Source organism: Pseudomonas persica (assembly GCF_900291015.1).
Classification (GTDB): domain Bacteria; phylum Pseudomonadota; class Gammaproteobacteria; order Pseudomonadales; family Pseudomonadaceae; genus Aquipseudomonas.
Genome location: NZ_OLKL01000046.1, coordinates 1 through 55,967, shown reverse-complemented (window position 1 = coordinate 55,967; position 55,967 = coordinate 1). Strand labels below are relative to the sequence as shown.

At 60.6% G+C, this 55,967-nt stretch carries 52 protein-coding genes and 1 pseudogene (1 of these 53 running past the window's edge); 26 read left to right on the top strand and 27 right to left on the bottom strand.

Annotated features, from left to right (window positions below; all coding sequences use genetic code 11):
• A protein-coding gene (yfiB, locus tag FQ664_RS22050) for an outer membrane lipoprotein YfiB (protein ID WP_144174891.1) crosses the window boundary here: on the top strand, positions 1-314 show its 3' portion. It extends 178 nt beyond the left edge of the window; 314 of the gene's 492 nt are visible here — the last part of the coding sequence; the start codon falls outside the window, past its left edge; its stop codon occupies positions 312-314.
• Positions 315-503: 189 nt separating this feature from the next.
• Here the strand turns inward: yfiB and FQ664_RS22040 are convergent.
• Positions 504-641: pseudogene (locus FQ664_RS22040) on the bottom strand (LysR family transcriptional regulator); the annotation flags it as partial.
• A gap of 484 nt (positions 642-1,125) precedes the next feature.
• Between FQ664_RS22040 and FQ664_RS22035 the strand changes: the two are divergent.
• The 6 genes from FQ664_RS22035 (at position 1,126) to FQ664_RS22010 (ending at position 7,198) form a co-directional block, all read left to right on the top strand.
• Positions 1,126-2,031, top strand: a complete 906-nt coding sequence (locus FQ664_RS22035) for a tyrosine-type recombinase/integrase (RefSeq protein WP_256676043.1) — start codon at positions 1,126-1,128, stop codon at positions 2,029-2,031.
• A 1,004-nt stretch (positions 2,032-3,035) separates the two neighbouring features.
• On the top strand, positions 3,036-3,242 hold the full coding sequence (locus FQ664_RS22030) for a hypothetical protein (protein WP_144174889.1): 207 nt from the start codon (positions 3,036-3,038) through the stop codon (positions 3,240-3,242).
• Complete coding sequence (locus FQ664_RS22025) at positions 3,235-3,474, top strand: hypothetical protein (protein WP_144174888.1); 240 nt, start codon at positions 3,235-3,237, stop codon at positions 3,472-3,474. The genes FQ664_RS22030 and FQ664_RS22025 overlap by 8 nt, the downstream gene beginning before the upstream one ends.
• The gene (locus tag FQ664_RS22020) at positions 3,467-3,943 is read left to right on the top strand and encodes a hypothetical protein (RefSeq protein ID WP_144174887.1); all 477 of its coding nucleotides are present in this window, start codon (positions 3,467-3,469) and stop codon (positions 3,941-3,943) included. The genes FQ664_RS22025 and FQ664_RS22020 overlap by 8 nt, the downstream gene beginning before the upstream one ends.
• Before the next feature lie 590 nt (positions 3,944-4,533).
• Positions 4,534-5,985, top strand: a complete 1,452-nt coding sequence (locus FQ664_RS22015; protein ID WP_178091035.1) for a DEAD/DEAH box helicase family protein — start codon at positions 4,534-4,536, stop codon at positions 5,983-5,985.
• A gap of 964 nt (positions 5,986-6,949) precedes the next feature.
• Positions 6,950-7,198: a helix-turn-helix domain-containing protein gene (locus FQ664_RS22010; protein ID WP_144174885.1), complete on the top strand. Its 249-nt coding sequence runs from the start codon at positions 6,950-6,952 to the stop codon at positions 7,196-7,198.
• Between the two features lie 41 nt (positions 7,199-7,239).
• On the opposite strand, the gene FQ664_RS22005 is transcribed toward FQ664_RS22010, so the two are convergent.
• Complete coding sequence (locus FQ664_RS22005; protein WP_144174883.1) at positions 7,240-7,611, bottom strand: hypothetical protein; 372 nt, start codon at positions 7,609-7,611, stop codon at positions 7,240-7,242.
• 60 nt (positions 7,612-7,671) lie between these two features.
• Positions 7,672-8,097, bottom strand: a complete 426-nt coding sequence (locus tag FQ664_RS22000; protein ID WP_144174881.1) for a hypothetical protein — start codon at positions 8,095-8,097, stop codon at positions 7,672-7,674.
• Between the two features lie 506 nt (positions 8,098-8,603).
• Here FQ664_RS22000 and FQ664_RS21995 point away from each other — a divergent pair.
• The gene (locus tag FQ664_RS21995; protein WP_144174879.1) at positions 8,604-9,149 is read left to right on the top strand and encodes a recombinase family protein; all 546 of its coding nucleotides are present in this window, start codon (positions 8,604-8,606) and stop codon (positions 9,147-9,149) included.
• 651 nt (positions 9,150-9,800) lie between these two features.
• On the opposite strand, the gene FQ664_RS21985 is transcribed toward FQ664_RS21995, so the two are convergent.
• The 3 genes from FQ664_RS21985 to FQ664_RS21975 form a co-directional block, all read right to left on the bottom strand.
• Positions 9,801-10,637 carry a macro domain-containing protein gene (locus FQ664_RS21985; RefSeq protein WP_144174876.1) on the bottom strand — a complete coding sequence of 279 codons (837 nt, stop codon included), beginning with the start codon at positions 10,635-10,637 and terminating at the stop codon, positions 9,801-9,803.
• Positions 10,638-10,674: 37 nt separating this feature from the next.
• Positions 10,675-11,238, bottom strand: a complete 564-nt coding sequence (locus tag FQ664_RS21980) for a TIR domain-containing protein (RefSeq protein WP_144174874.1) — start codon at positions 11,236-11,238, stop codon at positions 10,675-10,677.
• A 435-nt stretch (positions 11,239-11,673) separates the two neighbouring features.
• Entirely contained in the window at positions 11,674-12,624 is a 951-nt protein-coding gene (locus FQ664_RS21975) for a LysR family transcriptional regulator (RefSeq protein WP_144174872.1), read from the bottom strand.
• Between the two features lie 132 nt (positions 12,625-12,756).
• Here FQ664_RS21975 and FQ664_RS21970 point away from each other — a divergent pair, with 132 nt between their 5' ends.
• Together FQ664_RS21970 and mmsB are read left to right on the top strand one after the other, a co-directional pair.
• Positions 12,757-14,283, top strand: coding sequence for a CoA-acylating methylmalonate-semialdehyde dehydrogenase (locus FQ664_RS21970; protein WP_144174870.1), 1,527 nt, complete (start codon positions 12,757-12,759; stop codon positions 14,281-14,283).
• A 10-nt stretch (positions 14,284-14,293) separates the two neighbouring features.
• A complete protein-coding gene (gene mmsB / locus FQ664_RS21965; protein ID WP_144174868.1) occupies positions 14,294-15,181 on the top strand; it encodes a 3-hydroxyisobutyrate dehydrogenase in 888 nt (295 codons plus the stop codon).
• A gap of 213 nt (positions 15,182-15,394) precedes the next feature.
• Here mmsB and FQ664_RS21960 read toward each other — a convergent pair whose 3' ends face one another.
• Positions 15,395-15,739, bottom strand: a complete 345-nt coding sequence (locus FQ664_RS21960; protein WP_003258412.1) for a cupin domain-containing protein — start codon at positions 15,737-15,739, stop codon at positions 15,395-15,397.
• 96 nt (positions 15,740-15,835) lie between these two features.
• Positions 15,836-16,777, bottom strand: coding sequence for a CDF family Co(II)/Ni(II) efflux transporter DmeF (gene dmeF, locus FQ664_RS21955; RefSeq protein WP_144174866.1), 942 nt, complete (start codon positions 16,775-16,777; stop codon positions 15,836-15,838).
• 70 nt (positions 16,778-16,847) lie between these two features.
• Here dmeF and FQ664_RS21950 point away from each other — a divergent pair, with 70 nt between their 5' ends.
• Positions 16,848-17,123, top strand: a complete 276-nt coding sequence (locus tag FQ664_RS21950; RefSeq protein WP_003258414.1) for a metal/formaldehyde-sensitive transcriptional repressor — start codon at positions 16,848-16,850, stop codon at positions 17,121-17,123.
• Positions 17,124-17,333: 210 nt separating this feature from the next.
• Here the strand turns inward: FQ664_RS21950 and FQ664_RS21945 are convergent, their stop codons facing one another.
• The 7 genes from FQ664_RS21945 to FQ664_RS21915 all read right to left on the bottom strand — a co-directional run bounded on the left by FQ664_RS21945 (position 17,334) and on the right by FQ664_RS21915 (position 24,225).
• Positions 17,334-18,266 carry a phosphatidate cytidylyltransferase gene (locus FQ664_RS21945; protein ID WP_015271818.1) on the bottom strand — a complete coding sequence of 311 codons (933 nt, stop codon included), beginning with the start codon at positions 18,264-18,266 and terminating at the stop codon, positions 17,334-17,336.
• A gap of 1 nt (position 18,267) precedes the next feature.
• Positions 18,268-18,891 carry a lysophospholipid acyltransferase family protein gene (locus FQ664_RS21940; RefSeq protein WP_144174864.1) on the bottom strand — a complete coding sequence of 208 codons (624 nt, stop codon included), beginning with the start codon at positions 18,889-18,891 and terminating at the stop codon, positions 18,268-18,270.
• Positions 18,892-18,901: 10 nt separating this feature from the next.
• Positions 18,902-19,333 (bottom strand): hypothetical protein, encoded by a 432-nt coding sequence (locus tag FQ664_RS21935; RefSeq protein ID WP_144174862.1) that lies wholly within the window; start codon positions 19,331-19,333, stop codon positions 18,902-18,904.
• A complete protein-coding gene (locus FQ664_RS21930) occupies positions 19,330-20,790 on the bottom strand; it encodes a phosphatase PAP2/dual specificity phosphatase family protein (RefSeq protein WP_144174860.1) in 1,461 nt (486 codons plus the stop codon). The genes FQ664_RS21935 and FQ664_RS21930 overlap by 4 nt, the downstream gene beginning before the upstream one ends.
• The gene (locus FQ664_RS21925; protein WP_144174858.1) at positions 20,791-22,545 is read right to left on the bottom strand and encodes a bifunctional alpha/beta hydrolase/class I SAM-dependent methyltransferase; all 1,755 of its coding nucleotides are present in this window, start codon (positions 22,543-22,545) and stop codon (positions 20,791-20,793) included. It lies immediately after the preceding gene.
• Positions 22,546-22,575: 30 nt separating this feature from the next.
• Positions 22,576-23,181, bottom strand: coding sequence for a CDP-alcohol phosphatidyltransferase family protein (locus FQ664_RS21920; RefSeq protein WP_144174856.1), 606 nt, complete (start codon positions 23,179-23,181; stop codon positions 22,576-22,578).
• Positions 23,182-23,343: 162 nt separating this feature from the next.
• A complete protein-coding gene (locus tag FQ664_RS21915; protein WP_144174855.1) occupies positions 23,344-24,225 on the bottom strand; it encodes a LysR substrate-binding domain-containing protein in 882 nt (293 codons plus the stop codon).
• A gap of 77 nt (positions 24,226-24,302) precedes the next feature.
• On the opposite strand from FQ664_RS21915, the gene FQ664_RS21910 reads away from it, so the two are divergent.
• Positions 24,303-25,067: a sulfite exporter TauE/SafE family protein gene (locus tag FQ664_RS21910; RefSeq protein ID WP_144174853.1), complete on the top strand. Its 765-nt coding sequence runs from the start codon at positions 24,303-24,305 to the stop codon at positions 25,065-25,067.
• Here the strand turns inward: FQ664_RS21910 and FQ664_RS21905 are convergent.
• Positions 25,057-25,371: a putative quinol monooxygenase gene (locus FQ664_RS21905; protein ID WP_144174851.1), complete on the bottom strand. Its 315-nt coding sequence runs from the start codon at positions 25,369-25,371 to the stop codon at positions 25,057-25,059. The two genes, FQ664_RS21910 and FQ664_RS21905, sit on opposite strands and share 11 nt — an antisense overlap.
• Before the next feature lie 163 nt (positions 25,372-25,534).
• Here FQ664_RS21905 and mdaB point away from each other — a divergent pair, with 163 nt between their 5' ends.
• The 3 genes from mdaB (at position 25,535) to ggt (ending at position 28,990) form a co-directional block, all read left to right on the top strand.
• Complete coding sequence (mdaB, locus tag FQ664_RS21900; protein ID WP_144174849.1) at positions 25,535-26,125, top strand: NADPH:quinone oxidoreductase MdaB; 591 nt, start codon at positions 25,535-25,537, stop codon at positions 26,123-26,125.
• Positions 26,126-26,308: 183 nt separating this feature from the next.
• The gene (locus FQ664_RS21895) at positions 26,309-27,205 is read left to right on the top strand and encodes a LysR family transcriptional regulator (RefSeq protein ID WP_144174847.1); all 897 of its coding nucleotides are present in this window, start codon (positions 26,309-26,311) and stop codon (positions 27,203-27,205) included.
• 117 nt (positions 27,206-27,322) lie between these two features.
• Positions 27,323-28,990, top strand: coding sequence for a gamma-glutamyltransferase (ggt, locus tag FQ664_RS21890; protein ID WP_144174845.1), 1,668 nt, complete (start codon positions 27,323-27,325; stop codon positions 28,988-28,990).
• Between the two features lie 117 nt (positions 28,991-29,107).
• On the opposite strand, the gene FQ664_RS21885 is transcribed toward ggt, so the two are convergent.
• Positions 29,108-31,027 carry a HAMP domain-containing methyl-accepting chemotaxis protein gene (locus FQ664_RS21885; RefSeq protein WP_144174843.1) on the bottom strand — a complete coding sequence of 640 codons (1,920 nt, stop codon included), beginning with the start codon at positions 31,025-31,027 and terminating at the stop codon, positions 29,108-29,110.
• A 297-nt stretch (positions 31,028-31,324) separates the two neighbouring features.
• On the bottom strand, positions 31,325-32,212 hold the full coding sequence (gene ypfJ, locus FQ664_RS21875; protein ID WP_025340648.1) for a KPN_02809 family neutral zinc metallopeptidase: 888 nt from the start codon (positions 32,210-32,212) through the stop codon (positions 31,325-31,327).
• 227 nt (positions 32,213-32,439) lie between these two features.
• On the opposite strand from ypfJ, the gene pcaH reads away from it, so the two are divergent.
• The gene (pcaH, locus tag FQ664_RS21870) at positions 32,440-33,159 is read left to right on the top strand and encodes a protocatechuate 3,4-dioxygenase subunit beta (protein ID WP_009682255.1); all 720 of its coding nucleotides are present in this window, start codon (positions 32,440-32,442) and stop codon (positions 33,157-33,159) included.
• A gap of 10 nt (positions 33,160-33,169) precedes the next feature.
• Complete coding sequence (pcaG, locus tag FQ664_RS21865; protein ID WP_144174841.1) at positions 33,170-33,775, top strand: protocatechuate 3,4-dioxygenase subunit alpha; 606 nt, start codon at positions 33,170-33,172, stop codon at positions 33,773-33,775.
• 130 nt (positions 33,776-33,905) lie between these two features.
• On the opposite strand, the gene trmA is transcribed toward pcaG, so the two are convergent.
• The 3 genes from trmA to FQ664_RS21850 all read right to left on the bottom strand — a co-directional run bounded on the left by trmA (position 33,906) and on the right by FQ664_RS21850 (position 37,784).
• The gene (gene trmA, locus FQ664_RS21860) at positions 33,906-34,991 is read right to left on the bottom strand and encodes a tRNA (uridine(54)-C5)-methyltransferase TrmA (RefSeq protein ID WP_144174839.1); all 1,086 of its coding nucleotides are present in this window, start codon (positions 34,989-34,991) and stop codon (positions 33,906-33,908) included.
• On the bottom strand, positions 34,988-36,283 hold the full coding sequence (locus FQ664_RS21855) for an NCS2 family permease (RefSeq protein WP_144174837.1): 1,296 nt from the start codon (positions 36,281-36,283) through the stop codon (positions 34,988-34,990). The genes trmA and FQ664_RS21855 overlap by 4 nt, the downstream gene beginning before the upstream one ends.
• 280 nt (positions 36,284-36,563) lie before the next feature.
• The gene (locus tag FQ664_RS21850; protein WP_144174835.1) at positions 36,564-37,784 is read right to left on the bottom strand and encodes an MFS transporter; all 1,221 of its coding nucleotides are present in this window, start codon (positions 37,782-37,784) and stop codon (positions 36,564-36,566) included.
• A gap of 345 nt (positions 37,785-38,129) precedes the next feature.
• Here FQ664_RS21850 and FQ664_RS21845 point away from each other — a divergent pair, with 345 nt between their 5' ends.
• The 3 genes from FQ664_RS21845 to FQ664_RS21835 are packed head-to-tail and all read left to right on the top strand — an operon-like array spanning position 38,130 to position 40,742.
• Complete coding sequence (locus tag FQ664_RS21845) at positions 38,130-39,566, top strand: cytochrome ubiquinol oxidase subunit I (protein WP_144174833.1); 1,437 nt, start codon at positions 38,130-38,132, stop codon at positions 39,564-39,566.
• A gap of 3 nt (positions 39,567-39,569) precedes the next feature.
• On the top strand, positions 39,570-40,577 hold the full coding sequence (gene cydB / locus FQ664_RS21840) for a cytochrome d ubiquinol oxidase subunit II (protein WP_144174831.1): 1,008 nt from the start codon (positions 39,570-39,572) through the stop codon (positions 40,575-40,577).
• 9 nt (positions 40,578-40,586) lie between these two features.
• Entirely contained in the window at positions 40,587-40,742 is a 156-nt protein-coding gene (locus FQ664_RS21835; RefSeq protein ID WP_144174829.1) for a DUF2474 domain-containing protein, read from the top strand.
• Between the two features lie 121 nt (positions 40,743-40,863).
• Here the strand turns inward: FQ664_RS21835 and FQ664_RS21830 are convergent, their stop codons facing one another.
• Both FQ664_RS21830 and FQ664_RS21825 read right to left on the bottom strand, forming a co-directional pair.
• On the bottom strand, positions 40,864-41,988 hold the full coding sequence (locus FQ664_RS21830) for a methyltransferase (protein WP_144174827.1): 1,125 nt from the start codon (positions 41,986-41,988) through the stop codon (positions 40,864-40,866).
• Positions 41,989-42,084: 96 nt separating this feature from the next.
• Positions 42,085-42,792 carry an autoinducer binding domain-containing protein gene (locus FQ664_RS21825; RefSeq protein WP_144174825.1) on the bottom strand — a complete coding sequence of 236 codons (708 nt, stop codon included), beginning with the start codon at positions 42,790-42,792 and terminating at the stop codon, positions 42,085-42,087.
• A gap of 213 nt (positions 42,793-43,005) precedes the next feature.
• Between FQ664_RS21825 and FQ664_RS21820 the strand changes: the two genes are divergently transcribed.
• Positions 43,006-43,782: a ferredoxin--NADP reductase gene (locus FQ664_RS21820; RefSeq protein ID WP_144174823.1), complete on the top strand. Its 777-nt coding sequence runs from the start codon at positions 43,006-43,008 to the stop codon at positions 43,780-43,782.
• 57 nt (positions 43,783-43,839) lie between these two features.
• On the opposite strand, the gene mscL is transcribed toward FQ664_RS21820, so the two are convergent.
• Complete coding sequence (gene mscL / locus FQ664_RS21815) at positions 43,840-44,259, bottom strand: large-conductance mechanosensitive channel protein MscL (RefSeq protein WP_144174821.1); 420 nt, start codon at positions 44,257-44,259, stop codon at positions 43,840-43,842.
• Positions 44,260-44,433: 174 nt separating this feature from the next.
• Between mscL and radA the strand changes: the two genes are divergently transcribed.
• Complete coding sequence (gene radA, locus FQ664_RS21810; protein WP_087503190.1) at positions 44,434-45,804, top strand: DNA repair protein RadA; 1,371 nt, start codon at positions 44,434-44,436, stop codon at positions 45,802-45,804.
• 173 nt (positions 45,805-45,977) lie between these two features.
• Here radA and FQ664_RS21805 read toward each other — a convergent pair whose 3' ends face one another.
• Positions 45,978-47,495 carry a nucleobase:cation symporter-2 family protein gene (locus tag FQ664_RS21805; RefSeq protein ID WP_144174819.1) on the bottom strand — a complete coding sequence of 506 codons (1,518 nt, stop codon included), beginning with the start codon at positions 47,493-47,495 and terminating at the stop codon, positions 45,978-45,980.
• Between the two features lie 262 nt (positions 47,496-47,757).
• Complete coding sequence (locus FQ664_RS21800) at positions 47,758-48,120, bottom strand: PilZ domain-containing protein (RefSeq protein WP_144174817.1); 363 nt, start codon at positions 48,118-48,120, stop codon at positions 47,758-47,760.
• 178 nt (positions 48,121-48,298) lie between these two features.
• Between FQ664_RS21800 and FQ664_RS21795 the strand changes: the two genes are divergently transcribed.
• From FQ664_RS21795 to yjiA, 3 genes are all read left to right on the top strand, one after another.
• Positions 48,299-50,365, top strand: a complete 2,067-nt coding sequence (locus FQ664_RS21795; protein WP_144174815.1) for a carbon starvation CstA family protein — start codon at positions 48,299-48,301, stop codon at positions 50,363-50,365.
• A 13-nt stretch (positions 50,366-50,378) separates the two neighbouring features.
• Positions 50,379-50,576, top strand: a complete 198-nt coding sequence (locus FQ664_RS21790; RefSeq protein ID WP_013974210.1) for a YbdD/YjiX family protein — start codon at positions 50,379-50,381, stop codon at positions 50,574-50,576.
• A 201-nt stretch (positions 50,577-50,777) separates the two neighbouring features.
• A complete protein-coding gene (gene yjiA, locus FQ664_RS21785; protein ID WP_144174813.1) occupies positions 50,778-51,755 on the top strand; it encodes a GTPase in 978 nt (325 codons plus the stop codon).
• Here the strand turns inward: yjiA and FQ664_RS21780 are convergent.
• Positions 51,715-53,202, bottom strand: a complete 1,488-nt coding sequence (locus FQ664_RS21780; protein WP_144174811.1) for a methylenetetrahydrofolate reductase C-terminal domain-containing protein — start codon at positions 53,200-53,202, stop codon at positions 51,715-51,717. The genes yjiA and FQ664_RS21780 overlap by 41 nt on opposite strands.
• A 316-nt stretch (positions 53,203-53,518) precedes the next feature.
• Between FQ664_RS21780 and metE the strand changes: the two genes are divergently transcribed.
• The gene (metE, locus tag FQ664_RS21775) at positions 53,519-55,810 is read left to right on the top strand and encodes a 5-methyltetrahydropteroyltriglutamate--homocysteine S-methyltransferase (RefSeq protein WP_144174809.1); all 2,292 of its coding nucleotides are present in this window, start codon (positions 53,519-53,521) and stop codon (positions 55,808-55,810) included.
• Positions 55,811-55,967: the final 157 nt, after the last annotated feature.

Below are 55,967 nucleotides of genomic sequence, written 5' to 3'. Positions count from 1 at the left end.
TCGGCAGCGACCTGGACAGCCTCAACAGCCAGAGCCAGGCGATTGTCGAGCGCATTGGCAAGGCGCTGCTTGGCGTCGGCATCCACGGCGTGCGGGTGGACGGGCATGCCGATTCGTCGGGCAGGGCGGCGTATAACCAGCAGCTGTCCGAGCGCCGCGCGCAGAGCGTGGCCAAGGCGCTGGTCGGGGTAGGCATGCAGGCGCCGAATATCCAGTCCCGCGGGCTGGGCAGTACCCAGCCGGTGGCGGACAACCGCACCAGTGCCGGGCGTACCGAGAACCGGCGCGTGTCCATTGTGGTGGCTTCCTACTGACCACAGCCTCCCAGGCCAGCATACCCGCGTGTAGGAGCGGTCTTGCGCGCGAAACAGGCAACGCGGTGCCTGGCACCGGCTGCGCCGGTGTTCGCCGGCAAGCCAGCTCACAGGTGTAGCACCTGTCTTGAATCCAGCGCAGACCTTGTAGGAGCTGGCTTGCCGGCGATGGGCTACGCAGCAGCCCCCTCATTCCTGAGCAAAGCGCATCTCCCGCGTCTCACCCATCAACAACGGCGCATTTGCCTCGGTCACCCCACGGATGTAATCCCACAACAAAGTTATCCGCTTCAACTTCCTCAAATCCTCCCGGCAATACATCCAGAACGACAAAGAGGGAAAGGGTTAATCCAATAGATTCAAGGGGTTAGCCAGCATGAACGTGATCCTACAGAGCCACCCTGTTACAAGTGGTGTCACAACCCGCACGTTGCCCTTGAGGCCACATTGCCGACTAGCCAGTCCCTACCACTACCGGCGACACGGTATCTACTACCTGCGCCTTCGCATGACAGGCAGCGTAAGCAGAATGGTGTCTGTCTCTCTGAAGACCACTGATCGAAGGGGGGCAATGGAAACCTCTAGTCACCTCATAGCGTCACTCCAAACCTTCCACATTGAGCGGCCTGAAGCCTCGTGGAACGATCTACGGGAGCATTTGCTGACGTTGGTAAGTCACACCGTGGCATCTGCTGATGACAGTCATCCGTTCCATCACTGGGGGGATTTTTACCGGAACGTTGACGTTCCCCCAAGCGCAGCGGAAACACAGTACAGGGGGGTGATGAGTAAAGCGCCAGCAGAGTCACCGATGACCTTTGATGCACTGGCTCAGTTGTACATGGCAGACCGTGCTGGAGACCAGAAACCTTCAACCCTGAAGGAAACGAAGCTGTGCCACAAAGTCATTGGTGAGCATCTGGAGGGGTTGGACTTCAGGAACCACTCAAGAGAAGACCTTGTGGCATTCAGGGGACGATTAGCCCAAGGACGGATGCCCTCAACGGTAAACAAGTTGATTGTGAAGCTGTCAGCTGTGCTCGCATGGGCTGTCGAGAATGGCCATCTGAGCCGAACATTCGACAAGAAGCTGAAGCTGACCAAAGGTGTTGAATCAACCCGTAAAGCTTTCACTCAGACACAAGTGCATAAGCTGATGACCTACGCGAGCAGCCTCCCTGAATCATCATGGAAGCGGTGGCTACTAAGTTTGGGTATCGTCACTGGTGGAAGACTCAAGGAAATATGTCAGTTAACGACGAGTGACGTTGTAACACTAGACTCAGGAGTGGTGGCCATCCACATCAATGAAAACGGGGAGGGGAAGTCAATCAAGAACAAACAAAGTAAGCGACTAGTGCCTATCACTGACGGTGCTTATGGATTCGACCTTGCAGCATTCTTGCGATATGTCGAGACATGCAGGATGGAAGGAGTGTCTGCGCTTGCCCAGTTTGGGTACAGGCCATCAGGTGAGTGGGTGAATCAACAGGGTATCCCGGCGGCCCTAGAAACCACCTATGAACGCGGCCTAGTATTCCATTCATTACGTCATTCACTGGCATCATTGATGCAGGAAAAAGGAGTTCCTGTTCTCCATGCCCAAGCTGTAATGGGTCATGCCTCCCACACTATCACCTTCGACACATACGGGGCTGGAGTGCCTGTTGAAATTATCGCTGACATGCTAAGGAATGTACTGTGTTCAACTGATTAGGAAATATAAGTTTTACTTAAAGGTTTAAAATATATACAACAGGTATTGACAATATTCGAGTCTAGTTGGTAGCATATAAACAATATATGAAATTGTTTGAAGTTCGATTTCAGATATGTCTCTACGTCTTTCTGACGTTCTTTGGGCGACTGTATTTCCTGTCCTTTGTTGGTACAGTTGCTCGACGCCTATGGCTCTCCCCCTCTAATTGGCCATAGGCACCTATCTTTCCTTATGCCCTCTACCACTTGCGGTTTGAGGGCTTTATTTTGTCTGACGGATTAGCCGTTGCCGGGCTTAATACAACACAATCACCTAACTCATAGACCCAAGGAGGTTCAATGACGCATACCCGTATCTGCTGTATTTGCAATAAATCGCTTCAACACAAACGTCTGGATAGCCGAACGTGCTCAAACTCATGTCGCTCCAAGCTGTTTAGGTCCAATAGGGCAAAGGCAGTGCTGGTGCGAATCCGCATTCCGAATGATGCTTATACAGACCTCACAATCAAAGCATTCCAAGCACGGCAAAGCCTCCATGATTATCTAGTGCAGCTGGTGGTGAAACAATGAATAATTTCCTTGTGATTCACCGGTCATCCAATCTCATTGTAAATTTCTTCGAAAACGAGAGGCCGGAGAAGATCGCCCTTCAACATAGGCTAGTCCCTGTTTCAGATCGTGTGCTTGAAAAGTATTTCGCAGTAATTGGAAAGCACAAAGACGGCACTTGTGTGGATGCGGGTGAACTTGCCTTAATCAGTCCAAGCTTCAAGGAAGCTCTGAAAGCTTCTTAAACCTACATCCGCCCTAAACCATCTATGGCTATAGGACGCTCTATAATGCGTTTTGAGAGGTTTTATTTTGGGGGATACAACCCTACAGCCCCCTCACTTTTGCAACTCTACAGGCCACGGAATACGTGGCTTAAATATGCCAATTCAGCAATATCACTGACCCGTCTCGCGGGACGAGTGATTCAACCCAAACGGAGAACCATCAATGACAAGAATTACCAAATTTTCGAAAACTACCAGTTATGACATTAGCAAGATATTGGCTATCAAGCAGATTGAGCACTATCGACATCTGAAGAAAGCAGCATCCGCCACCGGCAACAAAGAAGAATATCGCAGGTGCGCAGACCAAGTGGATACCTTGGTAGCAGAGTATGGGTTAAAACAAAATAAGGATGGCATGTATGAGTAACATTGCAGCCTTTATGCAAGCCCTTGATCGGGCTGTTGCTCGCAGAACCAATAAACCCCAACAACAACCGTTACAACAACAAACCAAAATAGCTACACCAACGATTAGTGCAAAGCCTCTTGCCCAAGCGCCAGTTGTCGCGACTTCAAGTGAAGACCGGCATCGGGCAGCGGTGCTTGATTGCTTTTACAGGCACTACATGGATAAACAAAAGGAAAAAAATGATGACTGAAAAAATCAAAATTACCGGCACCCCTCCGAAGTATGACGAAGCTGAGTTCCAACATCGCCTCGATGATCAGGTAAAGCTCTATAAACTTACGACTCAATCCATGGAGGGAGTGAGCGCACCACTCCCACACGACTTCCTAGAAGCTGTAGCAGCTAAAGTCTCCGAAGGATACACAGTCTCTAGAAAGCACGCTGTCATCTCCGACCCACTGCACTATTCTTGCATGATGATCAAGCCAGATGCCTTGCAAGCTCTAGATATTGCAGAGCTGAAGCTGAAAGTGAAGGCAGAATATGTGGAATGTTTAGAAACGGAACGTGCTCATTATCAAGGTCTGCTGCGCCAGCAGCTGATCCAAGCCCAAGAAGAGAGAGAACGGAAATCAGCCGAGCAAGCTAGAGCTAAGAAACTGGCTCAAATCGAGGCAGAGGTGCAGGCGTGCTACTCTCCTTTGGAGATTCCCGCTTAATTTAACCTGAGTGTAAACAATGGAAACAACAGGAATAAATGCCCTGCCAGCAATTGCTGGCGGGGCTTTTTTATGCGTATGAAAAGGTGTCCATGCCCGTTTGACCCCGATGTTTGTTGGGAATGCCCGGCATGGCTGTTAAACACACAATCATTTTCCACTCTCATTTATGAGTGGATGCCACAGGTTCAACAGCTTATTTAGGAAATCGTGGGTGATACCCAGTGGCCATGTGCCTAGGGCGCATTCTCAGACGTTTCTGAGTACGATCCGACCTTCCGTGGCGGGAAGGGTGGTGGGTAGCGAAAAAAGCACTGAAATAGCTCGAATTTAAGCCTTGTGACCGCAAGCAAGGATAACCAGAAGCATGGCGACAATCCACCATGAGAAGTAAATTTCTTGACTTTCATGGTCGGCAGGAGTATAAGGCAGCCCTCGATTTCAGCACCACAACCTCACGCGACCGCATTCGTTTAAAGAAACGATACCGCGCAGGGGGTTTTGTCGTGCCTGCAATTTGAGAACCCACAAACACCACCAGCCAGAGGAAATGCCTATGGGGCTATCTGAAAAAATGAGGAGAACTACACATGAGGAGATTGATTTACAAAGCTGAAGGTCGCCCGGGGAGCGGCAAAACTGAAACGGTGTTACAAGCATTGCCGATGCTGACGGGGAAAGGTAGTCGTGTTGTCATTGCACTCCCAACCATCGCTTTGATTGCTGAGGTGGAGCAACGTATTGATGATCTTGGACTAGCTTGTAAACGAATCGACAGCAGCACCGATACTAACGCTAATAAGGTGCGAGTAGTCGATAAGCTGAATACTGCACTCATACACGAGAAGCATTCAATCCTTCTCTGCACGCAGCAATCAATGCAGAACGTTAATCCAGAGAGCCTAAGTGGCTGGACATTGATAATTGATGAATTGCCAAAGGTGGTTAGCTACATTGATTATTCATTTGATGAAAATGAAACAAACCGCCTGTTTGTCCACTTGGAAGAGGTGGATAAAAAACTGAGTATAAAAGATGGTCATGAGGCTGACCTGAAGCAGATCATGAAGTCTGACTGCGATGGAGTGCGAGGTGGTACTTCATCCACTTGGAGTAATGCTGTTCTGGATATATTTCGACTACTGTTGTTGAGGCTGGATGTATTCATAGAGGCTCTAGACAAAAGTGGGAATAGACTTGTTCGTGCGGTAGAGGAAATTAGTAGTTGGTGGTCTATATTTTCTGTCGCCGATGAAGTTCATGTGCTGGCTGCCAATGTTGTTGGTGAGTTTGAGGTTTTCGCACAAATACATGGCTTCGAATTTGAGCAGTCTGTGTTCACACCACCTGCCGGTGCGTACGAATGTCCTATCACCATTTACCCCATGGTGAGACAAGCCTCAAGATTCAGTCAGACAAAGATGATTGCAAGGACAGAGCAAGGTCGTAACATTGATCTTGTACTGCGTACAGCATTAGCAAATACCGGTAGCACACCTCTGCTATCAGCTAACAAGTGGGGCGAGTTACACAGCACGCCAAATGTACACTACCTGCCGAAAGATAACCGAGGCTTGAACCAATATAGTAATGCAACAGAGGCTATAGCGTTATTTGGTGGTAATCCATCTCGTGCTGACAAATTGAATCTGCAGTATTTAGCTGGCAAGTATGGTCTATCGAACGATACTATTGAAAATGCTTTCATTACTACCCGGCTTCTTGAGCCAAGTCTACAGTTTGTCACAAGGACAGCTATCCGTAACCCGGGCAACACCAAGCCCATCAGACTGTTTGTTCAGGATGAACGGGTTGCCAACTATCTGGTAAGCTCCTATCTGGAGAATGCCAAAGTAGACTGGAGTCTATCTGAATGCCTTCCTAGAAAGGAGGATAAACGGGAGGTTGATCAAGAGAGTAAGGCACTTGTTCTGAGTTTGTTTGCTCAGGGTATGTCTGCAAGACAGATCAGTCGTGAGACTGAGTTACACAGGGCTACCGTTACTAAAATTAAGTTTCAAGCTCAGCAGCAAGCAGCTTAATTGCAAAATGTACAGCCCTATTGGTACACTAATTCTATAGAGTCTTTATAGAGATGCTGTACCACCCTGCATGGTATATTTAAGAAAGAAAGGGGTGATTAATATAATTAATCAAATCACCCCAAACAAACCCAAGGGATTATCTCTCGGGGCAATACTCCCAAGATGATGTATTCACAGCACCTTGCTGTGGGCATACTCCCTGTGTTGACCACAGAATGAGAGCAAAAGCGGGCTGTATCTGGATTGATTAATTCAGCCCTAAGAGCATTCACTCGCTTACGCTCGCTCACAAGAGCGTCTTGTGTCGTGTCCAGTGTGCTCCACTGAATACGTATTATGCCAAGAATGAGGGGTGATACTTTTTAATAGAATCACCCCAAATAACGAAAAGTGATTTTCTCTCAGGATGCCTCATCCTTAATATCACTGTGGAAGCGGGAATACTCACAGCCTCCTATGATCGAGGGATTAGCGGCCTATCGGGAAAAGCGGTGAACAACAGCTCTGGCAGCTGCTCCGATGCTCGGATTGCAGCGTCCTCCGTACCTGTGGCGACTACCGTTATAGTGTCGGCTGCTTGCTGTCCCAGTAGAAGCACGACACGCTCACTAGGAGCAAATTCCTTACAAGGGGCTTTGTACTCACCAACGGGTATCGCCATAACTGCAAGTTCACGTTTAGAGTGCTTGACGCATGTGCCTACGCTGTTAGATACGCTAGGGTGGTGGTATTGAGTGTATGCCCACCCACCTATACCTGCGATTGCACATAGGGCAGTTACGATAAATAGCTTTTTCATCAACCATCTTCCCTCTGAGTATATTTAATCCATTCCTTCGCGAAACCGTAGCGATCCATGTTTATTGGGCTCTACGGCGAAAGACGGGTTACAGAATATCCCAATTTCAGATATCCGAAAAGCAGATATAGCTTGGACAGCTACCCTCTGTAGCTGCCTATCATGCCCAAGACAATTTACCGACCTGAGCACCAAGCCCTCTTACGCCTGTTGAAGGAGTACAGGACAGCAGCGGGACTGACACAGGTGCAGTGCTCAAAGGCGCTGAATCGTCCTCAATCGTTCATCAGCGATGTGGAGAACGGGACACGGCGTCTGGACATCGTGCAACTGAGAGACCTATGTGCGGTTCTCGGGATCAGTCTGTGTGAGCTTGTGCAGGAGCTGGAAAAAGCAATCATAAAAGGCTAGTGAGCCAGCACCTACACAGTGGGAGAAAATTTCGGCTTTGCTCAAGCATCGTTCCGCTTGGATGGGAAAACCATAGGAATAGCGAACTGAATACGTGAAGTGTTACCTGCCTTGTCCGCCGCTTCTAATCTTCCATCAAATCCGAATGATGCGACCCCAATTTTCAACCCACCTTTATCTGCTGATGCCTTCTCCGCAGTAACGGCTACATCAAAGGTCACTCGCTCAACAAGCCTACCCCGCCCCGCCTCTGGGGCTTCAAGGGTTCGTCCAAACCCTTGAGCTGAATTGGAATGCGTTTTTAGATGAGTCGGATTCACCTCAGCATCAGTGTCTGCCAATCTGTTGCTGGCTTCGAGAATTCCTTCTGCGATCTGAGTCAAGCTTGTGGCAATGAAGTCTTTTAATTCCATTTTAAACCTCTATATTATTAATATGCGTGAACACTGATTCTGTGCAGAATGGGAATTAAATCAGTACGATGAGGGGCGGATGTCTAACATCGGTTGAAAAGCAATGCGGAATGTTTGCTGTTCACCGACTTGAACCCATGTAGCCACTTCACGCTTGTACCCATAGCCCCCTGAGCAATTTCCTGCGCCTTGTGGGTCCGGCCCAACACCAATCAGGTGTCTACCCGGTTTCAGGTAAAAGCTGACCTTCTCATTATTGTCCAGCCTTGCAGAAAGTACCCCATCCACATATATGCCAAAGAAGCACTGACCCGATTGGATCGCGCTTTCTCTGAGCACTGTGACACTTGCGTCCTTACCATAATCTTGGGTCTGGTATGCCAGCAGGCGATTGCTTGGGATTGGAGTCGCCTCCCCTAAAGTAGGCGGTGCTGCACAGCCACTCAGCATGGTAGTAATTGCGGCGGCGGCAATCAGTAGTCGCATCAGTTCCGTCCTTGTTGTGGTGAAGGTAAAAAGCTATCACTTCGCAACCTTTACACCAAGCTCCTATAGATTCTATTCAGCGGAAGCTGCCTAGATTCCCCTATAGCCCCACTACAGATGCCGCTACAGGCCGATTCGATTCGCTACTGAATCCATTTTCGGATATCAGGCATTTGCCACCATTCCAATCCACCATCACCGCGTTATCCAACCTGTTCAACAAGGTTAGTCAGAACCCATAGGGTATTTTGAACAAGCCTTTGCTAGTCAAGGGTACGGGTAATAAACCCTCATCCCATTGCTGAGGATGTTCACAGAACATTTGCAAGCTTGCAGAATGATCGCCGCTTGTTCGTATCATTTGGGTGTACTCTAAAGAACACGAAAGCATGAATACACCAGTACCCGGATACGTTGTGCAGGAGTGTATTCATTAGGGTTGATTTTGGCGTTGAATACAATCATACTGCCTGTATCTAGAGGCTATTGAATACAGGCAGGCAGAAATGGCACATGTTGCTTACATCCGGGTCAGCAGTGAAGACCAGAACACCGACCGTCAGCTTGATGGCATTGCTGTAGATCGTACATTCACTGACAAGGTGTCAGGGGCAACTACTGAACGTCCAGCACTGAAAGAGATGCTGAGCTATGTACGTGACGGTGACACCATCCATGTTCACTCGATTGACCGTCTAGCTCGCTCGCTGGTTGGCCTGCTGGCACTGGTCACTGACCTGCGCAAAGCAGGTGTGTGTGTCCACTTCCACAAAGAAGCTTTGTTGTTCACTACAGAGGTGAACCCTACACAGGAACTCATGCTGAGCATGATGGGTGCTGTCGCTGAGTTTGAACGAGCCATCATCAAGGAGCGTCAACGAGAGGGCATAGCGAAAGCAAAAGCCAAGGGTGTCTACAAAGGCCGTGTGAAAAAGGTTGATGACCAAGCGATACGTGATGCCATGGGGCAGGAAGGTGCGTCATTCCGTAAGGTCGCTGCCGAGCTTGGCGTAAGCCTGAGCACTGTGCAGCGGGCGATGAAGTCAGCGTAAGGCTAAGGCTTTACAGGAAGCGACTACAGCATCATTAGGCATAGACGCCACACCTTGCACCAATTTGAATGAGACACCCTGTAGCGAGCTTACTCAGAGCTTCTACGGGGTGTTTCGTTTGTGGTGACAGCTACAACCGGATTTTGAGCAACATTTGACCCCCAGTCAGCATACAAACGTGGAGGGTCAAATTGGTCAGACCGATATCAGGGATTTTCGATCATGGAACATTCCCGGTTTGACTGAAAACCTAACCTGAATTTGAGAGGGGAGTTGGGTTTGTGGCAAAACGGTTTACGCTTACGCGATCACACCTTACAGAGCCTAACCATGGACGATGTCACCACTACCGCAGACGCACTTGAGCTGCTCCATCTCAACCAGATAGCCATACGGGCAGCGATTGAGGAAGTCAGTACGTGGATTCGCCAACGCGGATCGACCAACGCTCACGGCAACGTGATGGTTGCCCTACAAACTCTCGACCTAAACGCCGGGGCAATAAATTCGGCAATTGAGCGATTGCGGAATTAAATTTAGATTTAGTAGCAGAGTTTGACCTTCCACCCAATTGAGGAAGGTCATGCTCGACTTTAAGGTTTGCTGAGCTTTTGGCTGGTGGCGAGTCTGAAGTTTTGAGCTGGATCAGAACTATAGGCCATTCTTGGTCATTCTAAAGTCCAATAGATTGACTTTGTCTATTTTGCTTTCGTGAACAACGATGGTTAGTTTGGCTGGGTACTTGAAGCGCATTTCGCTAATCCTAAAGGTCCAGAGCATTATTTTTAGCAAGTCCTCATCTGTGATGTTTTTGTGCTCTTTGATGCGCGTAATCCCCGAGCCGAACACGGGAACCGATACACTCTTTTGAGCATAAACATTGTTGATTTTATCCCAGAATTTAATGAGGAATGCCAAGTATTCTGGCATTGTTAGCTCGGCCCTATTTCTGTCGTCAAATTTAGTAAATGCCGCTAGGATGTAGTCTTGGTATACACACACTGTACCTATTTCATACTTCTGCTTTTTTCCTGAGCGTCTAAGCTCGTTAAGCTCTCCTATGTCGCTGTTCTCAAATTGGTATTCTTCTAAGTATTTATTGAGGTCGTCGAGCGTCCCCGGTAGATGCTCATTTACAAAAATTCCGTTTAGAGATTTGCTTGATATGATTTTATCATCCACCTGAGTGTCAAAATACTCATTGAATGCGATGACTTTATAATCTTGCTCTTTAAATATGTCTCCTGCTTTCACGGTGACGGTGCTGCCCTCGATGTCGAGGTCTACTGTTTTTAGGCGATTCGCTTCGAACCAGCTGATGATGTAAAATACAAATAAGCCAAGCAGAAATAGAAGTCCTGCAAGCCATTTGCACTGCTCCGGAATGCTCACAAATATCAGCAATAATGAGAAGATCGTACTAATCCACGATACTTGCTCTTTGAATCTCGCCCATAGTGTTTTGTCAGTAAAACTTACCTTGGCCATCTACTTCCACCACTGAGTCCAGTTGTTGCTAGGAAGGTTAGACAGTGTACCAGTAGTTTCCGGGCTTGATCTTTCCTGCAAGAGTGAACTCACTGTCCGCTAGTGCGGCTTTTATAAGCTCTTTCTTCATGGGTACGTGCAGTACTGGGACGTTAATTTTCAGTGCTTTGAAGGTTGGAAGCTTATTCCATAGGTTTTTTATTTCCGTCTTGATTTCGCCATTAGCGACCAAGTCTGACTTTTCGTTGTATTCAGGGTAAATGACAATAACAGGTAGTCCCTGATTATTAATTCCGTACTCGATTTCTTCCTTGACCGCTCTAGATTCAAAAGTCTTGCTGCTAAGGAAGAGAACAATATTTTTTGAAGACTGCAGGCGCTCTCGCAATCTTGGTTTCAGCGTTGTTTCCCAGTTGCTACCATCACGAACACTATAAGTTTTGGCGTGCGAGTCATTGAAGGGGAATGATGAATCCGCTGCCTTCCATGCCTTTAGCATGTTGTAGTAAACAAAGTCTCTTGTTGCATTAGCACCTAATGTGCTTGGATTGAAAGGCTCAGAAACATAAAAGGCGCAATAATTTCCATTTCGATATGCCACGTGTATTTCTCCTAAAAAGCACTTTAGTCATAATCTTTCGTATGCGATAGCTGCAACAAAGAGTATGTTTGTATGGTTTTGAGAATCATTCACTCTGTGGTTTTGCTGTGATGTCATATTAGCAGTATCTGCTGCTGATAGGGCAAGTCCCTCAGTTACTTATCAGCACCTAGTAGTGGCTAATGCTCACGCTGTTGCAGCCCTTGATGAGAACTCGACCTGCACATGAGTGGTGGCCCTTCAGTACTCATGGTCCTAGGGGCTAATGGCTGTCCGCTACCCCCAATCTAAGTGTTGGACACCGACCTGAACCCGTCGTGGAAGAAATTCATCGTTTCAAAAAACTGCCACAAGTCCTGTCACAACCACTGTCACAAGGCGTTGCCACAGCCCCCTTGCCATGGGTAGGATGAGGCACCCTTACTCCTTGTCGATCTACTCCTGAGCAAAGCGCATCTCCCGGGTCTCACCCATCAACAACGGCGCATTTGCCTCGGTCACCCCACGGATGTAATCCCACAACAAAGTTATCCGCTTCAACTTCCTCAAATCCTCCCGGCAATACATCCAGAACTGCCGCGTCACCTCGATCTCCTCCGGCAACACCGTTACCAATCGCGGGTCCTGCGCGGCCAGGAAGCATGGCAAAATCGCCAGCCCACGCCCCTGCAGCGCCGCTGTGTACTGGGCAATCACGCTGGTACTGCGCAAATGCGCGTTGGCGCTGGGAATCAGGTTGGCCAGGTACAGCAGCTCCGAACTGAACGCCAGGTCGTCCACGTAACTGATGAACGGGTGCCTGGCCAGGTCCGCGATCTGCTGGATCGCTGCGTGGTTGTCCAGGTAGTCCTGAGTCGCGTACAGCCGCAAGCGGTAGTCGCACAGCTTGCAGCACACATAAGGGCCGTGTTCCGGCCGCTCCAGGGCGATGACGATGTCCGCCTCGCGCTTGGACAGGCTGATGAAGTGCGGCAGCGGCAGGATATCCACCGAAATCGCCGGGTAGGCGTCGACGAAGTGGCTTAGCTGCGGGGTGACGAAGAAGCTGCCGAAGCCTTCGGTGCAGCCCATGCGCACATGCCCCGACAATGCCACGCCCGAGCCGGACACCTGCTCGCAAGCCATGTGCAGCGTGCTCTCGATCGACTCGGCATAACTCAGCAGGCGTTGGCCCTCGGCGGTGAGGACAAAGCCGTTGGTCCGGGATTTCTCGAACAGCAAGGTGCCCAGTGCCCCCTCCAGCGAGCTGATGCGCCGCGACACGGTGGTGTAGTCCACGTTCAGGCGCTTGGCGGCGCTGCTGGCCTTGCGGGTACGCGCCACTTCAAGGAAGAACTTCAGGTCGTCCCAGTTGAGTGCACTCAGGGATGTGAGGTCTTTTTGCATGATGATCCGGTTTTTTTGTGCGTTCTTGTTGGATGTTTGCACATCTATACTCGAAACAAGCCTCAGGACGCCACCTCGCGTTTGCCCGGCAATGGCGATCTCGTCCCGACAATAATTCCAAGGAGAACGCAGATGAACGCACCGCAATCCCCTAACCAGACCAAAATCGAGCAGGTCAAGCTGCTGATCGACGGCCAATGGGTCGAGTCCAGGACCACCGAATGGCGCGACATCGTCAACCCGGCCACCCAGGAGGTGCTGGCGCGCGTACCGTTCGCCACCGTCGAGGAAGTCGACGCGGCCGTGGCCGCTGCCCACCGTGCCTTCCAGACCTGGCGTAACACGCCGATCGGCGCGCGCATGCGCATCATGCTCAAGCTGCAGGCGCTGATCCGCGAACACAGCAAACGCATCGCCCAGGTGCTCAGTGCCGAGCAGGGCAAGACCCTGGCCGACGCCGAAGGCGATATCTTCCGCGGCCTGGAAGTGGTCGAGCACGCCGCCTCCATCGGTACCCTGCAGATGGGCGAGTTCGCCGAGAACGTTGCCGGCGGCGTCGATACCTATACCCTGCGCCAGCCGATCGGCGTGTGCGCCGGCATCACCCCGTTCAACTTCCCGGCGATGATCCCGCTGTGGATGTTCCCCATGGCCATCGTCTGCGGCAACACCTTCGTGCTCAAACCGTCCGAACAGGACCCGCTGTCGACCATGCTGCTGGTCGAGCTGGCGCTGGAAGCCGGCATACCGGCTGGCGTGCTCAACGTGGTGCACGGCGGCAAGCAGGTGGTGGATGCCATTTGCACTCACCAGGACATCAAGGCGATTTCCTTCGTCGGCTCCACCGAAGTGGGCACCCACGTGTACAACCTGGGCAGCCAGCACGGCAAGCGCGTGCAGTCGATGATGGGCGCCAAGAACCATGCGGTAGTGCTGCCCGATGCCAACCGCACGCAAACCGTCAACGCCCTGGTGGGTGCCGCCTTCGGCGCAGCAGGCCAGCGCTGCATGGCCACCTCGGTGGCGGTGCTGGTGGGCAAGGCTCGCGAATGGCTGCCGGATATCAAGGAAGCGGCCAGCAAACTCAAGGTCAGTGCCGGTTGTGAGCCTGGCACCGACGTCGGCCCGGTGGTTTCCAAGCGCGCCAAGGAGCGTGTGCTGGGTCTGATCGACAGCGGCATCAAGGAAGGCGCCAAGCTGGAACTCGACGGCCGTGACGTCACGGTGCCAGGCTACGAACAAGGCAACTTCATTGGCCCGACCCTGTTCTCGGGCGTGAAGACCGACATGCAGGTATACACCCAGGAAATCTTCGGCCCGGTGCTGGTGACCCTGGAGGTCGATACCCTTGACGAGGCCATCGCCCTGGTCAACGCCAACCCGTTCGGCAACGGCACCGGCCTGTTCACCCAGAGCGGCGCGGCAGCACGCAAGTTCCAGAGCGAAATCGATATCGGCCAGGTTGGTATCAACATTCCGATCCCGGTACCGGTACCGTTCTTCAGCTTCACCGGTTCGCGTGGCTCCAAGCTCGGCGACCTCGGCCCGTACGGCAAGCAAGTGGTGCAGTTCTACACTCAGACCAAGACCGTCACTGCCCGTTGGTTCGATGACGACAGCGTCAACGACGGTGTGAACACCACCATCAGCCTGCGCTAAGGAGACAGTCATGCGTATCGCATTCATCGGCCTCGGCAACATGGGCGCACCCATGGCCCGCAACCTGATCAAGGCCGGGCACCAGCTGAACCTGTTCGACCTGAACAAGGCCGTGCTCGCCGAGCTGGCCGAACTGGGCGGGCAAATCAGCCCATCGCCCAAGGATGCGGCGGCCAACAGCGAACTGGTGATCACCATGCTGCCGGCTGCTGCCCATGTGCGCAGCGTGTACTTGAACGAAGACGGCGTGCTGGCGGGTATACGCCCGGGTACGCCGACCGTGGACTGCAGCACCATCGACCCGCAGACCGCGCGTGATGTGTCCAAGGCCGCAGCGGCCAAGGGCGTGGACATGGGCGATGCACCGGTGTCCGGTGGCACCGGCGGCGCGGCGGCAGGCACCCTGACCTTCATGGTCGGTGCCAGCGCCGAGCTGTTCGCCACCCTCAAGCCGGTACTGGAGCAGATGGGCCGCAACATCGTGCACTGCGGTGAGGTCGGCACCGGGCAGATCGCCAAGATCTGCAACAACCTGCTGCTGGGCATCTCGATGATCGGCGTGTCCGAGGCCATGGCCCTGGGCAATGCGCTGGGCATCGATACCAAGGTGCTGGCGGGGATCATCAACAGCTCGACCGGGCGTTGCTGGAGCTCCGATACCTACAACCCGTGGCCTGGCGTCATCGAGACTGCACCCGCGTCGCGTGGGTACACCGGTGGGTTTGGCGCCGAACTGATGCTCAAGGACCTGGGGCTGGCCACCGAGGCTGCACGCCAGGCGCATCAACCGGTGATCCTCGGGGCCGTGGCCCAGCAGTTGTATCAGGCCATGAGCCTGCGCGGCGAGGGTGGCAAGGACTTCTCGGCGATCGTCGAGGGTTATCGCAAGAAGGATTGACGAGCAAGGTGGATTTCATCGCGGGCCAGGTGGCCTTCCCTCTGTAACTGCGCACCAGAGGGAAGGGCGTCTGATCCGCGATTTTTTTTGCTTCCGATTCAGCAGGCAGCACATGACCCTGTGGGAGCGGGTTTACCCGCGAATGCTGCAGTAGCTTTACCGCCACATTCGCGGGTAAACCCGCTCCCACAGGGGCGGTGTCAGTCTTTGAAATCAGGCAAAGACGAAATACTTGCGCACGGTCTCGACCACTTCCCAGGTGCCTTTCATCCCCGGTTCGATCACGAACACATCACCCGCTTTCAGGTGCTTCGGCTCTTCGCCTTCCGGGGTGATGATGCAGTAGCCATCGAGGAAGTGGCAGAACTCCCACTTCTCGTAGTTGACCTCGAACTTGCCCGGGGTGCAGATCCAGGTGCCCATGATCTTGCTGCCGTCGGCCGACAGGTAGGCGTTGAGGTTGACGGTGTGCGGATCGCCGCCGATGCGCTTCCACTTGGTGGCGTCCACGACCGGCGTCGGGCAGGTTTCGCGCAGGACGGTGATGAAATCGGACATGGCACAACTCCTGGTGACTGGCTGAATGACTCGTCACCATAGAGCCATCGGCCGAGCCGCAGTTGCCTGGGCTCGACGTCCAGCTGTCTGGTCGCGCTATGCCAGGCGGTTGACCTCGACGGTGATGTGCGCCAGTTCTTCGTGGATGCCCAGGGCCTGGCGCACGCTGTCGGCGCTGAGCTCGGTCCGCGCGGCCAGGCCGAGGATGCAGGCGTACTGGTCCTTGCCCACGCGCCACACGTGCAGGTCGGTAATGCTGGCCGGCACCGGCAGCTGCGCCACCACCTCCCGGATTTCTTCCACCACCGGCGCATCCATCTCCGCATCCAGCAGCACCCGCCCGGTATCGCGCAGCAGGCCGCGGGCCCACAGCGCCACCAGCAGCGCACCGACCAGGCCCATGACCGGATCGAGCCAGCCGGCGCCCCAGTACTTGCCGGCCAGCAGGGCGACGATTGCCAGCACCGAGGTGGCGGCGTCGGCCATCACATGCAGGTAGGCCGAGCGCAGGTTCAGGTCGTGGTGATGGTGGTCATGGTGATGGTCGTGGCCATGGTGGTGATGATCGTGATGGTGATGGTGATGGTCGTCACGCAGCAGCCAGGCGCAAACCAGGTTGACGGCCAGGCCCACGGCAGCGATGAAGATGGCCTCGTCATAGTGGATCGGCCCCGGTGTCAGCAGGCGCTCCACCGACTGGAATGTCATCAGCCCGGCTACGCCCAGCAACAGCAGGGCGCTGGAATAGCCGCCGAGAATCTCGATTTTCCAGGTGCCGAAGGCAAAGCGCCGGTCGCCGGCATAACGCCGTGCGGCGGCATAGGCCAGCAGCGACAGGCCCAGGGCCAAGGCATGGGAGCTCATGTGCCAGCCGTCGGCCAGCAACGCCATGGAATTGAAGAACCAGCCCCCGGTTATTTCCGCCACCATCATCACCGCGGTCAGCCACACTGCCAGGCGGGTCTTGTGCTCGGCGCCCAGGTTGCTGGTATGGAACTGGTGGCTGTGCTGCCAGCGGTCTGAGGTTTGTGTCGCCATGGTTTATCATGCTCCCGGAACGTCGAGAAATATACTATACCCCAGTATACCTAGCATGGTGTGAAACCCAATGGCACATACCCTGAAGAGCAAGAAGCAACTGCTGACCCGGGTGCGCAAGATCAAAGGCCAGGCCGCCGCCCTGGAGACAGCGCTGGAGCAGGACAAGGACTGCCTGGCGATCCTGCAGCAGATCGCCGCCGTGCGCGGCGCGGTGAATGGGCTGATGGCGGAGGTGATGGAGGGGCATATCCGCGAACACCTGGTGGCGGACGGGCTGAGTGCCGAGGAGCGGCAGGACGAGGCGGACAAGGTGGCGACGTTGCTGCGGTCGTACCTCAAGTGAATACGCGGGAATGGTGCGATCCCTTGCCCGAGATCGCCCAGCCCTTCGGGTTGCGCTGTCGCGTAGAGAACTGACTCTGCAAGCGGTCCGTGTACCCTGTGGGAGCGGCTTTAGCCGCGAAGAACCCAACGCGGTGCATGGCACCGGCTGCGCCGGTGTTCGCGGCTAAAGCCGCTCCTACGATAGCGCGCATACTCCCTGGGGGTATAACTACGCCCACCAATACCGCACAAAATGGAAGAACACCGGCGCGGCAAAGCACACCGAATCCATGCGGTCGAGCATGCCGCCGTGGCCTTCGATCATGTGCCCCCAGTCCTTCACCCCGCGGTCGCGCTTGATCGCCGACATCACCAGCCCGCCGAAGAAGCCCATGGCGTTCACCGCCAAGGCCATCAGTGCGGCCTGCCAGAAGGTGAACGGGGTGATCCAGCACAGCAGGGCACCGATCAGGGTGGCCAGCGCCACGCCGCCGGCCAGGCCTTCGACGGTCTTGGACGGCGACAGGTTGGGCGCTACCTTGTGCTTGCCAAACAGCTTGCCGCACACGTACTGCAGCACATCGCTGATCTGCACCACCAGGATCAGCCAGGCGATCAGCAGCAGGTTGCGGCCCTCGTAGCCCGGGATGTCCAGGGTCATCAATGCCGGTACCGACGACACGCAGTACACCGCGATCATCAGCCCCCACTGCACCTTCGAGGCGCGCTCGAGAAAGCGCGTGGTGTCGCCGCCGAAGCTGGCCAGGATCGGCAACAGCAGGAACAGGTACACCGGGATGAAGATGCTGAACAACCCGTACCAGTCCATGGCGATCAGCACGTACTGTACCGGCAGCGCCACATAGAACGCCGCTACCAGCGCCGGGTAGTCGCTGCGCCGGGTCGGGGTGAGGGTCATGAACTCGCGCAGGGCGTAGAACGACACGCCGTAGAACAGCACGATCACGCCGTACTTGCCGAACAGGAAGGCGATGCCGATCACCAGCACCATCACCCACCAGGCGTTGATGCGGGCGTTGAGGTTGTCGATCACCGCGTGCGGTGCCGGGCCGGCGCGCCATTTGAGCAGGCGGCCGATCACGCTGGCGAGCAGCAGCAGGGCGCCGATGCCGGCGAACAGGGAAAGGGTGTTGTCGTCCATCTCAGGCATCCTTGGGGGCCAGGTTCAGCAGGGCCTGGCTGGCCCGCTCGAGAAAGGCTTGCTTGTTTTCATCCGGCTGCAGGTGCAGCGGTTCGCCAAAGCTCAAAGTGCACAACAACGGCAACGGCAGGGCACGACCCTTGGGCATCACCCGGTTGAGGTTGGCGATCCACACCGGCACCAGCTCGAGGTCGGGGTTGGCTGCTGCCAGGTGGTACAGCCCGCTCCTGAACGGCATCAGTGGCTCGTCGCCGAGGTTGCGGGTGCCCTCCGGGAAGAAGATCAGTGAGTCGCCCTCGGCCACGGCTTCGAGGATCGGCTGCAACGGGCTGCCCTGGCCGGCGCTGTGTTGCCGGTTGATCAGCACACCATTGAAGACCTTGCGGATAAGAAAATCGCGAATGCCCGGTTTGGCCCAGTAATCGGCACCGGCTACCGGACGGGTACGCTTGCGCAGCGGCTGCGGCAGCGAGGCCCACAGCAGTACGAAGTCGCCATGGCTGCTGTGGTTGGCGAAGTACAGGCGCTGCACCGGCAGCGGCGTACAGCCCAGCCACAGGGCGCGGGCGCCGGTGATCAGGCGGGCGGCGGAAGTGATGAGGTAGGCGGTCAGGTTGGCGAGCATGGATCGGTAGTCATCCCTTCAAAGGCAGTGTCAGCAGGGTAGCCAGGGCTAGCGACAGCTGCAGCCCCAGGCACACTGCCTGGCGGTGCAACAGGGCCAGCGCGGCCTGGCTGCGTGCAGGCCAGGCGCGGGAATCGGTGGCCTGCGGTTTGAGTTTCAGCTCGAACAAGGCGCGGTCCAGGGCCTGGGTGTCCGTCGCCAGGTCGCGGCTAGCGGCCAGGCGGGCGAACAGTTCGGCATCCACGGCCACGCGGATGGCCCAGTACTTGTGCAGTACGCCTAGTACCAGCAGCACAATGCACAGCAGGCTGGCCAGCGGTTGCAGCCGGGCACCCAGCAAGGGCGCCAGGCCGTAGGCCAGGGCCAGCAGGGTGAGGCCGTCCGACAGGCGTTCCAGTTGTTTGCCACGGCCCAGCAGGCTGGCCACCACGTGCAGGCTCATGCTTGTGCCTCTAGTTGTTGCAAGGCCTGGCGGTGTGCGCTGTGCAGGACCACGCCGGGGCGGGCCTTGCGGATCAGCGCTTCGGCCTGGCGAGCATCACTGCAGCGGCCCGTGAGCACCAGCCAGGCGGCCACGGCGCTGGCACTGCGCGAATAGCCCAGGGCGCAACAGACCAGCACCGGGCCTTGGGAGCGCAGGCGTTCGATGGCGACGGCGGCCTGGTGCAGCAATGGGCTTTCCGGGGCGATCAGGTCCAGGGTAGGAAAACAGGCGTAGCCATGCGCTGCTTGACCGGCTGACGCGTACCCTGTGGGAGCGGCCTTGTGTCGCGAAAGGGCCGCGAAGCGGACCCAGCAATATCTGCTGCGAAGCTGAAAACCTGGGGCCGCTTCGCAGCCCTTTCGCGACACAAGGCCGCTCCTACAATTGTCCGCGCTGTCCTGAACATGACACGGTAGCTCAGCGCACAAATCGACTACCGCAGCGAACTGCGCGTCACGCCCTGGAATCCGCCCAAGGTAGACACCATCACACACTTCATCCGCCTGCGGGCGCCGCCAGGTCCACAACCGCGAGTTGACCCACGCCCCCACCAGGTACGGCGCCAGCAGCCAGCTGGCTGCATTCGACAAGCGCCCATCGGCGCCTTTCTGAAACCCGCCTGCGCCGAGCACGGCATAGTTCAGCGCCACCAAAGCCAGCGACACGGCCGGCCAGGTCAACCACAGCCAGGCACCGCCCAACGCAACGGCAGGCACTGCGCACAGCAGTCCAGCCATTGTATAAAACAACGCCAACCGCCAACGCTTGGCATCCCGCGCAAGGCGCACCTGCTGCCAGGGCAGCGGCCCTTGATGTGGCCACAACGAGACGCAGACAAACCCGGCCAATGCCCCTGTGGGAACGTCGACGAAATGGTGCTGCCAGGTGGTCAGCACCGACACCCCGATCAGTGCCATCCAGCCATGCATCAGGCAACGCCAGGGCTGGCGCCGCACGTGCCGGGCAAACATCGTCCAGATGATCACCAGCAGGGCAATATGCAGCGAAGGCGCCTGGTTGAACGGCTTGTCGAAGCCCATCAGCACATCGAACATCCAGCCGAATACCCCGCCCAGTTCCGGCCGCTCGAAGGTGAAGCGCAGCGGCCAGAGCAGGAAGCAGCTGACGCTGATCAGCTGCGCGGTGAGCAGCGCCAGCGCATGCCGGTCCATTTCCTGGCGCGTGCGCGGCAGCAGGAAGGACAAGCCGTAGAGCAGGTCGATCGACCAGTACGGGATGATCGTCCACGGCCACAACGGCATGCGGCTTTCCCAGCCGAACACCAGGCTGCCGACATCACTGCGCCCGGCCGTATGGTTGTTCGCCAGCCCGTAGCTGAGGAAAAACAGCGGCCCCAGCAGCAGAAGCCAGTACACCCCCCGGCGGATCAGCCCGGGCTCGCGTGAACGGTTCATTCAGCGCACCCGTTGTGCCAGGCTGACGCTGAAAATGCCCCATTCATCGATGCGCTGGGCCAGCTTGCGGAAGCCCGCCGCCTCTACCAGCTGGTCCATTTCGGCCTGGCTGCGGCGGCGCATTACCCAGGCTTCGCCGCCGCGGTGGCTGGTGAGGGCGCGGGCGATCATTTCCAGTTGCGGGTGCCACGGCTGGCCGGTGTAGACCAGGTAGCCGCCATCCTCCAGCGCGTCGGCCAGGCCCGCCAGCGAATTGCCTACCAACTGGTTGCTGGCGAACAGTTCGTACAAGCCGGAGACCACGGCCAGGGCCGGCGGTTGTTCCAGGGTGGCCAGGCTCTGGCGGTCGAAGGCATCGCCGTGGACGAAACGGGCGATGTCGGCCAGGCCCTTTTCGGCGATCAGTGCGCTGCCTTGCTGCACGTTCAGTTCGCTGTAGTCGCGCAGCAGGATCGAGTCCGGCAATTGTTCGAGTTCCTGCAAGGCCTCGAGGATATAGCGGCCATGGCCGGCGGCGATATCGACAATGTGCACCGGCCGCTGCTGTTCGCGCAGGCGGGCGATGGCCAGGCGCAGCAGTTCCTCCACGTGCAGCTTGCGCTGGCGGATGCCACGCCAGCCGATGGCGTCGAGGTAGTTCTGGTCGACCAGGCGGCCAAGCTTGCCTTTGCCGGTCGGCTGGTTGCGGTACACGTAGTCGAGGGTACTGCCCGAATCGAAACCGGTGTCGAAACCCAGCTTCACGCCTTCGGACAACCCCTTGCCCAGGCGTAGCCCGGCGCGGGTAGCGCGCCAGTAAAGGTCGCGGGGCGAGTTGCGCGGCAGCGGTGCGGCCAGGCTTTCGGCCTCGGCGCAGCTGGCGCCGGTCTTGTCGGCCTCGAGCAATGATGGCAGGGCGGCGGGGCTGGCGAAGCAATGTTCGACAAACCGCTCGATACGCCGCAGGGCATGGGCCCGATCACGCTCGCCAAGGGTGTCGTGGAAGAAGCCTGGCAGGATGTGCATTTCCTTGCGCGCACTGCCCAGGCGTTCGAAGAAGCGTTCCTGCGGCTGGCGTTCGACCACGAAGTCGGCACCGGACACCAGCAGCTGGGTTGGCAGCTGGATGGCCTGGGCGTCCGCCACCACCCGGTCGGCGGCTTCGTACAGGCCCAGCAGCATGGTCACCGAAATCGGCCGGCTGATCAGCGGGTCGGCCACGTACGACATGACCCGCTCGGGGTCGTGGGTGAGCAGGCGCGGCTTGACGTAGCTGTTGACGAAGAAGTTGCCGCGCAAGGCCTTCAGCAGCTTCAGGCCGGGGCGGGCGAACGGCACGTACAGTTTGACCTTGAACGCTGGCGAGGCCAGCACCAGGCAGCGTACCTTGGGCGCGTAGTCGTGGGCCCAGGTGGCGACCAGCACGGCCCCGACACTCTGTGCCAGCACCACCAGGTCCGGTTCGGCGATGCCGTGGCGGGCCTGGATATGCTCGATGAAGGTCTGCACATCGCGCACGCTGGTGGCGAACCCTGGGCTGTCGCCGCGCGCGCCCGGCGACTGGCCGTGGCCACGGGCATCCCAGGCGAAGAAATCGTAGCCTGGCATGTCCAGCTCATCGGCCAGGTGGGCCATGCGCCCGCCGTGTTCGTGGCCGCGGTGGAACATCACCACGGCCCGGCGTGGCTGGTGTTGGTTTCGGGTGGCAGGCCAGTGACGGTAGTGCAGCTCGACGCCGTCATGGGTGGAGAAGTGCAGCGCTTGCGCTTGGCGCATGGTCGACATCCTTTTACGACGGCAGTGGGCTCAGCGGGTTTCGGCCAGCCCCTGGCGAACCCGGTTGTAGAGGGTATAGAGCGAGAGTGCGAGGATGACCAGCAACAAGCCGTTGATCCAGGCGCCGTTCAGCAGGCCGAAGGCGACACCGGTGCCCAGCACGCCGAAGGCAAAGGCCCGGTCGCTCTTGCCCATGGGCCCGTCGTAGCGCCGTGAGGCGCCGGCCAGCGGGCCCATGACACCGGCGTATTCGCTGAAGGTGGCACTGAGCACTACGAGTACGACCAAGGTTGGCGATACACCGGCCAGCAGGGCGAAGGGCAGGTACAGCGCGGCGTCGGCGATCACGTCGCACAGTTCGTTGAGGTAGGCGCCGAGGGTGGATTGCTGACCGAATTCCCGGGCCAGCATGCCGTCGACGGCGTTCAGCGCCATGCGCAGCAGCATCCAGATCGGCAGCAGGATGAACAGCCAGGAGAGATGGGGCAGGGTGGCCAGCAGCAGGCCCAGCAGAATCGACACCAGGGCGGCGCCGACGGTGACCTGGTTGGCGGTGACACTGCGGTCGTGAAGGCGCTGCACGGTGGGGCGGAGCAGGGCCTGGAAGCGCGGTTTGAACTGATAGATCGATGCCACTGGAAAATCCTTTTCGGTGGGGCGTTATGGCGCCATTGTGTGCGAGCCTTCTTCGCGGGTAAACCCGCTCCCACAGGTACAGCGTCAATCCGGGAGATACCGCGTATCCTGTGGGAGCGGGCTCGCCCGCGAACACGGGCGAAGCCCGTGCCATCCACCCCGTCAGCGGGTGAGGGTGGCTACCAACCCTGCTGCATACCCCGGCAATGCCGCAAAATCCCGTGCACACACCAGCAACCGGCGGTTGGCCCATGGTTCCGTCAGTGCCACCCAGTGCAACGGCAACACCCCTTGCCAACGCTTCACCGCAGCCAGCGGCACCACCCCCACCCCGGCCCCGCCCGCAACCATGCGGATCACCCCGTCGAACCCCTCGGCCCGTACCCGAACCCGCATGCGCCGCCCTTCGCGCAGGGCCTGCTCTTCCAGGTACAACGCCAATGCACTACCAGACCCTAGGCCAACATAGCCGTGAGCCAGGCTATCGATGAAGCTGGGCGCGACCTCGCTGGCCAGCGGGTGGCGCAACGGCGTTACCAGCACCAACGGGTCGTCGCGAAACGGCCGGGTCTGCAGGTGCTCGCTGGGGGCAGCGGTGGACACGATGCCCAGGTCTGCCATGCCCTGGGTTATCGACTGCACGATGCGCAGGCTCGGCAACTCGTGCACATCCACGCTGACGCCGGGGTTTTCAGCCAGGTAGCCGGCCAGCAGTTCCGGCAGGTACTCGGTGAGCGCAGCCGTGTTGCACAGCAGGCGCACCTGGCCCTGCTGCCCTTGTGCATACTGGCCCAGGTCGAACTGCAGGCGTTCGACCTGCTGCGTTATCAGCCGGGCATGCTGCAGCAGTGCCTGGCCGGCCGGGGTCGGTTGCACGCCACGGCGGTTGCGTTCCAGCAAAGGGATGCCCAGTGATGCTTCCATGGCACGGATGCGTGCACTGGCTGCTGCCAGCGACAGATGGCTGCGGCTGGCGCCGGCGGTGATGTTGCCGCACTCCAGGGTGTGCTGGAACAGCCTGAGGTCGATCAGGTCGAAATGCATGTGGCTCTGTCCTGGCAAGAGTCTGGCTGAGTATATGGCAGATTTTCACCCCGGCCGGCACACGCCATCATCGGCCCATGAATACCTTGCTCGCTTTCTACCAGAATATTGGCCCAGCGCTGTCGCTGCTGGTGGTACTGACCTTCCTGCTGGCCGGCGCGGTGAAAGGGGTGATCGGCCTCGGCCTGCCGACCATCGCCATGGGCCTGCTGGGCATGGCTATGTCACCGGCGCAGGCTGCGGCGTTACTGATCGTGCCCTCGACCCTCACCAATCTGTGGCAGCTGGCCAGCGGCGGGCACCTGCGGCGGTTGCTGGTACGCCTGGGGCCAATGCTGGCGACGATCTTCGTCGGTACCTTGCTGGGCAGCGCCTGGCTGGGGATCAACAGCGGCCCGTGGGCCGTGCATGCACTGGGCGCGGCCTTGCTGGCGTATGCGCTGTACGGGCTGGTCGGCCCGGGCTTGCGTCTGGCGCCGGGGCGGGAGCGTTGGCTGGGGCCGCTTTGCGGGCTGGTTACGGGCGTGGTCACGGCAGCGACCGGGGTATTCGTGATGCCGGCGGTGCCCTACCTGCAGAGCCTGGACTTGAGCCGGGAGCAGATGATCCAGGCCCTGGGCCTGTCATTCATGGTTTCTACCCTGGCCTTGGCCGTTGGCCTGGCCGGGCAGGATGCCCTGGGTAGCCAGGCACTGGGTGCTTCACTGCTGATGCTGGCGCCGGCATTGCTCGGCATGCTGGCCGGCCAGTGGCTGCGTCAGCGCATCAGCGCGCTGCTGTTCAAACAGTGCTTCTTCATCGGCCTGAGCGCACTCGGCGGCCATCTGCTGATCAACGGTTAGCAGACGAAGCGCTGAGCATGTCGACCCGCTGGATATCGAAATCGCGCTCCAGGTAGTCCATGCGCTTTTCGAAGAAGGCGGTCATGTGCGGCAGGGCCGAATGGACATTCAGCGCGGCCTGGTCGGCCCATACCTCGAAGAACACGAACAGGCTCGGGTCTTCCTTGTCGCGCAGCATGTGGTACTCGATGCAGCCCGGCTCCTGGCGGCTTGGCTCGACGTAGGGGCGGAACAGGGTTTCGAACGCATCAGCCATTTCAGGGCGGGTCTTGGCTTTGAGGATGAAGGCGAACTGCTCACTCATGGGGCGCTACTCGGTGATGTAAGTTAAATAGATTCTACGGCAAGAATACGTCGAATATTCGTGACTTCAGGTCAATTGTATTTTGCCCTGTCGTTACTGTTTCTCCTACCTGCAAGCCTCTACTCTGCCGGCCTGATTTTCTGGATCGGTCCTGGAGGCCAGCATGAAAAAGATTCTTTTGCTCAACGGTGGTAAACACTTCGCTCACTCCGATGGGCGCCTCAACACGACCTTGCATGAAGCGGCCATCGCCCATCTGGACCGGGCCGGGTTCGATGTACGCCAGACCTTTATCGATGGTGGCTACGACGCTCACGAAGAGGTGGAGAAATTCCTTTGGGCCGACGTGGTGATCTACCAGATGCCCGGCTGGTGGATGGGCGCACCGTGGACGGTGAAGAAGTACATCGACGATGTGTTCACCGCTGGCCACGGCAGCCTGTATGCCAACGACGGCCGGACCCGTTCGGACCACTCGCAGAAGTACGGCAGCGGTGGCCTGGTGCACGGCAAGCAGTACATGCTGTCGCTGACCTGGAACGCGCCGCAGCAGGCGTTTGACGACCCCAGCGATTTCTTCGAGGGTAAAGGCGTGGATGCGGTGTATTTCCCGTTCCACAAGGCTAACCAGTTCCTTGGCATGACCGGGCTGCCGACGTACCTGGCGGTGGATGTGATGAAGCGCCCGGATGTGCCGGCGGCGCTGGCGGCCTATGAGGCGCATCTGGACAAGGTATTCGGCAAGGCACAGTAAGTTATTCCTGTGCCGGCCTCTTCGCGGGTAAACCCGCTCCCACAGGTTGCTGCGCGGCTTTCAAGGACTGTGGGGGACCTGTGGGAGCGGGTTTACCCGCGAAGAGGCCGGCACAGGCACCGCTGGACTTGGCCTCGACAAGCGGCTATCTAATCCGTGCAGAGTCCAACCACAGGCGCAGATGTGAAAACCCGATCCGAAGAACTCCAGGTATTCGTCGCCGTCATCGACTGCGGCTCGATCTCTGCCGCCGCCGAGCAGGTGGGCCAGACCCCGTCCGCCGTCAGCCGCACGCTGTCGCGCCTGGAGGGCAAGCTGGGCACCACGCTGGTCAACCGTACCACCCGGCGCATGGACCTGACCGAGGAGGGCCGCTTCTTCCTCGAACGCGCGCGGTTGATCCTCGAGCAGATGGACGAGATGGAAGAGCGCCTGTCGATGAACCGCCAGACCCCCACCGGGCGCCTGCGCATCAACGCCGCCGCGCCATTCATGCTGCATGCCGTCCTGCCGTGGATCGGCGAGTTCCGCCGCCAGTACCCAGGCATCGAGCTGGAGTTGGACACCGACGACCTGATCATCGACCTGCTGGAACAGAGCACCGATGTGGCAATACGCATTGGTGAACTGGCCGACTCCAGCCTGCACGCACGCAACCTGGGCTGCAGCCCGGTGCAGGTGCTGGCCAGCCCGGGCTATCTGGAGCAGCACGGCACGCCACAGCAGGTCGAAGACCTGGCCAACCACTGCCTGCTCGGCTTCAGCCAGCCCGAATCGCTCAACCACTGGCCTCTGCGCCATGCCCAGGGTGACCGCTGGAGCATCCGCCCGGCGCTGATCGCCTCCAGCGGCGAGACCCTGCGCCAGCTGGCGCTGGCCGGCGAGGGCATTGTCAGCCTTTCGCATTTCATGACCCACGAAGATATCCGCGCCGGGCGCCTGCAGGTACTGTTGAGCGCGGCCAACAATGGCTATCGCCAACCGATCCACGCGGTGTACTACCGCAACACCCAGTTGGCACTGCGCATTCAGTGTTTCCTCGATTTCATCCAGCGCAAGCTGGCGATGTACGCCTGCTGAGTTGCCTGAACGCGACAGATCCTGTTCACCGGCGGCGAAACTTCCTGCGGTTGATTGCACAGTCGAAGCGCTTCGGCCTTACTGACTGCTCAACAAAAACAACACCAAGGAAGTGTCATGCGTATTGTTCCGTTCCAGTACCTGGCTCTCGCGGCCGCGATCCTGAGCTGTTCCCCGGTTTATGCCGCCCCTCTGGAGGGCGGCGCAGTGGCCGCACCTGATCAATATGGTGCACAGGTGGCCGCCGACATCCTCAAGAAAGGCGGCAACGCGGTGGATGCGGCAGTGGCGACGGCTTTCACCCTGGCGGTGACTTACCCCGAGGCCGGCAACATCGGCGGTGGTGGGTTCATGACCCTGTTCGTCGACGGCAAACCCTACTTCCTCGACTACCGCGAAGTCGCGCCCCAGGCTGCCACGCGCAACATGTACCTGGACGACAAGGGTGAGGTCATCGAGAACCTCAGCCTGGTCGGGGCACGCGCGGCTGGCGTACCTGGTACGGTGATGGGGTTGTGGGAGGCGCACCAGAAGTTCGGCAAGCTGCCCTGGAGCGAACTGCTGACCCCGGCCATCGGCTATGCGAAAAACGGCTTCAAGGTGGCCGCAAAGCAGTACCAGTACCGCAACGATGCCCAGGGCATGTTCAAGACCGCGACCAATTTCAACGACTACTTCGGCACCATGAAGGTCGGCGAGTTGTTCAAGCAACCGGAAATGGCCCAGACCCTGGAGCGCATCGCCGACAAGGGCGTGAGCGAGTTCTATCAGGGCAGGACTGCCGACCTGCTGGTGGCGCAGATGCAGGCCGACAAGGGCCTGATCACCAAACAGGACCTGAAGGACTACAAGGCCGTATGGCGTGAGCCGATGGCCGTGAGCTGGCGTGGCAACGTGGTCTACACCGCGCCACCACCAAGCTCCGGTGGCGTCGCCCTGGCCCAGCTGCTGGGCATCAAGGAAAACCGCGCAGCGGAGTTCAAGGGGGTGGCGCACAACTCGGCGCAGTACATCCACCTGTTGGCCGAGATCGAGAAGCGCGTGTTCGCCGATCGCGCCGACTACCTCGGCGACCCGGGCTTCACTAAAGTGCCGGTGGACCAGCTGGTGGCCAAGGACTACCTGGCCAAGCGCGCCGCGCAGGTCAACTCGAAGGCGATTTCCGACACCGACAAGGTCAAGCCGGGCCTGGAACCGCACCAGACCACGCATTTCTCGATCGTCGACAAGCAGGGCAACGCGGTCAGCAACACCTACACCCTCAACCTCGACTACGGCAGTGGCGTGGTGGTGAAAGGCGCGGGCTTCCTGCTCAACGACGAGATGGACGATTTCAGCGCCAAGCCGGGGGCGGCGAATGCCTTTGGCGTGGTTGGCGGCGATGCCAATGCCATCGCGCCGGGCAAGCGCATGCTGTCGTCCATGAGCCCCAGCCTGATGACCCGCGATGGCAAGGTCGAGCTGGTTATCGGTACCCCGGGTGGCTCGCGGATCTTTACTTCGATCTTCCAGGTGATGAACAACCTGTACGACTACGGCATGCCGCTGGACAAGGCGGTAGCGGCGCAACGTGTGCACCATCAGTTGCTGCCCAAGGACACCATCTACTTTGACAGCTATGCGCCGCTGACCGGGCCGGTGGCTGACGAGCTGAAGAAGATGGGTTATGTGCTGGAGGACCAGGGCTGGGAGATGGGCGATATCCAGGCGATCCGGGTGGACGGCACGAAGCTGGAGACCGCTTCGGATCCGCGCGGCCGTGGGGTGGGGATGATCGTAAAATGATTGTGTAGGCAGTGCCGACGCATTCGCGGGTAAACCCGCTCCCACAGGATTGGTGCAGCCGTCGCAACTTGCGCTGTACCTGTGGGAGCGGGTTTACCCGCGAATGCTGTCTGTCGGTCAGACGCGGAACTGGCTGACCAACGTCTGCAACTGCCCGCCAAGGCGCGCCAGCTCCACGCTGGACGCTGCCGTCTCGTCACTGGCCGCCGCCGTCTGCTCCGACACATCGCGCACATTCAGGATGCTGCGGCTGATCTCCTCCGCCACCGCACTCTGCTGCTCCGCCGCTGCGGCAATCTGCTGGTTCATCGACTGGATGTTCGACACCGTGCTGGTAATGCTCCCCAGCGACGCACCTGCCTTGCGTGCCAGTTCAACGCTGCTGTCAGTCAATGTACGGCTACCCTGCATGGCGCTGGCCACCTGCTGGGTGCCATGCTGCAGGCTGGCGATCAGCTCTTCGATCTCTTCGGTGGATTTCTGCGTGCGCTGGGCCAGGCCACGCACTTCGTCGGCGACCACGGCAAAGCCACGGCCGGCCTCGCCGGCACGCGCTGCCTCGATCGCCGCGTTCAGCGCCAGCAGGTTGGTCTGTTCGGCCACCGACTTGATCACGTCCATCACGCTGCCGATCTTCTGGCTTTCCTGCTGCAGCAGGTTCATGGCCTCGGTGGAGCGGTGCATGTCCTCGGCCAGACGCTCGATCTGGCCAATTGCTTCGCCCACCACGCGGTCGCCGGCTCGGGCTTCGTCATCGGCACCGGTGGCGGCATGTGAGGCCTGTTCGGCATTGCGCGCCACTTCCTGAACAGTAGCGGCCATTTCGTGCATGGCGGTGGCCACCTGGTCGGTCTCGACCTTCTGGCTGTTGGCGCCGGCGCTGGTCTGCTCGGTCACCGCCGACAGCTCCTCGGCAGCGCTGGCAATCTGGGTGACGCCATCGCGGATGCCGCTGATCAATTCGCGCAGGGTGGTACCCATGCGCGCGATGCCTTGCTGCAGCACGCCCAGCTCGTCGCGGCGGGTAACGCGCAGGTGCTGGGTAAGGTCGCCGCTGGCGATCTTCTCCACCGCCACCAGGGTGTCGTGCAACGGACGGGTGATCTGGCGGGTGATCAGGATGGCCGCCAGTACACCGACCAACAGCGCCAGCAAGGTGGCGATAGCCTGCAGGCTGCGGGCCTGGGTGCTCTCGATGTCGCGGCGCTGCAGCTGAATCTGGTACAGCGCATCGCTGCGCTTGACGATGTCGGCACCCTGAACGGTCATTTCGGCGCGCGCGGTAGTGATGTTGGCGACCGCGTCGCGGAACTGGCGTACGGCGTCACGGTAGGCCAGCACCGAATCCTTGAACTGTTGCAGGCGCGTATCTTCGGCGGGCAACTGGCGTTTGAGGTTGTCGATTCCGGCCAGGGCTGCGTCCAGCTGGCGCAGGGCGGCCTGCTCGTTGGCGGTGCTGTTGTCGGCAATGTAGCCGCGAACATCGATGCGCACCTGCAGCAGTTGCTGGCGAGCCTTGCTGATCAGCTGGTACTGGGCCAGGCGCACGCTGTCGGCTTCGGGGCGTGCCATGACTTCCTGGCTGAGGGCGTCCATGTCCTGGTCGGCCTGGCTGGCCGAGCCGTCCATGGCCGTGCGCGCGGTGCGGCTGGCGTCGTAGCCCTGGCGCATCTTGTTCAGCGACACCTTGTAGGCGCTGATGGTTTCGCCCAGCTCACCCAGCAGCTTGATGTTTTCCGGGCTCTTGAAGGTGTTCGCCAGGTAGGCTTGCTGCTTGCTGAAGGCGTCCAGCCTGGCCTGGGTGTTGGCGGCGGCGGCATCGTCGCCATTGGCGATCATGTACTGCAGGCGGGCAATGCGCAGGTCGGTCAGGTGCTTGTTGAGCTGGCCGATATCGCCCATCCAGTTGCTGCGGTCGATCAGGCTGCCGAGGCTGGTCCAGCCGGTCAGGGCCAGCAGTCCGGTGAGGATCAGCACCAGGCCGAAGCCCAGGCCGAGTTTGAGGTTGACGCTGATGTTGGCGAACCAGCTGTTCATGCACGCTCTCCAGAAGTTGTTTTCGCTCGATTGATCTTCGATCGCCAGGCGTTGTTGTTCTGGATGCCCGCTGATTCGTGCAGGGGTTATCGGCAGTGATGGGGGAAGCTGAAACGCTTTTTCAGCAAAAGATGGGTTGGCGGATCAATTGTCCTGCTCAAGATCCCAATGCTTGCGCAAACCCTGTGGGAGCGGGGTCACCCGCGAAGCAGGCGACGCGGTGGATGGCACCGGCTTTGCCGGTGTTCGCGGCTCAAGCCGCTCCCACAATGACCGCGCCAGCCTGTGGACGGGGTATCAGAGGTTACGCGCACTGAAGGTATCGCAGCGGTTCACCTCACCCTCGGCAAACCCGGCCTTGAACCAGCGCACCCGCTGTGCCGAGGTGCCGTGGGTGAACGAGTCCGGCACCACGCGGCCGCGGCCTTGCTGCTGCAGACGGTCATCGCCAATCGCATTGGCCGCGTTCAGCGCCTCTTCGACGTCGCCCGGCTCCAGCCAGTTCAGGCGCTTCTGCGCCTGGTAAGCCCATACCCCGGCCAGGCAGTCGGCCTGCAGCTCCTGGCGCACCAGCAGGCCATTGTCGCCTTCCATGCGCTGGCCACTGCGGCGCGCGGCATCGACCTTGGCCGACACGCCCAGCAGGGTCTGCACGTGATGGCCGATTTCATGGGCGATCACGTAGGCCTGGGCAAAGTCGCCGGCGGCGGCGAAGCGGGTTTCCATTTCGCGGAAGAACGACATGTCCAGGTAAACCCGCTGGTCGGCCGGGCAGTAGAACGGCCCCACCGCCGCCGAGGCAAAGCCACAGGCCGAATTGACCTGGCCGCTGAACAGCACCAGTTTGGGGTCGCGGTACTGCTTGCCGCCTTCGGCGAACAGGGCTTTCCAGGTGTCTTCGGTGTCGCCCAGGATCGAGGCGACGAACTCGGCCTGCTGGTCGTTGGCCGGCGGGGCCTTGCCGCCCGCGCTGCTGGGCGCTTGCTGTTGTTGCTGCTCCATCTGGCCAGCGAGCTGGCCAAGAATCTGCAATGGGTCCTGGCCGGTGAGCCAGCCGATGCCGACGATCAGCAGCACCGCGCCAAGCCCCAGCCCCTTGCCGCCGCCGAAGCGCATGCCGCCACCACCACCTTCACCTCGAGCATCGACCACATTGTCGCTGCGTCGGCCTTTTCGCCAATCCATGAATGCTCTCCGGAGCGTGAAACAAGAAGACAAAGATTAGTCCACGACGGCGGTGAGTGTCAGGCTAAGGTGTTTATCCATAACCAAATGGTTATGTTTGAAGTGCCTGATTTCAATATTCATTGCCTGCTACCTGTCCGAAACTGCATGTGGGAGCGGGCTTGCCCGCGGCAGGGTTTCGAAGAAGCCCCCCTCGCATTTCCATAATTCCAAGAGAGGAAACCGGCATGCCCGCCCAGGACAACAGCCGCTTCGTGATCCGTGATCGCAACTGGCACCCGAAAGCCCTTACGCCTGACTACAAGACGTCCGTTGCCCGCTCGCCGCGCCAGGCGCTGGTCAGCATCCCGCAGTCGATCAGCGAAACCACCGGCCCGGACTTTTCTCATCTGGGCTTCGGCGCCCACGACCATGACCTGCTGCTGAACTTCAACAACGGCGGCTTGCCGATCGGTGAGCGCATCATCGTCGCCGGCCGTGTGGTCGACCAGTACGGCAAGCCTGTGCCGAACACCCTGGTGGAAATGTGGCAGGCCAACGCCGGCGGCCGCTACCGTCACAAGAACGACCGCTACCTGGCACCGCTGGACCCGAACTTCGGCGGCGTCGGCCGCTGCCTGACCGACCGTGACGGCTACTACAGCTTCCGCACCATCAAGCCGGGCCCGTACCCATGGCGCAACGGCCCGAACGACTGGCGCCCGGCGCACATCCACTTCGCCATCAGCGGCCCGTCGATCGCCACCAAGCTGATCACCCAGCTGTACTTCGAGGGTGACCCGCTGATCCCGATGTGCCCGATCGTCAAGTCGATCGCCAACCCGCAAGCCGTGCAGCAGTTGATCGCCAAGCTCGACATGAGCAACGCCAACCCGATGGACTGCCTGGCCTACCGCTTCGACATCGTGCTGCGTGGCCAGCGCAAGACCCACTTCGAAAACTGCTGAGGACCCCGCCATGCCAATCGAACTGCTGCCGGAAACCCCTTCGCAGACCGCCGGCCCCTACGTGCACATCGGCCTGGCCCTGGAAGCGGCCGGCAACCCGACCCGCGACCAGGAAATCTGGAACCGCCTGGCCAAGCCGGACGCGCCAGGCGAGCACATCCTGCTGATCGGCCAGGTGTATGACGGTAATGGCCACCTGGTGCGCGACTCGTTCCTCGAAGTGTGGCAAGCCGACGCCAACGGCGAGTACCAGGATGCCTACAACCTGGAAAACGCCTTCAACAGCTTTGGCCGCACTGCGACCACCTTCGATGCTGGTGAGTGGACCCTGCACACGATCAAGCCGGGTGTGGTGAACAATGCTGCTGGCGTGCCGATGGCGCCGCACATCAACATCAGCCTGTTTGCCCGGGGGATCAACATCCACCTGCACACACGGCTGTATTTCGATGACGAGGCCGAGGCCAATGCCAAGTGCCCGGTGCTCAACCTGATCGAGCAGCCGCAGCGGCGCGAGACCTTGCTGGCCAAGCGTTGTGAGGTGGACGGGAAGACGGCGTATCGCTTCGATATCCGTATTCAGGGGGAAGGGGAGACAGTCTTCTTCGATTTCTGATTCAAGCCACTGGGGCTGCTCTGCAGCCCATCGCGACACAAGGCCCCCACATTGATCGGCGTACGCAGGCCTTTGTGGGAGCGGCCTTGTGTCGCGAAAGGGCCGCAAAGCGGCCCCGGCAATCTACCGGTCAACGCCGAACCAGCAGAACCCCACTTTCCATATGATGGGTATAGGGGAACTGGTCAAACAACGCACAGCGCTCGATGCGGTGGGTGTCCTGCAACTGGGCAATGTTCGCCGCCAGCGTCTCCGGGTTGCACGAGATGTACAGGATCCGCTCGAAACGCCGGGTCAGCTCGCAGGTATCCGGGTCCATTCCGGCGCGCGGCGGGTCGACGAACACCGTGCCGAACTCATAGCCCTTCAGGTCGATGCCCTCCAGGCGCCGGAACGGTCGCACCTCATTCAGTGCCTGGGTCAGTTCTTCCGCCGACAGGCGTACCAGCCGCACGTTATCCACAGCGTTCTCGTCGAGGTTGCTCAACGCGGCATTGACCGACGTCTTGCTGATCTCGGTAGCCAGCACCTGACGCACGCGGGTGGCCAGCGGCAGGGTGAAGTTGCCATTGCCGCAATACAGCTCCAGCAGGTCGTCTTCGCGCTCGCCGATGGCCTCGAAGGCCCAACTCAGCATCTTCTGGTTCACCGCGCCGTTCGGTTGGGTAAATGCGCCTTCCGGCTGCCGATAGCTGAATACGCGGCCGGCCACGTCGAGTTTTTCCACTGCGTAGTCGCGGCCGATTACCAGGCGTTTGCCCTTGGAACGGCCAATCACGCTTACGCCCAGCTCGCCAGCCAACTGCCGTGCAGCCACTTCCCAGGCCTCGTCCAGCGGGCGGTGATAGCACATCGTGACCATGGCATCGCCAGCCAAGGTGGTGAGAAACTCTACCTGGAACAGCCGGTTGCCGAGTTCTTCACTGGCCTGCCAAGCCGCCTTGAGGCGTGGCATCAACTCGTTGATGCGCTGGCTGGCAATCGGGAAGTCGTCGATCAGGATCGCCTTGTGCTTCTCGCCCGGGGCGAACATGGCGTAGTGGCGCTGGCCATCTTCGCGCCACAGGCGGAATTCGGCGCGCAGGCGGTAATGCTCGCGCGGCGAGTCGAAAACAGCCGGCTCCGGCGCACCGAACGGCGCCAGCAGCTCGCGCAGCCGGGCCACCTTGGCGTCCAGCTGGGTGGTGTAGGAGGAGGGGTCGAAAGCAGCACTCATGCGTTGAACCAGCCCAGCTTGATGACGAACAGGATGGAAAGGATCACCAGGGCCGGGTTCAGGTCGCGGTGGCGACCGGAGATCAGCTTGACGGCGGTCCAGGAGATGAAGCCGAAGGCGATGCCGTTGGCGATCGAGTAGGTCAGCGGCATGGCCAGGGCGGTCACCACCACCGGTGCGGCTTCGGTGACGTCGTCCCAGTTTATTTCCGCCAGGCCCGAAGCCATCAGCACCGCGACGAACAGCAGCGCCGGAGCAGTGGCGAAGGCCGGCACGCTACCGGCCAGCGGAGCGAAGAACAGTGCCAGCAGGAACAGCACGGCGACCACGATGGCGGTCAGGCCGGTGCGGCCACCGGCGCTCACGCCTGCGGCAGATTCGATGTAGCTGGTGGTGGTCGAGGTGCCCAGCAGGGAGCCGGCCATGGCTGCGGTGCTGTCGGCGATCAGGGCACGGCCCATCTTCGGCATGTGGCCGTCCTTGCCCATCAGCCCGGCGCGCTTGGCCACGCCGATCAGGGTGCCGGAGTTGTCGAACAGGTCGACGAACAGGAAGGCGAAGATCACGCTGACCAGGCCCACGTCCAGCGCGCCGGCGATGTCCAGCTGCAGGAAGGTCGGGGCCAGCGATGGTGGCATCGAGACGATACCGCCGAATGGGGTCACGCCCATCATGATCGAGGCGATGGTCACGGCAAGAATGCCGATCAGCACCGCACCGCGCACTTTCAGCGACTCCAGGCCGACAATCAGGAAGAAGCCCAGGGTGGCGAGGATCGGTGCCGGTTGCTTGAGGTCGCCCAGGCCCACCAGGGTGGCTGGGTTATCGACGACGATGCCCGCGTTATGCAGGGCGATCAGCGCCAGGAACAGGCCGATACCGGCGGCGATGGCCGAACGCAGCGGCAGCGGGATGCTGTTCACGATCCATTCGCGGATGCGGAAGATCGACAGCAGGAAGAACATCACCGCCGAGAGGAACACCGCGCCCAGTGCCACCTGCCAGGTGTGGCCCATGTGCAGGACCACGGTGTAGGTGAAGAACGCGTTCAGGCCCATGCCCGGCGCCAGGGCGATCGGGTAGTTGGCGATCAGGCCCATGGTGGTGGAGCCGATGGCCGCTGCCAGGCAGGTGGCGACGAAGATCGCGCCCTTATCCATGCCGGTCTCGCCGAGGATGCTCGGGTTGACGAACAGGATGTAGGCCATGGCCAGGAAGGTGGTGACGCCCGCGAGAATCTCGGTGCGCACATTGGTGTTGTGTGCTTTTAGTTGAAACAGCCTTTCCAGCATGCCCGCTCCCCAAGGCGCCCCCGGCGCCATGAATGTATCGACCCCATCAGCAAAGCACAGACCGTACCGGTTGCCGTGGTTTTGTGCGGGGCGGAAAAAAGCCGCGCATCATACCAGCATGCCTGGCGGGGGCCTATGGCCGTTGGGGAATGGTAATTTTTTCCCTGTGCCGGCCTCTTCGCGGGTGAACCCGCTCCCACAGGTACCCCACCAGGCCTGATGGCGGCGCGGTCCTTGTGGGAGCGGGTTTACCCGCGAAAGGGCCGGTACAGGCTACAGATCAACCGTTATGCAACCGATCGCGCTTGGCCAGTGTGGGGAACAGTCTTATCCACACCCCAGTCACCAGCAAAGTGCCCACCCCGCCCAGTACCACCGCCGGCACCGTCCCAAACCAGTGCGCCGTAACCCCAGATTCGAACTCGCCGAGCTGGTTCGAGGCACCAATGAACAAGCCGTTCACCGCGCTCACCCGCCCGCGCATTTCATCCGGTGTCTCCAACTGCACGAAGGCGCCGCGGATGACCATGCTGATCATGTCTGCCGCGCCCAGCACCACCAGCACTGCCAGCGAGAACCAGAACGAGGTCGACAGGCCGAAGGCGATGGTCGCCACGCCGAACACGCCCACTGCCGTGAACATGGTCCGCCCGACGTTGCGCTCGAACGGGAAGCGCGCCAGCCACAGCGACATCAGCAACGCCCCCACCGCTGGCGCCGAGCGCAGCAGGCCGAGACCCAGCGGGCCAGTCAGCAGGATGTCCTTGGCAAATACCGGCAGCAGCGCGGTGGCCCCGCCCAGCAGCACGGCGAACAGGTCCAGCGAGATGGCACCGAGGATGTCGGGCCGGCTGCGGATGAAGCGGATACCGGCCAGCAGCGAGTCGATGCTGGCACGCCCGCGCTGGGCTACCTGGCCGCGTGCCTGCAGGCTCAGGGTCAGCACGCAGGCGATGGCATACAGGGCCACGGTGGGGCCGTATACCCAGATGCTGCCAAAGGCATACAGGAAACCGCCCACTGCCGGCGCCACGATGGTTGCCGCCTGGGTGGCCGAGGCCGAAGCCGCCACCGCGCGGGGGAACAGCCCGGTCGGTACCACGTTGGGCAGCAGCGCCTGGGTCGCCGGCATTTCGAACGAACGCGTGGCACCGAGCAGGAAGGCGAGGGCGAAGATCAGCTCGGGGGTGACGTTGTCGGTGGCGCTGCCCAGCGCCAGTGCCAGGGCTATCAACCCCTGCAGGCTCTGGCACAGGGCAGCGACCCTACGCCGGTCATAGCGGTCGGCGACATGCCCGGTGTGCAGCATGAACAGCACCCGTGGGACGAACTCGACCAGGCCGACCAGGCCCAGGTCCAGCACATTGCCGGTCAACTGGTAGAGGTGCCAGCCAATGGCCACGGTGAGCATCTGGAAGCCGCTGGCGGTGAACACGCGGGCCAGCCAGAAGGCCAGGAAAGGGCGATGGTGACGCAACAACTGCGGTGCGGAATCGGACATCGGAAACCAGGGGCCTCGGCGCAGTAGAGGGGGGCGCAGCGTATCATCTGTTTGTAACAAACGGTTACTGTTTGCCGGGCTCGGCACTTTTTCACGCGTCATGAAAGGGGGGTGGGGCAACCGGTCACGCGGCAATCAACCACACGGCTTGTCCGATCATTCAGGACTATGCTTCCTAGCAATCGTTGATCTGGATCAATCGTTCCAGATGTAACGATTGGGCCCTCGGGCCGAAATCCCTGCGATCGAACAGAACAATTCCAACGCGCCGCACTCGACTACCGTGGGGGCAGTGGGCGACGGGGCCAGCGGCCCGGACGCCGGATTATCTGAAGAGGAAGCACCATGTTCGGAATAGAGGCCTTAGAGCTCGCCCGAATGCAGTTTGCCTTTACCGTGTCGTTCCATATCCTGTTCCCGGCCATCACCATTGGCCTGGCGAGCTACCTGGCAGTCCTCGAAGGCCTCTGGCTGCGGAGCAACAACCAGGTCTACCGCGACCTTTATCACTTCTGGTCGAAAATCTTCGCCGTCAACTTCGGCATGGGCGTGGTTTCCGGCCTGGTCATGGCCTACCAGTTCGGCACCAACTGGAGCCGCTTCTCCGACTTCGCCGGCGCCATTACCGGCCCGCTGCTCACCTATGAGGTGCTGACCGCGTTCTTCCTCGAGGCTGGTTTCCTGGGGGTCATGCTGTTCGGCTGGAACCGCGTCGGCCGTGGCCTGCACTTCTTCTCCACGGTGATGGTGGCGCTCGGCACCCTGGTCTCGACCTTCTGGATCCTCGCCTCCAACAGCTGGATGCAGACCCCGCAAGGCCACGAGATCATCGATGGCCGGGTGGTGCCGGTGGACTGGCTGGCAGTGGTTTTCAACCCCTCCTTCCCCTACCGCCTGATGCACATGGCCACTGCCGCGTTCGTTTCCACCGCGTTCTTCGTCGGCGCCTCGGCGGCCTGGCACCTGCTGCGCGGGCGTGACAACCCGGCGGTGCGCAAGATGCTGTCGATGGCCATGTGGATGGCATTGATCGTAGCCCCGATCCAGGCGGTGATCGGTGACTTCCATGGCCTCAACACGCTCAAGCACCAGCCGGTGAAAATCGCCGCGATCGAAGGCCACTGGGAGAACGTGCCCGGCGAGCCGACCCCGCTGATTTTGTTCGGCATCCCCGACATGCAGGCCGAAACCACCCGCTTCAAGCTCGAGATCCCGGCGCTCGGCAGCCTGATCCTGACCCACAGCCTGGACAAGCAGGTGCCGGCGATGAAGGAGTTCCCGGCCGAAGACCGGCCCAACTCGACCATCGTCTTCTGGTCGTTCCGGATCATGGTCGGGCTGGGTTTGCTGATGATCTTCGTCGGCCTGTGGAGCCTCTGGCTGCGCAAGCGCGGCACGCTCTACACCTCGCGGCCGTTCCTGTACCTGGCCCTGTGGATGGGCCCTTCCGGGTTGATCGCACTGCTGGCCGGCTGGTTCACCACGGAAATCGGCCGCCAGCCTTGGGTGGTGTATGGCCTGATGCGCACGGCAGACGGTGTGTCGAACCACAGTTACGCGCAGCTCGGCTTCACCCTGGTGGCCTTCGTGGTGGTGTACTTCGCCCTGTTCGGCACCGGCCTCGGCTACATGATGCGCCTGGTGCGCAAAGGGCCGCAGACCGGTGAGGGGGACGAGCACAGCCCCGGTGGCCCTGGCACCAAACGCACGCCGGCGCGGCCGCTGTCCGCCGCCGATGATGGCCACGAGGCCAACACTGCCAGCCTGAACAAGGGGAACTGAGCCATGGGTATCGACCTTCCGCTGATCTGGGCCGTGATCATCATCTTCGGCGTCATGATGTACGTGGTGATGGATGGTTTCGACCTGGGGATCGGCATGCTCTTCCCGTTCGTCAAGGGCGAGCATGACCGCGATGTGATGATGAACACCGTCGCCCCTGTGTGGGACGGCAACGAAACCTGGCTGGTGCTGGGCGGTGCCGGGCTGTTCGGGGCGTTCCCGATGGCGTACTCGGTAGTGCTGGAGGCACTGTACCTGCCATTGATCCTGATGCTGATCGGCCTGATCTTCCGCGGCGTGGCGTTCGAGTTCCGCTTCAAGGCCAAGGCCGACAAGCGCCATATCTGGAACAAGGCGTTCATCTGGGGCTCGCTGATCGCCACCTTCTTCCAGGGTGTGGCGCTGGGCGCCTTCCTCGAAGGCTTCAAGGTGGTCGACCGGCATTTCGCCGGTGGCACCCTTGACTGGCTGACCCCGTTCAGCCTGTTCTGCGGCCTGGGGCTGATCGTTGCCTACACCCTGTTGGGCTGCACCTGGCTGATCATGAAGACCGAAGGGGCGCTGCAGCAGAAGATGCACGACATCGCTCGGCCGCTGGCGCTGGTGCTGCTGGTGGTGATCGGGATTGTCAGCCTGTGGACACCGATCGCCTACCCGCAGATTGCCGAGCGCTGGTTCAGCATGCCTAACCTGGTCTGGTTCATGCCGGTGCCGCTGCTGGTGCTGGTAACCTTCTACGGGCTGCTCAAGGCGGTGGCGCGCAATGCGCACTACACGCCATTCCTGCTGACGTTGGTGCTGATCTTCCTTGGTTACAGTGGCCTGGGCATCAGCCTGTGGCCGAATATCATCCCGCCGTCGATCTCGATCTGGGATGCCGCGGCGCCACCGCAGAGCCAGGGCTTCATGCTGGTGGGCACACTGTTCATCCTGCCGTTCATCCTCATGTATACCTTCTGGAGCTATTACGTGTTCCGCGGCAAGGTTACCCATGAAGACGGCTATCACTAGGAGGGCCGCATGATGAGCGGCAAGCATGGCCTGGACGAGAAGAAACCCCTGTGGCAGCGGCTGGGTTGGCTGCTGCTGATCTGGGCAATGAGTGTGGCCGCCCTGGGCGTGGCGGCCTGGGTGATGCGGCTGTTCATGGGGGCAGCCGGCCTGACCACCCATTGAACCAATGGGGGCGCTTTGCGCCCCTTTCGCGACACAAGGCCGCTCCCACAAAGTCCTGCGTACGCCGATCAATGTGGGAGCGGCCTTGCGTCGCGATGGGCTGCAAAGCAGCCCCAAAGGCCTATTTGCGGGCTTTGAGGATAACGAACTTGGGAGTAGCCGCTACCTGCTCCACCCCCCGGAACAACCGCGCGAGCTTGCTGTGATAGCCCAGGTGCCGGTTACCCACGATATACAGCGCCCCGCCCACCACCAACGCCTCACGCGCCTGCTGGAACATGCGCCAGGCGAGGAAATCGCCCACCACCTGCTGCTGGTGGAACGGCGGGTTGCACAGCACCACGTCCAGTGACTGCTTCTCTACCCCGGCCAGCCCATCGGCTGCCTCGAACGCCGCCGGGCGCTCGCCCAGCGCGGCCTGCCAGTTCTCTTGCGCCGATTGCACCGCCATGTACGACTCGTCGACCAGGGTGTATTGAGCATCCGGGTTGGCCAGGGCGCTGGCGATCGCCAGCACGCCGTTGCCGCAGCCCAGGTCCGCCACCCGTGCGTTGCCCAGATCGCGGGGCAAGTGTGGCAGGAACGCTCGGGTGCCGATGTCCAGGCCCTCACGGCAGAACACGTTGGCGTGGTTGAGCAACTCCAGTGCCGGCGCATCGAGGCGATAACGGCTAGGGTAGGGCGAGCGGAAGAGCGGCCGTTCGGCCACCGTCGCCGTCAGCAACCGGGCCTTTTTCTGCGCCAGCGAGGCCTGCACCGGGCCGATGTACTTCTCCATCAGGTCACCGGCGGCCCGTGGCAGGTGCTTGATCATCGCCCCGGCAATCACCTGTGCACCGGGCGCCAGCTGGCCTTGCAGGCGGATCAGCTGTTCTTCGAGCAGGGCCAGGGTCTTGGGCACGCGCACCAGCACCCGGTCGAACGGGCCTTGCCAGTGTTCGCTGGCCGGCACGAACGGCACGCTGTCGAACGGCAGGCGATTGCGTGCCAGGTTCTTTTCCAGGGCCAGGTGCGCCAGGTGCGAATCGCCACTGCTGACCACCTGCAGCTTGCCCGCCAGGCTGGCGGCCAGGGCGCCGAAGCTGTCATTGAGCACCAGTACCCGGCAGTTGGCCGCGGGGGCCTGTTCGTGCAGCTGCGCAAGCAGGTACTCGTCGGCGGCATCGAAAGCCTGCAGCGGGTCGTTGGCCTGTTCCGGCTGGCGGATCAGGTCGAGTTCGGCGTAGGGGGTGGTCAACAGGGGCATGGCGTCTGGCTCGGGTACGAAACTGCCCGTTGCGGTTCGCCCCGGGCTTTGCCGGGCGATTCTACAGGGCTTTGCCCAAGGTCGCAGGTTTGAAGGTCAGATCCAGCCACGCAGGGCGGCAATGGCGATGGCGCCGGCCTTGTTGGCGGCGTTGGTCTTGGTGATGACACTGCGGATATGGAAGTTCACCGTGCTTTGCGACAGTGAGAGGATGCAGGCTACGTCGGCGGCGGTCTTGCCGGCGGCCGACCATTTCAGCACTTCCAGCTCCCGCTCGCTCATTTTCGGCTGCGGTGGGCACAGTGCATTGAGGTGATGTTCGCCAAGCACTGCATGCAGGGTGTGGCACAGCCACTGCACACTGCCGGCCTTGCCGTAGAGTTCGACCGTGCCGATGGTACCGGCGGGCCTGGCTACGCTGATCTGGCTTTCGTTGTGCTGCAGGTCGTGCAATGACTGCGTCCAGCCATGGCGCAGACCGCACTGGCAGGCCGCTTCACGAAACTGCGGGGCCTCGCGATACAGGTCATCGGTCCACAGCACCGGCATGGTCGAGCTGTGGCTCGCATTGGCGGCCGGGTCCTGCTTGTAGAACTCATCGCGCTGGTAACGCTCGATCCATTCGTGCGGGTAATTGCTGTACAGGAACAGGCGGGGTGTTTGCGTAGCGATCTGGATGCGGATGTTCAGCCCCAGGTACTCCATGCCCAGATCCTGCGCCAGGTGCACGGCGATGTCGAACAACCTCTTTGGACAGCGTTCACTGACGAACGCATGAAGATGCTCGGGTTTCCAGTGAAGCATGCGAAACACTCCTTGAACCTCAGGATCCAGTCCGTTTGAATACCCGAACGATTGTAGGAAAAGACCTGCCAAAGTGTTGGTATTTTTTTGTTATGGCGCTCAGGATTTCCTGCGACCCCGGCAGGATCGCCGAAGATGAGGCCCTACAAAGCAGTGGTTTTTATCCGCGCTACTTTGCGCGACACTGTGCGCACGCCAAACCTGGAGCCCGATATGACCGCTAGCGCCGAAAAGTTCACCCGCCAGACCCTGCTCGATGTTCAGCCACTGACGCCGAACCTCTTCAGCCTGCGGGTTACGCGCGATGCGGGGTTCCGCTTCCGTTCCGGCCAGTTTGCCCGCCTGGGCGTGACCAAGGCCGATGGCAGCGTGGTGTGGCGCGCCTACTCCATGGTCAGCGCGCCCCATGACGAACACCTTGACTTCTTCTCCATCGTGGTGCCAGGTGGGGAGTTCACCAGCGAGCTGAGCCGGCTGGGGGCAGGCGATACCCTGCTGATCGACCGCCAGGCCTTCGGCTTCCTTACCCTCGACCGTTTCGTCGGTGGCCGCGACCTGTGGTTGTTGGCGACCGGTACTGGCATTGCGCCGTTCATGTCGATCCTGCAGGACTTCGAGGCCTGGGAGCGTTTCGACGCCATCAAGCTGGTGTACTCGGTGCGTGAAGCGAAAGAGCTGGCCTATGTGGATGAAATCGCCGGGCTGGAGCAGCGCGATTACCTGGCCGAATTCGCCGGCAAGTTGCAGTTCATTCCGGTGGTGACCCGTGAACAGCACCCGGGGGCGTTGAACCAGCGTATTACCACTCTGATCGAGAATGGCCAACTGGAGAAGGCGGCGGGGCTCGAGTTGTCGCCGGAACATTCGCGGGTGATGCTGTGCGGCAACCCGGAGATGATTGACGATACGCGCAAGGTGCTGAAAGCGCGGGACCTGCAGCTGAGCCTGAGCAAGCGGCCGGGGCAGGTGGCGGTGGAAAACTATTGGTAAGGTCAGAGGACCGTTGTGGGAGCGGGCATGCCCGCTCCCACAACGGTCTCGGCGACGTCAGGGCAACCGGTTCTGGTTCTGCGTCTTGAGCAAATCGCGAATCTCGGTCAGCAAGGTCTCTTCGGCAGACGGCACAGGCGGTGCACTCGGTGCTACAGCCTCCTCACGCTTCAGGCGGTTGATCGCCTTCACACCCATGAAGATGGCAAAGGCCACGATCACGAAGTCGATCACGGTCTGGATGAACTTGCCATACGCCAGCATCACCGCCGGAACGTCACCTTCGGCGGCCTTCAGGGTAATTGCCAGGTCGCTGAAGTCCATGCCACCGATCAACAGGCCCAGTGGTGGCATGACCACGTCACCGACGAAAGACGAGACGATCTTGCCGAAGGCCGCGCCGATGATGATACCGACAGCCATGTCGACGACATTGCCTTTGACCGCGAAGGCCTTGAACTCACTGATCATGCCCATGTTTGGTTCCTTGTAACAAAAGGTAAGTTTACGCAGTGTAGCCACTTAAACGCTTCATGCGCTGTGGCCCGGGCTACTGACTGCAAATATAACGAATAGTTTTGTCGCCTCCCGAGGCGTTCGAGACACGTCCGGCTCGGCTATCATGGCGGTTTTTTCCAGGAGACCCCCGCCATGGCCAAGGCCAAGCGTTTGTATGGCTGCACCGAGTGCGGTGCGACCTTCCCCAAATGGGCCGGCCAGTGTGGCGAATGCGGGGCCTGGAACACCTTGGTCGAGACCATGATCGAAAGCGGCGGCGCCGCTGCGCCCAGTAGCGGCCGAGCCGGCTGGACCGGGCAGCAGGCGCAGATCAAGACCCTGGCCGAAGTCAGCGTCGAGGAAATCCCGCGCTTCACCACCAGCAGCACCGAACTGGACCGCGTGCTGGGCGGTGGCCTGGTGGACGGCTCGGTGGTGCTGATCGGTGGCGACCCCGGCATCGGCAAGTCGACCATCCTGCTGCAGACCTTGTGCAACATTGCCGTGGGCATGCCGGCGCTGTATGTCACCGGCGAGGAGTCGCAGCAGCAAGTGGCCATGCGCTCGCGGCGTCTGGGCCTGCCCCAGGACCAGCTCAAGGTGATGACCGAAACCTGTATCGAGACCATCATCGCCACGGCGCGCCAGGAAAAACCACGGGTGATGGTAATCGACTCGATCCAGACCATTTTCACCGAGCAGCTGCAATCGGCACCCGGCGGCGTGGCCCAGGTGCGCGAGAGCACGGCATTGCTGGTGCGCTACGCCAAGCAGAGCGGCACGGCGATCTTCCTGGTCGGCCACGTGACCAAGGAAGGCTCGCTGGCCGGCCCGCGGGTACTCGAGCACATGGTCGACACCGTGCTGTATTTCGAAGGCGAGTCCGATGGCCGCCTGCGCCTGCTGCGGGCGGTGAAGAACCGCTTTGGCGCGGTCAACGAGCTGGGCGTGTTCGGCATGACCGACCGTGGCCTGAAGGAGGTGTCCAACCCCTCGGCGATTTTCCTCAACCGCGCCCAGGAGGAAGTGCCGGGCAGCGTGGTGATGGCGACCTGGGAGGGTACCCGGCCGATGCTGGTAGAGGTGCAGGCGCTGGTCGACGACAGCCACCTGGCCAACCCGCGCCGGGTGACCCTGGGCCTGGATCAGAACCGCCTGGCCATGTTGCTGGCAGTGCTGCACCGCCACGGTGGTATTCCTACCCATGACCAGGACGTGTTCCTCAACGTGGTAGGCGGGGTGAAGGTGCTGGAAACCGCCTCGGACCTGGCGCTGCTGGCGGCGGTGATGTCCAGCCTGCGCAACCGGCCCCTGGCCCATGGCCTGCTGGTGTTTGGCGAAATCGGCCTGTCCGGCGAGGTGCGGCCGGTGCCCAGTGGCCAGGAGCGTTTGAAGGAAGCCGCCAAGCATGGCTTCAAGCGAGCCATCGTGCCCAAGGGCAATGCGCCGAAAGAGGCGCCGGCGGGGTTGCAGGTGATTGCCGTTACCCGGCTGGAGCAAGCCCTGGATGCACTGTTCGAGTAATTCGCACCTGTACTGGCCTCTTCGCGGGTAAACCCGCTCCCACAGGTACTGCATCAGCTTCAGGACTGTGCAAACCCTGTGGGAGCGGGTTCACCCGCGAAAGGGCCGGGGCAGGCAAACGAAAAAGGGGCCGACGATGCGCGTCGGCCCCCACCTCACCGCTCAGTCAGCGCTCAATGCTCGGCAACCGCACTGCGCCTGACCGTTTCATTGCCATGCTCATCCAGTTCCAGCATCGGTACTTCATTACCCTCGGCATCGAACAGCTTGCCATCCTTGAAGTAGTCGCCATCACGCAGCGCTGAAATGTCCGAGTACTGGATGGTGCGCTCGTACGCGGCGGCAAACACCGACTGCTGGTCCGAGTTGCCGGCGGTGAAGTGGTTGAAGATCAGGTTCAGCAGGATGGCCATGATCGCCGCCGAGCTGATGCCCGAGTGGAAGATGGTCTCGAACCAGTTCGGGAAGTGGTGGTAGAAGGTCGGTGCGGCGATCGGGATCATGCCGAAGCCCAGCGAGGCAGCGACGATGATCAGGTTGACGTTGTTCTTGTAGCTGACCTTGGACAGGGTGCGGATACCACTGGCCGCCACGGTGCCGAACAGCACGATGCCCGCGCCACCCAGTACCGGCGTAGGGACTGCGGCAATCACCCGGCCCATGATCGGCAGCAGGCCGAGCACCACCAGGATCACGCCACCGGTGGCCACCACGTAGCGGCTCTTGACCCCGGTCACGGCTACCAGGCCGACGTTCTGGGCGAACGCGCTCTGGGTGAACGAGCCGAAGATCGGCGCCAGGATGCTTGACGCCATGTCGGCGCGCAGGCCGTTGCCCAGGCGCTTGGAGTCGACCTTGGTGTCGATGATCTCACCCACGGCGAGGATATCGGCCGAGGTTTCCACCAGGGTCACCATGATCACGATGCACATCGACAGGATCGCGGCGATATGGAATTCCGGCATGCCGAAGTGGAACGGCGAGGGGAATGCGAACATCGGGCCCTCGGTGACCTTGCTGAAGTCGGCCATGCCCAGTGCCCAGGCGATTAGGGTGCCGACCACCATGGCCAGCAGGATCGACAGGCGCGAGATGGCCGCGCTGCCCAGCTTGCTCAGCAGCAGCACGATGGCGAAAGTCAGGGCTGCCAGGCCGATGTTGGCCACGCTGCCGAACTCTGGCGAGGCGCTGTTGCCACCCATTACCCAGCGGGCGGCCACGGGCATCAGGGTCAGGCCGATGGTGGTGATGACAATGCCGGTCACCAGCGGCGGGAAGAACTTGGTGATGCGCGAGAACACCGGGGTGATCAGGAAGCCGATCAGCGACGCCGCCATGACCGCGCCGAGCACGCCCGGCAGGCCACCGCCGCCCTCGCTGCTGAGGATTGCGCCCATGGTCGCCACACCGGCGAACGACACGCCCTGCACCAGCGGCAACTGGCAGCCGAAGAACGGCAGACCGAGGGTTTGCAGCAGGGTTGCCAGGCCACCGGCAAACAACGAAGCGGCGATCAGCATGCCGATTTCGGCGCCGTTCAGGCCCGCGGCCTGCCCCAGGATCAGGGGTACCGCGACGATCCCCCCGTACATGGTCAGCACATGCTGCAGACCATAGGCCAGGTTGGCGCCAAGGCCGAGGTTTTCATCCTCCGGGCGCTTGGCGGGAGACGTGCTAGGGGACGTAGTCATGGAGCAGGCTCTCTGTTTATTGTTGTGGTGCTACTGTAGACACTTCCTGCTAATGATTGCCACAAGAATTGTATACAATATTTTGATCGGAGCGCGCACCATGGTGCCCGCAAGGTGTCCGAGAACCCAATGCAGAAGGCGTACCAACTCGTCAGAGGCTGTGCTAGAGGGGTGTGTACAAAGCGCTGCTACCCAGGCTTAAAGCTGTCTGGGTAGACAGGAAACACCAGGCGGGATGCCATTAGCTAGCTAAGAGATTTCATTATTCGATCAGTTCGCGCAACTCACGCATCATTTCGGTGCTGTCGGCTACGTTCAATTCCACAAGACGGTGCAGATGGGTCATCGAGTCGAGGTCGATGTACAGGCAGATGAAGCCCAGGCGGTCCGGTTCTTCGTGGCGCAGTTCAACTTGCATCTGCACGCGTGCATCGGGGCCCAGGTGAATGATGGCGTCGAAATCCTGGGTCAGGTCGGCATCCCAGTTGGCCGGGCGTTCGATCAGCAAACCCTTGAGTGAAAGGTCCAGCAGCTTGGCAGGCCAGCGATCCAGGCCCTGGCGCAGCTCGGTGGGGGCGTCGAAATCGATGCGCTGAAAGCGGCGGCGTTCGTCGTGATCGCTCATGGGATAGATCCTCGAATAAGTCCTCAGGTGACATCCTGACTATAGTTAGAGTGGCATGTGCATCAGGTACCGCAATCTGGCCGCAGAGGCTCTAGACCAAAGCAAGTGTGGCAATGCGCGATGACTCGCCCTAGACTCGATGGGCGGTCTTTTCCAATCCACCAGCTGGAAGCAAACCATGAACAACAATAATAGCCTGCTACGCCACATTCCGTGGCTGGCGCTGGCAGTCATAGGAGCCTGCGCGCTGGGTGTGGTTGCCCTGCGTCGCGGCGAGGCGATCAATGCCTTGTGGATCGTGGTCGCGGCAGTGGCCCTCTACCTGGTCGCCTATCGCTACTACAGTCTGTTCATCGCCACCAAGGTGATGCAGCTCGACCCGCGCCGTGCCACCCCGGCGGTGCTCAACAACGACGGCCTGGACTACGTCCCGACCAACAAGCACATCCTCTTCGGTCACCATTTCGCCGCCATCGCTGGCGCAGGCCCCTTGGTCGGCCCGGTACTCGCCGCGCAGATGGGCTACCTGCCTGGCACGCTGTGGCTGATCGCCGGCGTGGTGCTGGCCGGTGCGGTGCAGGACTTCATGGTCCTGTTCCTGTCCACCCGCCGCAACGGCCGCTCGCTGGGCGACATGGTGCGCGAGGAGATGGGCCGCATCCCGGGCACCATTGCCTTGTTCGGCTGCTTCCTGATCATGATCATCATCCTCGCGGTGCTGGCGCTGATCGTGGTCAAGGCCCTGGCCGAAAGCCCGTGGGGCATGTTCACGGTGATGGCGACCATCCCGATCGCGATGTTCATGGGCATCTACATGCGCTACATCCGCCCGGGCCATATCGGTGAGATCTCGGTCATCGGCGTGGTGCTGCTGCTGGCCTCGATCTGGCTGGGGGGCCAGATTGCCGCAGATCCGACCTGGGGCCCGGCGTTCACCTTCACCGGCGTGCAGATCACCTGGATGCTGGTGGGCTATGGCTTTGTCGCCGCAGTACTGCCGGTATGGCTGGTACTGGCGCCACGTGACTACCTGTCGACCTTCCTCAAGATCGGCACCATCGTTGGCCTGGCCATCGGTATCCTGATCATCGCGCCCGAGCTGAAAATGCCGGCGCTGACCCAGTTCACCGACGGTACCGGCCCGGTGTGGAAGGGTACCCTGTTCCCGTTCCTGTTCATTACCATCGCCTGTGGCGCGGTGTCCGGTTTCCACGCGCTGATCTCCTCGGGGACCACGCCGAAGCTGCTGGACAACGAAACCAACGCCCGCTACATCGGCTACGGCGGCATGCTGATGGAGTCGTTCGTAGCCATCATGGCCATGGTCGCCGCCTCGGTAATCGAACCGGGCGTGTACTTCGCCATGAACAGCCCGGCCGCGGTGGTCGGTGCCGACGTGGCGTCGGTGGCGCAAACGGTCAGCAGCTGGGGCTTCCTGATCACCCCCGAGCAGCTCGAGGCCACCGCTCGCGACATTGGCGAGCACACCGTGCTGGCCCGTGCCGGTGGTGCGCCGACCCTGGCGGTGGGTATCGCGCAGATCCTGCACCAGGTGCTGCCGGGTGAAAACACCATGGCCTTCTGGTACCACTTCGCGATCCTGTTCGAGGCGCTGTTCATCCTTACTGCGGTAGACGCCGGCACCCGGGCCGGGCGCTTCATGCTGCAGGACCTGCTGGGCAGCTTCGTGCCGGCGCTCAAGCGCACCGAATCGTGGACCGCCAACCTGATCGGTACTGCCGGCTGCGTGGCCCTGTGGGGCTACCTGCTGTACCAGGGCGTGATCGACCCGCTGGGTGGCATCAACACCCTGTGGCCGCTGTTCGGCATCTCCAACCAGATGCTGGCCGGTATCGCCCTGATGCTCGGCACCGTGGTGCTGATCAAGATGAAGCGCCAGCGCTACGTCTGGGTCACCCTGCTGCCGGCCGTGTGGCTGCTGATCTGCACCACCACAGCGGGCCTGATCAAGCTGTTCGACCCGAACCCTGCGGTCGGCTTCCTGGCCCTGGCCAAGAAGTACAGCACCGCGCTGGACGCCGGCCAGGTACTGGCCCCGGCCAAGGACATCGGGCAGATGCAGCATGTGATCTTCAACGCCTACACCAACGCCGGCCTGACCGTGTTGTTCCTGGTGGTGGTGTTCAGCGTGCTGTTCTTCGCTGTCAAGGTCGGCTTCGCCGCCCTCGGCCGCAAGGAACGTACCGACAAGGAAACCCCGTTCCAGGCCCTGCCTGACGCTTGAGAGGACTGCCGCGATGTTCAACGACCTGGGTCGACTGGGTAAATACCTGGGGCAGGCAGCCCGCCTGATGGTCGGCATGCCCGACTACGACAACTATGTCGAGCACATGCAGACCAAGCACCCGGACAAGCCCGTCATGACGTACGAGGAGTTCTTCCGCGAACGTCAGGAAGCGCGTTACGGCGGCAAGTCCGGGCCCAAGTGCTGCTAATGGCCCGCGCTAGCCTGTTCGGCTAGCGCGGTCTTTGTGGGAGCGGCCTTGTGTCGCGATAGGGCCGCAGCGCGGCCCCACATTTTCAGCTTCGCTGCAGATATTGCCGGGGCCGCTTTGCGGCCCTATCGCGACACAAGGCCGCTCCCACAAGGGCCCGCGGTACACCCTCCAAATTTCACTGCACAGGAGATGTTCTGCGTGCAGACGCCTATTCCCGTAACCATACTCACTGGCTTCCTCGGTGCCGGCAAGACCACCTTGCTCAAGCACATGCTCAAGGCCGAGCATGGCCTGAAGATTGCCGTGATCGAAAACGAATTCAGCGAGGCTGGCATCGACAGCCAACTGCTGGGTGACGAGCCGGTGCAGGTAATGACCCTGGCCAATGGCTGCGTATGCTGCAGCATTCACGGCGACCTGACCCGCGCCTTGTACCTGCTGCTCGAACGCCTGGATGCCGGCGAGATCGTGTTCGACCGCCTGGTAATCGAATGCACTGGCCTGGCCGACCCGGCACCGGTGGCACAAACCTTCTTTATCGACGAGGACCTGCGTGAGCGCTACATCCTCGATGGCATCATCACCCTGGTCGATACCGCCCACGCCGAGCTGCACCTGACCCAAACCATCGCCCAGGCCCAGGTCGGCTTTGCCGACCGCCTGCTGCTGAGCAAGACCGACCTGGTCGAGCCCGCTGCGGTCGAGGCCCTGCGCGAGCGCCTGGCCCGCATCAATGGCCGGGCCGCGATCCGCGTGGTCGAGCATGGTCGCATCGACCTGGCTGAATTGCTGGATGTACGTGGTTTCAACCTCAATCCCGATCTGGGCGCGAACCTGAAACCAACACTGCGCCCATTGCTCAAGCCCGCTACCCCGGACCGGATTTCCACGCTGGTGCTGCGCACGGAAACCGCGCTGGACATCGACCGGCTCAGCGACTTCATGAACGAACTGCTGGAAACCCACGGCAAGCAACTGCTGCGCTACAAGGGCGTGCTGAACATTGCCGGTGAAGCGCGCAAGCTGGTGTTCCAGGGCGTGCTCAAGCTCTACGGCTTCGACTGGGACGCCGAGTGGGCCGAGGGTGAAACCCGCGAGAGCGTGATGGTGTTCATCGCCGACGAACTGCCCGAAGCTACGATTCGGGCTGGGTTCGAGGCGCTGGCTGCGGGCTGAGCTGACGCGGTGTCTGGGCCTGGAACCACTGCGGCCATGAGCTGCGGTGGCGTGTCTCGAGCTCGATGCACGGAATCAGGCGCTCGGTCAGCAGCGCTGTTTGCCGCACGGCCTTGGCGGTGCGGTACTTGACGCTGTGGATGCACTCGCGGTCGCCGAACTCGCAGCGGTTCAGCGCCGTGCCGCCGCAGGGGCCATTGGCCAGGCCTTTGGGGCAGGTTTCCGGGCAGATGTACAGGGTGTCTTCCAGGCGGCAGCGGCCGCAGGTGTCGCAGCCTACCAGCGACTGCTTCACCGCGTGTTCCACCTTGTGCAGCATCTGCGCGCCAAGGCGTGTGGCCCACAAAGGCTGGCGCACGGCCCAGCCAAATGCCTTGCTCAGGCCATTACGGCGGCTGAACAGCAGCGAATGCATGCCGTGCATCAGGTGATAGCGTGCTTTCTCTTTGAACGAGGCATCGACCCGTGACTCGCCCAGGCGCCAGCTTGCCTGCGGCGGATGGAAGCTGACTGCCGGCAGGCCGGGCATCTGCCAGCTGGCCTGCCAGGCCGGCGCCCATTGTTCCAGCGTGTGGATTTGCGCCTGCCAGTGCTCAATGCGTGCTTCCAGCGCCAGCAGCTGCTTGAGTTCGTGAACCCCCGACAGATGCACGCCGGCGTAGCCCATCAGCTTCACACCGATGATCTGCAAGGCCAGACGGTCGACGCTGCGCGCCTGGGCAAAGGCCTTGGACTGCGTCGTTTCCGCTTCCAGCATGTCGCGCATGGACGGCGTAACGGTCACGCCAGCCACGTGCTCGAGCATCGCCGCACGCCCGTGGGTAAGGCTCATCAGGCAGGCCAGCATCGGCCTGGGCGTGGCCTGGCGGCTCATCCAGTGCATGGCCTCCTGGTGTTTACCGGCATCGAAACCCAGTTGCAGGGTGAAGAAGTCGGCGCCTGCCGCCAGCTTTTTCTCGGCCTTGAAGTATTGGGCGCCGCCTTCCTCCTCGCAGTACTTGAACGGGTTCAGCGCAGCGCCAAGCAGCCAGTGTGGGCAGGCCTGGCGGGCGATCTGCAGGGCTGCTACCGACTCCAGGTAGCGCACCGGGCGCTGGCCAGGCTGGTGGCCGGGCAGGCGGTCGCCGGTCAGCAGCAGCAGCTGGTCGAGGCCGGCGGCATCCATGCGTTGCAGTTGGGCGAGCAGATGGTGGCGTTCGCGGTCCTTGCCGGAGAAATGCGGCAGGGCGGGTACCGGGTTGCTGAACGAGGCGAGGGCGTCCAGTGGCGACATGTCCAGCGGGCTGCCGACGCGGTCGCCGATGGCCACGGTCATTGGCCAGCCGCACAGGTGCGCACGGGCCAGGATCGCATCCATGGCGGCGAAGCGTTCTGCGGAGGGTTTGGGGACGAACTCCATGACGCAGACGAAGGTGTTTTCGCGCAGCGCGGTTTTCAGCAGGCTCATGGGGCCGGGTACCTGGTGTGGTCAGGCTGGCATTGTGCGACAGAAGGCGGGTCGGGTCATGTCCGGATACGCAGGGTGGTGCTCTGAATGAGACATTCGGGTTTGCCTGTGCCGGCCCTTTCGCGGCTAAAGCCGCTCCCACAGGGTGGCGCGGTACCTGTAGGAGCGGCTTTAGCCGCGAAAGGGCCCGTACAGGCAGTACAAATTCACGAACATGAGAAAACCTTGAGTTCATCTCAAATTTAATGAGTTTGTCTCAAGATACCGGCGCCCGGAAAATCCCCCTCATTCATTTATGCATGCTGAGGGACAAGACATGGCACTGGCACACAACCTGGGTTTTCCACGTATCGGCCGCGACCGCGAGCTGAAAAAGGCCCAGGAAGCCTACTGGAAGGGTGAACTCGATGAAGCCGGCCTGCGCGCTGTCGGTCGCGAGCTGCGTGCCCGCCATTGGCAGGTGCAGAAAGACGCCGGCATCGAACTGCTGCCGGTCGGTGACTTCGCCTGGTACGACCAGGTGCTGACCCACTCGCTGACCTTCGGCGTGATCCCGCAGCGCTTTCGCAACCATGACGGCGCCAGGCCAACCTTGCAAACCCTGTTCGCCATGGCCCGTGGCGCCGTGGGTGACAGCTGCTGCGGTGGCGCTCACGCCCAGGAAATGACCAAGTGGTTCGACACCAACTACCACTACCTGGTCCCCGAGTTCAGCGCCGACCAGCAGTTCGTTCTGAGCTGGGAGCAGTTGTTCGAAGAGGTGGCAGAAGCCCAGGCCCTGGGCCACGCGGTCAAGCCGGTGGTGATCGGCCCGCTGACCTACCTGTGGCTGGGCAAGGCCAAGGGCGGCGATTTCGACAAGCTGGAGCTGCTCGACCGCCTGCTGCCGGTGTATGACCAGATTCTCAACCGCCTGGCTGCCCAGGGCGTGGAATGGGTGCAGATCGATGAGCCGATCCTGGCCCTGGACCTGCCTCAGGACTGGAAGAACGCCTACGAGCGCGTCTACAACATCCTTCAGCGGGCACCACTGAAGAAGCTGATCGCGACCTACTTCGGCGGCCTGGAGGACAACCTCGGCCTGGCCGCCAACCTGCCGGTCGATGGCCTGCACATCGATCTGGTGCGGGCGCCCGAGCAGTACCCGACCATCCTCGACCGCCTGCCGGCCTACAAGGTGCTGTCGCTGGGCCTGGTCAACGGTCGCAATGTCTGGCGCTGCGACCTGGAAAAGGCACTGGAGGTACTGCGCCATGCCCATGAGCGCCTGGGTGAGCGGCTGTGGGTGGCGCCGTCCTGCTCGCTGCTACATAGCCCGGTGGACCTGGCCCGTGAAGACCAGCTCGATGCCGAACTGCATAGCTGGCTGGCCTTTGCCGTGCAGAAGTGCCAGGAAGTGGCGCTGCTGGCCAAGGCCATCAATGCCCCACAAGCCACCGACGTGGCCGCCGCGCTGGCGCAGAGCCAGGCCGTGCAGGCCAGCCGCGCTGCCTCGCCGCGTATTCACAAGCCTGCCGTGCAAGCTCGCCTGGCGGCCGTCAAGCCCGCGGACAGTCAGCGTCAGTCGGCGTTTGCCCAACGTATCGTCAAGCAACGTGCAGGGCTCGACCTGCCGGCGTTCCCGACCACCACCATCGGTTCGTTCCCGCAGACCGCGGCGATTCGCCTGGCACGCCAGGCCTACAAGCAGGGCAAGCTGAGCGAGGCCGATTATGTCGAGGCCATGCACAGCGAGATCCGTCATGCGGTGAAAATCCAGGAGGACCTGGGCCTGGATGTGCTGGTGCACGGCGAGGCCGAGCGCAACGACATGGTCGAGTACTTTGCCGAGCAGCTCGACGGCTATGTATTCACCCGCTTCGGCTGGGTGCAGAGCTATGGTTCACGCTGTGTGAAGCCAGCGGTGATCGTTGGTGATCTGAGTCGGCCGAAGGCCATGACCGTGGAATGGATCAAGTACGCCCAGGGCCTGACCAGCAAGGTGATGAAGGGCATGCTGACCGGCCCGGTGACCATGTTGATGTGGTCGTTCCCGCGTGAAGACGTGAGCCGCGAAGTGCAGGCGCGCCAGCTGGCGCTGGCGATCCGCGACGAAGTGGTCGATCTGGAAACGGCGGGTATCAGGATTGTGCAGATTGACGAAGCGGCCTTCCGTGAAGGCCTGCCACTGCGCCGCGGTGCCTGGGCCGATTACCTGGCGTGGGCCACCGAGGCCTTCCGCCTGTGTGCCTCGGGGGTGCGTGACGAAACCCAGATCCACACCCACATGTGCTACAGCGAGTTCAACGACGTGATCGAGTCGATCGCGGCGATGGATGCCGACGTGATCACCATCGAGACTTCGCGGTCGGACATGGAGCTGCTGGCGGCGTTCGAGCGCTTTGCCTACCCCAACGAGATCGGCCCGGGTGTGTATGACATTCACTCGCCACGGGTGCCGACCCGTGAGGAAATGGTCAAGCTGCTGCGCAAGGCCGCCCGGCGTATTCCGGCCGAGCGCCTGTGGGTCAACCCGGATTGCGGGCTGAAGACCCGTGCCTGGCCGGAGACCGAGGCAGCGCTGATCAATATGGTTGCCGCTGCTCGCGAGTTGCGCGCTACCGCCTGATCATTCGCTGCCGGTACCGGCCTCTTCGCGGGTAAACCCGCTCCCACAGGGATATCACTGGATTCAGCGTCAGTGGCGTCCCTGTGGGAGATTCTATGGCCGAAGGCAATTTCTCAGTAGAACCGTCTTCGGCCTCTTTCAGCAATCTCCAGGCACA

What these genes read in the sequence shown, in the direction of transcription:
- mdaB (WP_144174849.1), top strand. Translation starts at nt 25,535, where the DNA reads ATGAAAAAGATTCTTTTGCTCAACGGTGGTAAACACTTCGCTCACTCC.
- FQ664_RS21825 (WP_144174825.1), bottom strand. Translation starts at nt 42,792, where the DNA reads ATGCTTCACTGGAAACCCGAGCATCTTCATGCGTTCGTCAGTGAACGC.
- pcaG (WP_144174841.1), top strand. Translation starts at nt 33,170, where the DNA reads ATGCCAATCGAACTGCTGCCGGAAACCCCTTCGCAGACCGCCGGCCCC.
- FQ664_RS21975 (WP_144174872.1), bottom strand. Translation starts at nt 12,624, where the DNA reads ATGCAAAAAGACCTCACATCCCTGAGTGCACTCAACTGGGACGACCTG.
- FQ664_RS21790 (WP_013974210.1), top strand. Translation starts at nt 50,379, where the DNA reads ATGTTCAACGACCTGGGTCGACTGGGTAAATACCTGGGGCAGGCAGCC.
- FQ664_RS21940 (WP_144174864.1), bottom strand. Translation starts at nt 18,891, where the DNA reads ATGCTCGCCAACCTGACCGCCTACCTCATCACTTCCGCCGCCCGCCTG.
- FQ664_RS21850 (WP_144174835.1), bottom strand. Translation starts at nt 37,784, where the DNA reads ATGTCCGATTCCGCACCGCAGTTGTTGCGTCACCATCGCCCTTTCCTG.
- FQ664_RS21945 (WP_015271818.1), bottom strand. Translation starts at nt 18,266, where the DNA reads ATGGACGACAACACCCTTTCCCTGTTCGCCGGCATCGGCGCCCTGCTG.
- FQ664_RS21845 (WP_144174833.1), top strand. Translation starts at nt 38,130, where the DNA reads ATGTTCGGAATAGAGGCCTTAGAGCTCGCCCGAATGCAGTTTGCCTTT.
- FQ664_RS21930 (WP_144174860.1), bottom strand. Translation starts at nt 20,790, where the DNA reads ATGAACCGTTCACGCGAGCCCGGGCTGATCCGCCGGGGGGTGTACTGG.
- radA (WP_087503190.1), top strand. Translation starts at nt 44,434, where the DNA reads ATGGCCAAGGCCAAGCGTTTGTATGGCTGCACCGAGTGCGGTGCGACC.
- FQ664_RS21795 (WP_144174815.1), top strand. Translation starts at nt 48,299, where the DNA reads ATGAACAACAATAATAGCCTGCTACGCCACATTCCGTGGCTGGCGCTG.
- FQ664_RS21935 (WP_144174862.1), bottom strand. Translation starts at nt 19,333, where the DNA reads ATGAGCCTGCACGTGGTGGCCAGCCTGCTGGGCCGTGGCAAACAACTG.
- mscL (WP_144174821.1), bottom strand. Translation starts at nt 44,259, where the DNA reads ATGGGCATGATCAGTGAGTTCAAGGCCTTCGCGGTCAAAGGCAATGTC.
- FQ664_RS21805 (WP_144174819.1), bottom strand. Translation starts at nt 47,495, where the DNA reads ATGACTACGTCCCCTAGCACGTCTCCCGCCAAGCGCCCGGAGGATGAA.
- FQ664_RS21915 (WP_144174855.1), bottom strand. Translation starts at nt 24,225, where the DNA reads ATGCATTTCGACCTGATCGACCTCAGGCTGTTCCAGCACACCCTGGAG.
- FQ664_RS22030 (WP_144174889.1), top strand. Translation starts at nt 3,036, where the DNA reads ATGACAAGAATTACCAAATTTTCGAAAACTACCAGTTATGACATTAGC.
- FQ664_RS21960 (WP_003258412.1), bottom strand. Translation starts at nt 15,739, where the DNA reads ATGTCCGATTTCATCACCGTCCTGCGCGAAACCTGCCCGACGCCGGTC.
- cydB (WP_144174831.1), top strand. Translation starts at nt 39,570, where the DNA reads ATGGGTATCGACCTTCCGCTGATCTGGGCCGTGATCATCATCTTCGGC.
- FQ664_RS21910 (WP_144174853.1), top strand. Translation starts at nt 24,303, where the DNA reads ATGAATACCTTGCTCGCTTTCTACCAGAATATTGGCCCAGCGCTGTCG.
- FQ664_RS22015 (WP_178091035.1), top strand. Translation starts at nt 4,534, where the DNA reads ATGAGGAGATTGATTTACAAAGCTGAAGGTCGCCCGGGGAGCGGCAAA.
- FQ664_RS21780 (WP_144174811.1), bottom strand. Translation starts at nt 53,202, where the DNA reads ATGAGCCTGCTGAAAACCGCGCTGCGCGAAAACACCTTCGTCTGCGTC.
- FQ664_RS21950 (WP_003258414.1), top strand. Translation starts at nt 16,848, where the DNA reads ATGGCACATACCCTGAAGAGCAAGAAGCAACTGCTGACCCGGGTGCGC.
- FQ664_RS22035 (WP_256676043.1), top strand. Translation starts at nt 1,126, where the DNA reads ATGACCTTTGATGCACTGGCTCAGTTGTACATGGCAGACCGTGCTGGA.
- FQ664_RS21830 (WP_144174827.1), bottom strand. Translation starts at nt 41,988, where the DNA reads ATGCCCCTGTTGACCACCCCCTACGCCGAACTCGACCTGATCCGCCAG.
- FQ664_RS21885 (WP_144174843.1), bottom strand. Translation starts at nt 31,027, where the DNA reads ATGAACAGCTGGTTCGCCAACATCAGCGTCAACCTCAAACTCGGCCTG.
- mmsB (WP_144174868.1), top strand. Translation starts at nt 14,294, where the DNA reads ATGCGTATCGCATTCATCGGCCTCGGCAACATGGGCGCACCCATGGCC.
- FQ664_RS21995 (WP_144174879.1), top strand. Translation starts at nt 8,604, where the DNA reads ATGGCACATGTTGCTTACATCCGGGTCAGCAGTGAAGACCAGAACACC.
- ggt (WP_144174845.1), top strand. Translation starts at nt 27,323, where the DNA reads ATGCGTATTGTTCCGTTCCAGTACCTGGCTCTCGCGGCCGCGATCCTG.
- FQ664_RS21905 (WP_144174851.1), bottom strand. Translation starts at nt 25,371, where the DNA reads ATGAGTGAGCAGTTCGCCTTCATCCTCAAAGCCAAGACCCGCCCTGAA.
- dmeF (WP_144174866.1), bottom strand. Translation starts at nt 16,777, where the DNA reads ATGGCGACACAAACCTCAGACCGCTGGCAGCACAGCCACCAGTTCCAT.
- FQ664_RS21820 (WP_144174823.1), top strand. Translation starts at nt 43,006, where the DNA reads ATGACCGCTAGCGCCGAAAAGTTCACCCGCCAGACCCTGCTCGATGTT.
- FQ664_RS21970 (WP_144174870.1), top strand. Translation starts at nt 12,757, where the DNA reads ATGAACGCACCGCAATCCCCTAACCAGACCAAAATCGAGCAGGTCAAG.
- FQ664_RS21800 (WP_144174817.1), bottom strand. Translation starts at nt 48,120, where the DNA reads ATGAGCGATCACGACGAACGCCGCCGCTTTCAGCGCATCGATTTCGAC.
- trmA (WP_144174839.1), bottom strand. Translation starts at nt 34,991, where the DNA reads ATGAGTGCTGCTTTCGACCCCTCCTCCTACACCACCCAGCTGGACGCC.
- FQ664_RS21925 (WP_144174858.1), bottom strand. Translation starts at nt 22,545, where the DNA reads ATGCGCCAAGCGCAAGCGCTGCACTTCTCCACCCATGACGGCGTCGAG.
- FQ664_RS22020 (WP_144174887.1), top strand. Translation starts at nt 3,467, where the DNA reads ATGACTGAAAAAATCAAAATTACCGGCACCCCTCCGAAGTATGACGAA.
- ypfJ (WP_025340648.1), bottom strand. Translation starts at nt 32,212, where the DNA reads ATGGATTGGCGAAAAGGCCGACGCAGCGACAATGTGGTCGATGCTCGA.
- metE (WP_144174809.1), top strand. Translation starts at nt 53,519, where the DNA reads ATGGCACTGGCACACAACCTGGGTTTTCCACGTATCGGCCGCGACCGC.
- FQ664_RS21855 (WP_144174837.1), bottom strand. Translation starts at nt 36,283, where the DNA reads ATGCTGGAAAGGCTGTTTCAACTAAAAGCACACAACACCAATGTGCGC.
- FQ664_RS21985 (WP_144174876.1), bottom strand. Translation starts at nt 10,637, where the DNA reads ATGGCCAAGGTAAGTTTTACTGACAAAACACTATGGGCGAGATTCAAA.
- pcaH (WP_009682255.1), top strand. Translation starts at nt 32,440, where the DNA reads ATGCCCGCCCAGGACAACAGCCGCTTCGTGATCCGTGATCGCAACTGG.
- FQ664_RS22010 (WP_144174885.1), top strand. Translation starts at nt 6,950, where the DNA reads ATGCCCAAGACAATTTACCGACCTGAGCACCAAGCCCTCTTACGCCTG.
- FQ664_RS22000 (WP_144174881.1), bottom strand. Translation starts at nt 8,097, where the DNA reads ATGCGACTACTGATTGCCGCCGCCGCAATTACTACCATGCTGAGTGGC.
- FQ664_RS22005 (WP_144174883.1), bottom strand. Translation starts at nt 7,611, where the DNA reads ATGGAATTAAAAGACTTCATTGCCACAAGCTTGACTCAGATCGCAGAA.
- FQ664_RS21835 (WP_144174829.1), top strand. Translation starts at nt 40,587, where the DNA reads ATGATGAGCGGCAAGCATGGCCTGGACGAGAAGAAACCCCTGTGGCAG.
- FQ664_RS22025 (WP_144174888.1), top strand. Translation starts at nt 3,235, where the DNA reads ATGAGTAACATTGCAGCCTTTATGCAAGCCCTTGATCGGGCTGTTGCT.